The organism is Acrocarpospora phusangensis (assembly GCF_016862995.1).
Lineage (GTDB): Bacteria > Actinomycetota > Actinomycetes > Streptosporangiales > Streptosporangiaceae > Acrocarpospora > Acrocarpospora phusangensis.
In genome coordinates, this window is sequence record NZ_BOOA01000069.1 from 1 (window position 1) to 40,675 (window position 40,675).

Below are 40,675 nucleotides of genomic sequence, written 5' to 3' on the forward strand. Positions count from 1 at the left end.
AAGAATCCAACACGTATCCGGCGGACCGGCCCGGAACACCACATCTCCCGGGCGGGTCCGTGCCACCCGCCGGGCAGGCGCAGCCAGTCCAGGTCGGCGGCTCCACGAGCCCAGCGTTTCTCGGCGGCGACTCGAAGCCGTCCATAGGGCGGCCGATTGGGGAGACGCGGGTGGTGTTGCTGGACCGCTTCGGGGGGCGGGTGCCGCCGGGGGCGCCGGGTGAGTTGTGTATCGGTGGGGCCGGGGTGGTGCGGGGGTATCTCGGGCGGCCGGAGTTGACCGCGGAGCGGTTTGTCGTGGATGCGCAGGGGGCGCGGATTTATCGGTCCGGGGATCGGGCGCGGTGGCGGGGCGATGGGCGGCTGGAGTTTCTGGGGCGGATCGATGAGCAGGTGAAGGTGCGCGGGTTCCGGGTGGAGCCGGGGGAGGTGGAGGCGCGGCTGCTGGCGCATCCGAGGGTGCGGCAGGTGGCTGTGGCGGCTGCCGGGGATCGGCTGGCCGGATATGTGGTCGCGGAAGGCGTGAGCGGGGAGGAGCTGGCGGCGTTCGCCGGGGAGGCGTTGCCGGGGTACATGGTGCCTTCGGTGTGGGTTTGGCTGGCGGAGTTGCCGCTGACGAGGCACGGGAAAGTGGATCGGGGGGCGTTGCCGTACCCGGAGATGGAGGCCGGGGGCGGGAGTGTGGCGCCGCGGACGGATGCCGAGCAGCTGGTGGCCGAGGTGTACGGCGAGGTGCTGGGGATCGCCGAGGTGGGCGCGCTGGACGACTTCTTCGCCGTCGGGGGGCATTCGCTGCTGGCGGCGCGGGTCATCGCGCGGATCCGGTCGATCACCGGGATCGACGTGCCGATCCGCACCATGTTCGACGGGGCCACGGTCGCCGCCCTCGCGGCGGCCGTCGAAGCGCTGCTGGTCGAGGAGCTGGAGGAGCTCTCCGACGAGGAGGCGGCGCGGCTGGCCGGATCAGTGAGGAGCCAACCTTGACCGTCGCCCGTTTCCACGCGGCGCAGGAGCGCACCGGTCCCCTGACGATGGGCCAGGCGAACATGGTCCGCTGCGTGCGCACCGACCCGCCCGAACACATGAACTACCGCGTGGTACGCCCGCTGCCCCCGGAGACGACCCTGACGGGCCTGGCCGAGGCGGCGGGTCTGCTCCTGTCCCGGCACGAGTCCCTGCGCACACTCGTCCGCGAAGACACCCAGCACGTGCTCGCCTCCGGCGAACTGCCCGTTCCGGTACGCGATTCCGCCACCCCGGAGGAATCCGCCGAGGAGCTGGCGAGGGAACTCCAGGGCGCACGGTTCGAACTGGTGTCGGAGGTGCCGTTCCGGATCGCGGCGGTCACCTCCGGGGGCGTGCCCAGCCAGGTCGTGCTGGTCACCACGCACAGCGCGGTCGACGCGATCGGCCTCGCCGTGCTGCTCGCCGACTGGGACGCGCTGATCCTCGGCAAACCGCTCCCCCCGGTCACCGCGCCCCAGCCGGTCGACGTGGCCGCCGCGGAGAACGGCACGGCCAGCCGTCGGCGTGCCGAGGCCGCGCTGCGCTACTGGGAGACGCACCTGCGCCGCATCCCCCGCTCGACCCTGACCGTGTCCGTGGACGACACCGACACCGAGTGGCTGCTGCCCCGGCTGCGGGTCCGCTCGGTCGCGGCCGCCGCCGCACTGCGCCGGATCACCGTACGGACGGGGGTGAGCGCGTCCGCGGCCGTGCTCGCCGCCCTGGCCACGGTGACCGGCCTGCGCGCGGGCGCGGTCACCGTCCCGATCCTGTCCATCTCGGCCAACCGGTTCCGCCCGGAGTTGCGCGACTACGTGGGGCCGCTGGCGCAGGACGCCCTGGTGCCCGTCGAGATCGGGGCGGACACGTTCGACGCCGTACTGCGGGGGGTGCGGTCGGCCACGCTCGCCGCGTACCAGAACAGCAGGTTCGACGCGGACGCGCTGATCCGCGTCATGACGGACGTGCAGCGGGAGCGCGGCGTGTTCTTCGCCAGGGATATCGTCTTCAACGACATGAGCGTGCCCGGTCAGGGCGGCCGGGTCGCGCGTACGGACGCCGGTGTGCACACGACCTGGCTGCCGGAGGCGACCCTGCCGACCCGGATGTCGCTCTGGGTCAACCGCCTCGAAGGCGAGCTGGATTTCACGCTGTGGGCCGATCCGCGTGTGCTCCCGCGGCCAGATGCCCAGGCGGCCGGGGAGGGACTGGCGCGCCTGCTGATCGACGCGGGCACCCGTGACGTCCCCCTCGCCGATCTGGCCGTCGAGCCGGTTCCCCGCGGTCCCGGCTGGGTCAGATCGGACGGCTGCTGGACCGACCTCGCCGAGGTGCGCAACCTCCTCCCGCCGGGCTCCGAGGTCGTGGCCGTGCCCGACGAGGAGCTGGGGTGGCGGCTCGTGGCGTACACGGTGGGCCAGGCGGATCGCACCCCGGAGGACTTGCACCGTGCCTGTCTGGCCGCCTTGCCGGGGCGCATGTCCGCCATGACTCCGCATCACTACGTCGTGTGCGCGACCGCACCGCGACCAGGCGAACGCTGGGAGGACCAGGCCCGCCTGGCCGAAGGCTCCGGCCGCTGAAGCCGGCGCCGAACCCGATCGGCACCGCGGCCTAGGCGCCTGTCCGGGGTTTCCGGAGGGTTCTGAGGTGGTGGGCGGCGAGGAGGGTCAGCCAGCACCAGCCGATGACGGCGGTGACGCGCTGGAGTAGACCGGCGATGTCGACCAGGCCGTCGACCTGGTTGAAGCCGACGGTGGCGAGTACGAACGCGGTCACGAAGGCGATGCCGGTGAGTATCGAGTAGCGGGACCAGGCGCGTGCGCCGTACGCGGCGAAACGGCGGCTGAGCACGAAGGGGGCCGCGGCGAGAGAGAGGAAGCCGGGGATGGAGACGAGGTCGTGGACGGCGGCGTGCGCGCTGCCGAACTCGGTGAGCAGGTCGGGAGTGCCTGGAGGGTAGCCGCTCACCGGATCGGTCACGAAGACGCCCGCGAAGATCAGGTGGATTGCCCAGATCCCGATGAGCAGCGGCCCCCAGGTCGAGCCGCGCGTCGATCCCCGAACCGGCCGCGATATCTGAAGCGATGCCGGGGAGTGGGTCCCGCCGGGCCGGAGCACGCGGCGCAGGCCGATGGCGAAGCCCAGCGTCAGCAGACCCGCGACGACGAAGTTGACGGACTGGATCCAGCCGAAGTCGCCGAGCTCGAGTGAGCTGACCGGGTGACGTAAGGGGTCGTAGTGGGCGCGGGTGGCGCCCTCGATCAGGAACGTTGCGACGAACAGCGGCCCTGCGATGACGCCGCCGGCCAGAAACCGCCTGGTCATGGACGTGTGCTGGTTACCCGATGGGGGTGGCCCGCCTCCGGCGGGCGGTGCGATGGTGCCCGATTCGATACCCATGCGTGTCAATGTAGGTTGACACCCCAGCCGCGTCAACCCACATTGACATACCGATTGACTTGGTAGGAAATATCGGTAACCCTGAATAGACGACGCGCCCAGCTTTGCGAGGTATGCCTATGTCCGTCATCGAACTGGAGGCTCCGGCCGAGGTCCGACCCCGTTCCCGCCCCCAGCCGTCACGGACCCGCGGAAAAGCCTGGCAACGCTGGCTCAGCCCCATCGCGGTCATCGCGATCTGGCAGCTCGCCAGCAGCACGGGCTTACTCCCGCCGCGACTGCTCGCCGCCCCCGCCACCATCGCCGCCACCGCCGCCGACCTCGTCCAGTCGGGCGTGCTCCCGACCGCGGTCGGCGTCTCCCTCCAGCGGGTCCTGCTCGGCTTCGGGGCCGGCGCGGCGGCCGGCATCCTGCTGGCCCTGGTCGCCGGCCTGAGCCGCCCGGGCGAGAACGCCGTCGACCCGATCATGCAGATGCTGCGCGCGCTCCCGTTCTTCGGCCTGATCCCGCTGTTCATCCTCTGGTTCGGCATCGGCGAGACCCCGAAGGTCCTGCTGGTCGCGCTGGCGGTCTCCTTCCCGCTCTACCTGAACACCTTCGCCGGCGTCCGCGGCGTGGACGGCAAGCTCGCCGAGGTGGCCCACACCCTGAAACTGGGCAGGGCCGCGCTGATCCGGCACATCGTGCTGCCCGGCGCGCTCCCCCAGACGCTGGTGGGGCTGCGGCAGAGCCTGGGCGTGGCCTGGCTGGCGCTCATCGTGGCCGAGCAGGTCAACGCCACCGCCGGCCTCGGATACATGATCAACGACGCGCGGGAGTTCCTGCGCACCGACGTGATCGTGGTCGGGCTGCTGGTGTACAGCGCGCTCGGCCTGCTCACCGACGCCCTCGTCCGGCTGCTGGAGAGGAGGGCCCTGTCATGGCGGCGCGGCTTCCTGGGGTGACGGTGGCGTCCGTACGGGGCCTGACCAAGGCTTTCGGGGAGCGGGTCGTGCTGGAGTCGCTCGATCTGGAGATCGGCTCGGGCGAGTTCATCGCGCTGCTGGGCCGCAGCGGCTCGGGCAAGTCCACGCTGCTGCGCGCCCTGGCGGGGCTGGACCGGGAGGTGAGCGGGGAGCTGGCGGTGACCGGCTCGGTCGCGGTGGCGTTCCAGGAGCCCCGGCTGGTGCCGTGGAAGCGGGTGCTCGGCAACATCACCCTCGGCCTGGACGCGCCCGTGGAGCGCGCCCGCGAGGCGCTGGCCGAGGTCGGCCTGACCGAGCGGGAGCAGGCCTGGCCGCTCACCCTCTCCGGCGGCGAGGCGCAGCGCGCCAGCCTGGCCAGGGCCCTGGTCAGGGAGCCGGACCTGCTGCTGCTCGACGAGCCGTTCAGCGCCCTGGACGCGCTCACCCGGATCTCCGTGCACCAGCTCGTGCTGGAGCTGTGGGCCCGCCACCGGCCGGCCGTGCTGCTCGTCACGCACGACGTGGACGAGGCCCTGCTGCTGGCCGACCGGGTGCTCGTGCTGGACGAGGGCCGCATCGCCCACGACTCCGCCGTGACCGCCCCCCGCCCCCGGCACCGCGACAACCCCGAGCTCATCACGCTCCGCGCCGACCTGCTGACCGCGCTCGGCGTCTCCCCCGAAGGACGATCATGATCAGCACCGCCCGCCGGCTCCTCGCCGTCCTCCTCCTCACCGCCGCGGCCGGTACGGCCTGCGCCGCCGAGGACACCCCCACGACCGCCGCCGAGCCCGGGAAGATCACCCTCCGGGTCGGCGACCAGAAGGCCGGCTCGCAGGCGCTCCTGAAGGCCGCCGGCCTGCTGGAGGGCACCGGCTACGACATCACCTGGTCCCAGTTCACGTCGGGGCCGCCGCTGCTGGAGGCCGTCAACGCGGGCGCGGTGGACGTGGGCGGCGTCGGCAACACCCCGCCGGTGTTCGCCGCCGCGGCGGGATCCAAGATCAAGATCGTCGCCGCGTACCGGCAGAATCTGGCGGCGGCCGCGATCGTGGTGCCGGACGCCTCGGCGATCGCGTCGCCCGCCCAGCTCAAGGGCAAGAAGGTCGCGGTGGCCAAGGGCAGCTCCGCGCACTACCACCTGCTGTCGGTGCTGAAGAAGGAGGGGCTGTCGTTCGCGGACATCCAGCCGCAGTACCTGCAGCCCGCCGACGCGCTGGCCGCGTTCTCCGGCGGCACGGTGGACGCGTGGGCGATCTGGGACCCGTTCACGTCTCAGGCCTCCATCCAGCACAAGGCCCGGCTGCTCGTGACCGGCGAGGGCTACGTGAACGGCCTCAACTTCCAGGTGGCCGCGCCGTCGGCGGTGGCGGGCAAGGAGGCGGCGCTGCGCGACTTCCTGACCCGGCTGGCCAAGGCGCGGGCCTGGTCGGTGAACCACAAGGACGAGTGGGCGAAGGTGTGGGCGCAGGAGACCGGCCTGCCGCAGGAGGTGGCCGACGCGGCCGTGGCCAACGCGGTGGCCACCCCGATCGTGATCGACGACGCCGTGGTGAGCTCGGAGCAGGAGATGGCCGACGCGTTCAGCGCGGAGGGTCTCATCCCGGGCAGCCTGAAGTTCGCCGACTTCGTCGACCAGCGGTTCAACGACGTGGTGGGGGCCCAGTGAGTGCGCTCAGGTTCCACTGGTTCCTCCCGACCACCGGCGACGGCCGCTCGATCGTGGGCGGCGGGCACGGCCTGGCCCGCGAGCACGGCCGCGCCGTCTACCGGCCGCCGTCGATCGACTACCTGGGGCAGATCGCCCGCTCGGCCGAGCAGCTGGGCTTCGAGGCGGTGCTCACCCCGACCGGCACCTACTGCGAGGACGCCTGGCTGGTCACCGCGGCCCTCACCCAGGTGACGAAGAAGCTCAAGTTCCTGGTCGCGTTCCGGCCGGGGCTGCTCTCCCCGACGCTGGCCGCGCAGATGGCGGCGACGTACCAGCGTGTGTCCGGCGGCAGGCTGCTGCTCAACATCGTCACCGGCGGCGAGGACGCGGAGCAGCGCCGCTTCGGCGACCACCTCGGCAAGGACGAGCGCTACGCCAGGACCGACGAGTTCCTCTCCATCGTCAAGGGCGCCTGGCAGGGCGGGTACGACTTCACCGGCGCCTACTACGACGTCGAGGACGCCCGGGTGGCCGAGCGGCCGGACCCGCTGCCCGAGCTGTATTTCGGCGGGTCGTCCGCGGCTGCGGGCACGGTCGCCGCGAGGCACGTGGACGTCTACCTGACCTGGGGCGAGCCGCCGGCCGCGGTGGCCGAGAAGATCGCGTGGGTCCGGCGGCTGGCCGCCGAGCGGGGCCGTACGCTGCGGTTCGGCATCCGGCTGCACGCGATCACGCGGGACAGCTCGGCGGAGGCGTGGGACGAGGCGGGCCGCCTGCTGGACCGCATCCCGCCCGACGACATCGCCAAGGCCAGGAAGCTGCTCAGCCGGAGCGCCTCGGTGGGGCAGCAGCGCATGCTCGCCCTGCACGCGGGCTTCCAGGGCGGGAAGGCCCGCGACCTGGAGGTCCATCCCGGGCTGTGGGCCGGCGTCGGCCTGGTACGCGGCGGCGCGGGCACCGCCCTGGTGGGCAGCCACGCCGAGGTGGCGGACCTGGTCGAGGAGTACGCGGCGCTCGGCATCGAGGAGTTCGTGCTGTCCGGCTACCCGCACCTGGAGGAGGCGTACTGGTTCGGCGAGGGCGTGCTGCCCGAGTTGCGCCGCCGCGGGGTGCTGCCGAAGGCCGCCTAGCCGAGCAGAACGGGAAGGGCGCGTTCGAGTGCTCTGCTCCAGTACGGCCAGCGGTGCGTGCCGTCGCCGTAGAAGTCGGTCGTGACCTCCACGCCGGCCTTCTCGGCGGCGGCCGCGAAGTTCCGGTTCTCGACGAGGATGGCGGCTTCGCCCGCGTCCCTGGGCCTGCCCAGGTCCAGGGGCCCAGGCTCCCCGTTGCCGGAGGAGATGTAGAGGCGCAGGCCCTTCAGCCCGGCGACCAGGTCGGTGGGGTTGTGCGCCTTCCAGTTGGCCTCCCGGCCCGGGTAGGGTCCCCAGATCTCGTCGGGTTCGACGCCCTCGCCGCGCAGGAAGTCGCTGAAGGCGGGCGGATCGGACCGGATGTCGAGCACGCCGGAGAAGGAGGCCGCCGCCTGGAAGACGCCGGGGTGCCTGGCCGCGTAGCCCATCGCGCCGTGGCCGCCCATGGACAGGCCGGCGACGGCCCGCCTGTCGCCGATGCCGTACAGGGGTTCGAGCAGGTCGCGGACCTCGGTCATGTGGAAGGTCTCCCAGGCGGGGCCTTTCACCCAGTCGGCGTACCAGCCCATGGTGCCCGCCTCGGGGACGATGACAACGGCCTTGGCCTTCGCGGTGATGCGGTCGGCCTCGCCCGAGATGAGCCAGGCGTCGCCCCGGCCGACGCAGCAGCCGTGCAGCAGGTAGAGCGCCGGCCAGCCGGTGGAGCCCTCCGTCCAGCCCTCCGGTCTGAGCACCCAGACCGAGCCCTCCCGGCCGAGCGCGGGCGACCAGATGGTGATCTCATCCACGCGCCCGCCGGCGGCCTCCCGCCCGACGACCTTCGCCACCGGTTTCTCCGGGGCTTTCTCCGAGGCCGGGATCGCCTCGCCCGCCGCGCATCCCGTCACCAGCAGAAGCGCGAAAACACCCAATATCCGTCGCACTGATGACTCTTATCGGAAATAGCAGGAAAAGGGCCACCGGGCGGGGTCACATGGTGTGCCCCGCCCGGTGGAGATGGCGCTCCCAGGTCCCTTCGGGCCGAAACGGGCTCGGACCGAACCAACCGCCTCCACGCTAAACACGCAGTCTTATGTATGTCAATTAAACAAACTAAGCCCGTCTGGAACCCGATGAAACTTTCATCGCCGGGCGGGAGAGGCGACAGGCCCGCCGGCTGAGCCCGGCGGGCCTGCATCCCCTCTGGCGAGGGTCGGAGAGCCCCCGACAGGGCTGTGAAGGGACCGTCGGGGGCGGCCTGTCCGGACGACACGGGGGCATTCTCCGGACGGGCGACCAGCGGAGCGGGACGGCGTGAGCAGCCCGCTCAATTCTTTTCTGATCGGAATCGCATGATCCTCGCTCGATTCCCATTGAATCCATCGGGCCCGCGGGCAGACAGGACCACTTCACCGCCAGATGCGCGCGGGAGTGGTCCGGCTTACGAAACCCGCAACACTCAAAGTTCAGATGCGCGCCCTTGGCTGTTCAGCTACTCATCCCCTTGCCGGTCACCCCCATGGCTAGGTTTCCATGCACCCCCGGGCTCGGGGTGTGTTGTCGCAGGTAAGAGGAGTGTCTCGTGCGTGTGCTTGCCGTAATTCCGGCCCGTGGGGGTTCGGTGGGGGTTCCGCTGAAGAACCTGGAGCGGGTTGGCGGGATGCCGTTGGTGTCCCGGGCAGTGACGGCGTGCGTGCGCGCGGAACTGGTGGACACCGTGGTGGTCAGCACCGACCACGCGGGCATCGCGGACGCCGCCGAGTCGGCGGGCGCGCGGGTGGTGCCCAGGCCGGCGGACCTGAGCGGCGGCACGGCCTCCAGCGAGTCGGCCGTCCTGCACGTGCTGGACGCGCTCGGCGAGGAGCCCGAGATCGTGGTCCTGGTCCAGTGCACCAGCGCCTTCATCGACCCCCAGGACTTGGACGCGGCCATCGCCAAGGTCCTCGACGGGGAGGCCGACGTGGTCTTCTCCGGCCTGGAGACCTACGAGTTCGTCTGGAACGTGAACGGCGGCGGCATCAACCACGACCCCGCGCACCGGCCACGCCGCCAGGACCGCGAGCCGCACTTCCGGGAGACCGGCGCCTTCTACGTGATGCGCACCGCCGGCCTGCGCGAGGGCGGGCACCGCTTCTTCGGCACCGTGGCCGTGCAGCCGGTCCCGGCCCGGCACGCGGTCGAGGTGGACACCGTGGAGGACCTGGAGATCGTCAGGGCGCTGGCCCCCTTCGTGGACGAGCCGCAGCCCATCGACGTGGACGCGGTCATCACCGACTTCGACGGCGTGCACACCGACGACCGGGCGTACGTGGACTCCGAGGGCCGCGAGATGGTCGCGGTTAGCCGCTCCGACGGCATGGGCGTCGCCCTGCTGAAGCGGTCCGGCGTCAAGCTGCTGGTGCTGTCCACCGAGCAGAACCCGGTCGTGGCGGCGCGGGCGCGCAAGCTGGGCGTGCCGGTGCTGCAGGGACTGAACACCAAGCAGACGGCGCTGCGGGACTGGCTGGCCATCGAGGGCCTGGACCCGGCGCGGGTGGCCTACGTGGGCAACGACCTCAACGACCTGGGGTGCATGCAGCTCGTGGGCTGGCCGGTGGCGGTGCCGGACGCGCACCCGCGGGTCCGGGCCGCCGCCCGGGTCGTGCTCACCCACGCGGGCGGCGCGGGCGCGGTCCGCGAGCTCTGCGACCGGGTGCTGGCCGCCCGCCCGCCGCTGGCGGAGACGCAGCAGCCGCCGCTGAGCCCGCTCACCTTCCGCCCCCGCCCGGCCCAGGCCCCGAGCGTACGGATCGGCGACGCCCTGCTCGGCCCCGGCAACCCGGTGTACGTGATCGGCGAGATCGGCATCAACCACAACGGCGACGTGGACATCGCCCGCCGCCTGATCGACGTGGCGGTGGAGGCCGGCTGCCAGGCGGTCAAGTTCCAGAAGCGCACCCCGGAGATCTGCGTGCCGCCGGAGCAGCGCGGCCAGATGCGGCAGACGCCGTGGGGCGAGATGACCTACCTGGAGTACAAGATCCGCACCGAGTTCGGGCGTGACGAGTACACCCAGATCGCCAAGTACTGCGAAGAGCGCGGCATCGACTGGTTCGCCTCCCCGTGGGACGTGCCCTCGGTGGAGTTCCTCGAGGAGATGAACGTGGTCACCCACAAGGTGGCCTCGGCCTCGGTGACCGACCACGAGCTGCTCCGCGCGCTGGCCGCCACCGGCAAGCCGATCATCCTGTCCACCGGCATGTCCACGCTGGAGGAGATCGACAAGGCGGTCGACATCCTCGGCACCTCGAAGCTGGTGCTGATGCACGCCACCTCGACCTACCCGCTGCCGCCGGAGGAGGCCAACCTCCGCACCATCGTCACCCTCCAGGACCGGTACGGCGTGCCCGTCGGCTACTCCGGCCACGAGCGCGGCCTGCAGATCTCGCTGGCGGCGGTCACCCTGGGCGCGGTCACGGTGGAGCGGCACATCACCCTGGACCGCACGATGTGGGGCTCCGACCACGCGGCCTCGCTGGAGCCGAGCGGCCTGGAGCACCTGGTCCGGGACATCCGGATCATCGAGTCCGCGCTGGGCGACGGCGTGAAGCGGGTCTTCCCCGGCGAGGAGGCCCCCCGGGCCCGCCTGCGCCGCGTCACGGTCTGACCTGTTCCGGCCCCCTCGGCCCCTCGGAGGAGGATCTTGATCACGCTGTCGGTCATCGTGCCGGTACGGGACGGCGAGCCGTACATCGCGGACGCCCTGACCTCGCTGGCGCGCAACGCGCGCGCGGACTTCGAGGTGATCGTCATCGACGACGGCTCCGCGGACGCGACCGGGGAGATCGTCGCCGAGTTCCGCGACGAGCTGCCGGCCCTGCACGTGATCAGGCACTCCGAGGCGGCCGGGCTGGCCAGCGCCAGGAACGCGGGCCTGCGCCTGGCCTCCGGCAGGTATGTGACGTTCCTGGACGGCGACGACTGGATCGGCCGGGGCTATCTGGTCTCCCTGGTGGCCGCGATCGACGGCCTCGGCTGCGACTTCGTCCGGGTCGACCACGTGCAGTCGGACGGCCGCAAGCGGGAGCCGCACCGGGCGCCGGAGGCCCGCAGGGACGTGGTCCTCGACCCGAGGGACGCGATCCTGCCGACCGGCGCCAAGACGATGGTCGACTATCCGTACGCGTGGGCGGGCGTCTACCGGCGCGAGCTCGGCGACCTGCTGGCCTTTCCCGAGGGCCTGCACACCGCCGAGGACCGCCCCTGGATCTGGCGGCTGCACCAGCGGGCCAAGTCGTTCGCGGTGGTGTCGCTGTCCGGCGTGTTCTACCGGCGCGGCCTGCCGCAGTCGCTGACCAGGATCGGCGACGAGCGGCAGCTGCACTTCTTCGACGCCTTCGACCTGGTGCTGGCCGAGGCGGAGGAGCCGTACCGGCCGAAAGCGGTCCGCACCTTCTGCGCGCTGCTCGCCAACCACCTGGAGATGCGGGACCGGCTCACGCCGGAGACCGCGGCGCGTTTCGAGGAGCGCGGCGCGGCGACGCTGGCCCGGCTCCCCGCCGACCTGGTGGCCGACGCACTCGACGCCCTCGATCCCGATCGCCGCGCTCTGCTGAGGCTCTCATGACGACGGTCTTCCACGCCTCCCGCCTGTTCGGCGTGATGACGCTCACCGCCGCGATCGACTCGGGCGCGTTCGGCCCGTCCGGCCGACGGGTGCTGATCGTGACCAACAACGCGGACATCCCCGAGATCGCCCTCGGCCTGGACGAGACGCCCGCGTTCGCGTCGCTGCGGGACCGCTTCGACGAGGTGCACTCGTGGAACGAGATCATCGCGCCGCTGCACCCGTCGGAGTGGCGGGCCCGCGCGATCGAGGTCCCGATGCTGGGCCGGCTGCTGCTGTCCCGGCTCGGCATCACGGATCTGCGCGAGCTGGTGCTGGAGTCGGTGATCGTGCCGCCGGCGCGCAGCCTGCCGGGCCTGTTCAAGGACTGCCCGATCACGGTCTACTCCGACGGCCTGATGGCGCACAGCCCGACCAGGGACGTGCTGCCCGGCGAGATCTCCTCCCGGGTGACGCGCCTGCTCCACCTCGGCCTGGTCCCGGGGGTGGCCCCGCTGCTGCTCAGCGAGTACGGCGTGCCCGCCCAGACCGTGCCCGCCGAGTACTTCCCGAGGATCGAGTCGCCGCCGGTCTACGGTGAGGCCGTCATCCTCGGCCAGTACCTGTCGTCGCTGGGCATCCTCTCCGAGGACGAGGAGAACCACCTGCACGCGGGGATGCTGCGCGCGGTGGTCGCCCGGGGCCACCGTGAGGTGATCTTCCAGCCGCATCCGGCCGCCCGGCACCGGCAGGGCAGGGAGCTGCGCCGCCTGGCCGCCGACCTGGGCGCCCGCCTCGTCTTCCCCGCCGAGGGCACCCCGGCCGAGGCCCTGTTCGCGGCGGCCCGCCCCAAGCTCGTGGTCAGCTGCTTCTCCACGGCGCTGACCACGGCCCGCCTGCTGTACGGCCTGCCGGTGGCCACCATGGGCACCGAACTGCTGCTGGAGCGCCTGGCCCCGTACGAGAACAGCAACCGGATCCCGGTGACGATCGCGGACGCCACCCTGCCGCGCCTGAACGAGGACGGCTCGCTCACCGAACCGTCCCCGGTGGACCTGCCCGGCCTGATCAACTCGGTCGCGTACTGCATGCAGCCCGCCGCCCACCCCGGCCTGCGCGCGACCGCCCAGGCGTACCTGGAGGCGAACGGGCCGATCCGGTATTTCAAGCGCCGCCGCCTGGAGTCCCTGGACCTCCCCATCCAGCCCCAGTCCCGGTCGCGGCTGCGTTCGCTCATCCGCGGCCGATGACAGTTGACACAATTTACGTCCGGACCGAATTAACTGAGACACATACCTAAAGGGTATTAAAGCAGCCATTCTTCAGCTTTATCGGCAGGCTTCCGCATGGCATTCGTGACGGAAGGACGAACCTTGCGGAAGACAATCACTGCCGGAATGACCGCGGGAATGTGCCTGGGCCTGCTGGGCGGCCCCGCGGACGCGGCGGCGGGAGCACCGCTCCGGATGGCCGGGAGCGCCTGGTTCGCGGGGGGCGGGGTGCCCATCTGCGGCAAGAGCACCGCGCGCACCTGCGACGGCCAGCCGCACGTGGGCGGCGTCTCGTCCAACTGGTGGCAGTGCGTGGAGCTGGCGCAGCGCTTCTACCAGCGGCGCGGCTGGCACAAGGGCATCTTCGCCGGGGTCGGCGTCGCCTCCCACATCTTCACCAAGGCGGCGGCGCTGCGCATGACGCCCCAGCCCAACGGCGCCGTGACCGACATCGTGCCCGGCGACATGATCGTCATGAACCGCACCGGGCAGGCCGGGCACGTCGTGATCGTCGAGTCGATCACCCAGAACCGGGACGGCACCCGCAGCGTGATGACCGTCGGCCAGAACTCCAAGGTCGTCCGGAACCCGATGCGCTGGCACGGCGGCGTCCTGGACAGCTTCTGGTCCGGCTACAGCGTCGCCGGCGTCGTCCGCTCCCCCGAGAACATCGGCATCCTGTCCTACGGCGGCGGCACGCCCGGCTACGCGCCGCTCGTCAACGGCGGCGGCGTGCACGCCGTCGGCGCGAGCCTGCTCTCGGTGACCTCCACCGGCCAGGCCTTCGGCGGTCCGCTGCCGCACCGCCCGCCCGCCGGCCTGACCGGCCGCGTCGTCGACGCCGCCGGCACGCCGACCGGCCGCGGCTACTGGCTGGCCGCCTCCACCGGGCAGATCTTCGCGTACGGCGACGCGAAGCCGTACCCCGCGATCGAGGGCGAGGTCACCGCCATCACCGCGACCGGGAAGGGCCCGCTGGCCGTCGACGCCACCGGCCACGTCCACGCGCCGGGCCGGAAACCCGTGGCCGCCCCCGAGGGATACTCCGGCGGCTTCGTCGACATCGCGGCCACCGCGGACGGCTACTGGCTGCTCACCTCGGCGGGCCAGGTCCACGGCACCGCCCCCTGGTACGGCAACGCCACCACCTTCGACCACGCCGTCGTCGCCATGTCCCCCACCCCGTCCGGCAAGGGCTACCTGATCCTGGACAAGACCGGCCACGTGTACGCCTTCGGCGACGCGGAACACCTCGGCGACCTGCCCGCGGGCTCGGCGGAGGCGGCCGACGTCACGCACACCCCGACCGGCTACACGATCATCACCAGGACCGGCGTGCGCCACTCCTTCGGCGGCGTGACCTCGACCGGCCGCGCCACCGGCTTCACCGGATTCTTCTAGACCACAGCTGAACAGACGGCAGGCCCGTCCCGGTCGGGGACGGGCCTGCCTGATCTGGTTCCTCGCTAGCGGCCCACGGCGCGCAGGGCGTTCACGATGCCCTGGCCGTAGAAGCCGTTGTTGCTCCTGCCGCCCTCACACACGTGCGTCGCGGTCACGGTGGTGCCGCTCGGCAGGTGACGGGTGTAGGTGTAGCTGCCGCCCGGCGGGCACGCCGTGTCGGTCGCGGTCTGCTTGAGCACGCGCTCCACGTCGTCGGGGTCCATGCCGAAGCCGCCCCGGCCGTTGCGGCCGTACTTGCTGACGATCAGCGCCGCCACCCCGGCCGCGCGCGGCGAGGCCATCGAGGTTCCCTGCAGGTACTGGTAGTACGCGCAGACGGAGCCCCTGCAGTCCTTCACCACGTACTCGACCGTCGGGTTCCCGTCGGCGTCGATCTCACCGTTGGCCCGCGCCAGCGACTCGGGGTACGCCGAGAGCGTCGCCTTGGTGATGTCCCGCGTGTTGCCCGGCGTGTCGTAGACGTCCCCGCCCGGAGCGGCCACGTCGACGTAACCGTTGCCGTAGTCGGAGTAGTACGACTTGCGGGTGCTGATGCCGGTGGAGGAGACCGAGACCACGTGGTTGCCCTCGCTCGGCATGGACACGCAGCTCGGCGGGATGGTCCGGCTGCGCGGCGCCTCGCCCGGCTCGCTGGCGAAGTCCGGCGAGGAGGCGTCGATCAGCGTCTTGGTGTAGTCGGTGGCGCCGTTGCCGGCCGCCGCGACCAGGGTCACGCCCCTGCGGTGCGCGTAGTCGAGCGCCCGCTGGGTGGCCTTGATGATGGTGACCTGCTCCGCCCGGTCGGCCGGCGAGTCGGCCGGGTTGTCGGCGCAGTTGAACAGCCACGGGTCGATGTAGTAGCTCATGTTGACCACGTCGACGCCGATGTCGCCGGCGTAGGTGAGCGCGTCCACCGAGGGCTGCAGGAAGAAGTAACCGGAGTCCTGGCCGGCCCGGATGTTGACGATGGTCACCTTGGGGGCCACGCCCGCCACGCCCAGCTTGTTCAGCGGCGAGGCGATGGAGGAGGCCACGTGCGTGCCGTGCCCGTCCTCGTCCACGTTCGCCGGGTCGTTGCAGGAGCCGTCGGGCTCGTCCGCGCACGGCCCGTCGATCGGGTCGCCGTTGGCGTCCGCCGGGATGTCCACGGTGAAGTTGCGGCTCAGCGCGTTGCTGAAGTTGGGGGCGATGTCGGGGTGCGTGCCGTCCACGCCGGTGTCGAGCACGCCGACGAGCACGCGCTTGTCACCCTGCTCGTACTTGTGGGCCTCGTTGGCCTTCATCAGGTCGAGGTCCCACTGCAGGTCGTCGAGCGGCTCCTCGGACGGCCTGCGGTTCCACTTGGCGAACTTGCCGTGGCCGCGGCCCTCCTTCTCGATGGCCTTGGCCTCGATGGCCTTGCGCACGTCCGCGCGGACCCTGGCGGTGTCCGGCGCGGTGCCGATGACCCGGTTGGCGGCCACGCCCTCGATGGCCGGACTGCTCCGGACCGCGTCGGCGAAGCCGGCGTTCTCGGTGCTGACCGTGGCCAGCCCGACCGCCGTGTTGACCTTCACGATGGAGCCGCCGGCCGCCTGGATCGCCTTCTGGGCATCGGCCGCGCTGGCGCCCTCCTTGTAGAGGACGACGTACTCCTTGCTGGTCGCGGGCGCCGCGGACCCGGATGCCGCCTGGACCGGCGCCGTCAGTGCCGCCGCGGCTAACGAAACCGCTCCGGCAATGGCGATGAGACGTTTCAACTGCCACCTCCCTGTGGGCAGTAGAGAACACAGGCAAACAGATCAGGACACATCTGTCGCGCAGCACATATTTCGGGATCACACCAGGGATCTAAAGCTCGCCTGAAAGTTGAGGCCAAGGTGTGACATTGGAGAGACCGTACTGTCGTGCGGATTTGCCCGGGAGGTACTTGACATCCGCATTTTGGAATGGGTCAAACCGTCCGAAAATACATATCAGAAGGGTTTGAGGTAGCGGCGGATCCGGCGTTTGGTGCGGTAGCCGTACCTGAGGACGCGGGGCGGGATCTCGATGCGCAGGCGGGCGCGGCGGCGGGCGGCGGCGTGCTCGGGCCCGTCCAGCAGCGACCGGGCCGGGACGAGCCCGCCCTCGCGGGCGGCCAGCACGAGCGCGGACAGGCGCTGCGCCCAGTCGCTGGCCGCGGCGTCGTGGAAGTAGTTGGCCTGGCACCACTCGGGACTGGGCGTGCGGAAGTCGGCCTTGGCCAGGTCGTCCAGGGTGCCGAGGGTGCCGCTGCCCTCGAAGACCAGGTTGATCATCTCGGCGCTGACCCCGAAGTCGGACAGGATCAGCAGCGGCACGCCCTGGGCGATGGCCTCCAGGGCGGCGGTGGAGCTGACCGTGACGAACCCGCCCGCGCGGGCCAGGTGCTCGTGCATCGGACCGGCCTCGAACCGCACCGCGGCGGCCCGGACCCGGCCGTCGGCGGCCATCGTGTTCCACAGCCGCTCGTAGTGGTGGCGCTCGTTGTGCGTCTGCCGCTCGTCGTCGCGGGCCCGCAGCTTGACCACGATGTCCAGATCGGGACGCGCGTCGGCCAGCGCCTGCAACGCCAGCAGGATGCTCTCCCGCTCCTCCCGCCTGGCCGGCACCTTGGCCTGCGTCGCGAAGATCACCCGATCCCCGCTCCCCCGGCTCCCCAGATCCAGGTACGGCAGGCGCGCCAGCGCGATCTCGCCGCCCCCGCCGAGCCGGTCCCCCAGCTCCCGGAACTCGCCCACCTCACGGCCGCTGTGCAGGATGAACAGGTCGCAGCCGCTCCGGAAGAGCCAGGCCTTCTCGGTCGCCGGCACCGAGATGCCCGGCAGCCCGGTCGCGATCACCGGGCGCGGCCGCAGCCCGGCCAGCACCTCGGCGGCCAGCGCGTCCACGACCGGCCCCGTGCAGGCCAGCAGCACCACGTCCGGGCGGAACCGCTCGGCCGCCCGGCGCAGGCCGCGGGCCCCGAGCACCTCCGTGGACGGCCCCTCCTCCGGCGCGCCGCCGAAGCGGGTGCCGCTCACGGCCGCCGCGATCTGCCCCGGCGACGGGGTGATCGGGGTGCGCACGACCGCCAGCTCCGTGGTCCAGTTCGCGGGCGCGGCGTCGAGCAGGCCGGCCGCCCACTTCAGGTACGAGTCGGAGTCGGCGACGGCCAGCACGCGCAGCGGCGCGGGGACGAGCAGGCGGTCCGGGGTGACGCGGGTCTGTGTGATGGAGGTCGGGGGGGTGACGCGGGTCAAGGAGCAACCCTTTCGTGGGCGAAGAGCTGGAGATGGGAACGGAGCGAGGGGCCCGCCGAGGCGGTCCACCAGTCGTCGGGCACCTCGACGGTCTCGATCGAGACCCCGCGGGCCCTGAGCAGGATGCGCAGCGAGGTGACCGCCGTGGACGGCAGGCTCAGCACCCGCTGGCCTGGGCGCAGCCCGCGCAGCGTCATCTCCGCCGGCACGCCAGTCTCGTACACGGTGACCCCGGCGATGCCGCGCACCCGCTCCAGGTCGCGCGGGTCCTCCCGGCGGTGCGGGTAGTACGCGACCGGCTCGTCGATGGCGGCCAGCCACTTCACGTACGCGTCCCGGTGGATCAGGCCGTTGCGGACCAGCGAGGTGCCGAGCACGACCGTGCGCTCGTCGGGGGGCACGTCGCCGGGCTGCGAGCGGAGCCAGCCGAAGTCGTGGCGCACCAGCTCGGCGCCGCGCTCGCGTACGGCCTCGGCCAGCGCGTCGGGGACGGGCAGCGCGGTGAACACCGTGAGCCGGCCGCCGCGCAGGCGCAAGCCGGCGGCGGCGCCCAGGACGCGGCGGGCCAGGCCGGGTTCGGCGCGGGCGCGCAGCAGCGGGCGGCGGGCGACCAGCAGTTCGAGCAGCCGGATGGTGGCCAGGCCGTCGTCCACCAGCACGACCCGGCGCGGCGGGGAGGTGAGCAGGCTGAGCTGCACCCGGCCGGAGAACGCGTCACCGAACACCCAGGTCCGGCCCGGCTTGGGCATGCGCGCCGCGGGTTCGGCCAGGTCGAGGCCGGGCGGGAGGTCGAGCCGGGTCATCTCGGCTCGGGTGAGCCTGAGCGCGGGCAGGCCGGAGCGCGGCACGACCCTGGTGGCCGGGCCGAGCAGGCCGGCATGCTGTGCTTCGATCACGCACAGCAGCTGCAGCGGGGATTCCACCCACGCGACGGCGAGGCCGTCTTCACTCTCCGAGGACCCTTTCACGACGGGCTCACCGTAGCCGCCGGATGCGACGTCACAGGGAACACCCGGTTAACAGCCGCCCACGGGGACAACTCATCCGAAATCCTCCGCGATCTCCCCTCACCCCGGTCGTTGGGACGTTTCCGCAGGTCGTCGCGGGGTGATGATCTAGTCCATGGGTAAATGGACGGTCTGGCCGGTGGTTGTCGCATTGCTGGCGTCGGCGCTCTCCGCGCCGGCCGAGGGTTCCCAGAGGCGGGCCGATCCGGCCAAGCCGAACATCATCTTCATCCTCACCGACGACCTCGACACCAGCGATCTCACGAAATTTCCGAACATCTCATCGCTGCTGATGGGGCAGGGCACCACCTTCTCGCGGTTCTTCGTGGCCAACCCGTGGTGCTGCCCGTCCCGCTCGTCGATCCTCCGCTCCCAGTACGTGCACAGCCACGGCATCGTCTCCAACCGCGCGCCCAGCGGCGGCTTCCCCCGGTTTCATCCCATGGAGAGCTCCACCCTCGGGACCTGGATGCGGAAGGCCGGCTACCGCACCGCGCTGATGGGCAAATACCTCAACCAGTACCCGTCCGGCGTCTCCCCCACCTACATCCCGCCCGGCTGGGACGAGTGGGCGGTCCCGGTCACCCACCTCTACCAGGAGTACGGCTACCGCCTCAACGACAACGGCAAGCTCGTCGACCACGGCGACGCCCCGGAGGACTACCTCACCGACGTGCTGGCCCGCAAGGCCGTCGACTTCGCCGCGAAGGACGACCCGTTCTTCCTCTACCTCTCCCCGGTGGCCCCGCACCGCCCGGCCAACTTCGCCCCCCGGCACGCCAAGGCGTTCCCCGGCGCGAAGGCCCCGCGCACGCCCTCCTTCAACCAGCTGGACGTCTCCGCCGAACCCGCCTGGCTGCGTGAGCGCAGGCCGCTCTCGGCCGGCGCGATCGCCTCCATCGACCGGCAGTACCGGGACCGGATGCGCGCCATGCTCGGCGTCGACGACCTCGTCGGCACCCTCATCGCGGAGCTGGCCAGGAGCGGCAAGCTGGCCAACACGTACCTGTTCTTCACCTCCGACAACGGCTTCCACCTGGGGCAGCACCGGCTGCGGCCCGGCAAGACCACGCCGTTCGAGGAGGACATCCGGGTGCCGATGATCGTGCGCGGGCCGGGTGTGCAGGCCGGCCGCGTCACCGACGCCATGGGCGCCAGCGTCGACTTCGCGCCCACCTTCACCGAGCTGGCCGGCACCGGGCATCCGGACTTCTGCGAGGGCAGGTCGCTCGTGCCGATCCTGCACAACCGGCCCACCGCCTGGCGGGACGCGGTCCTGGTGGAGTTCGTGCTGCCGGACTACGCGGGGTCCTCGCCGCCGACGTACAAGGCGCTGCGCACGGCGCGGCACACCTATGTGGAGTACGAGACGGGTGAGAGCCAGCTCTACGATCTCGCGACCGATCCGTACCAGCTCCGCAATCTCGCCGCCGAGGCCGATCCCGCGCTGATCTTCCAGCTGTCCAGCCGGCTGGCCGCGCTCCACCGCTGCCAGGGGGCGAGCTGCCGGGAGGCCGACAGGGCCGCTCCGGGGGTCTACCAGCACAGGTAACCGGAGCTGCGCTTGTCACAGGGAGTAGCGGCCTGGAACGCGCACGGGAGCGCTCCCAAATGCCCCTCTGGGTGAAATGTCACGATATGCCGGAATCTAGCTGTGCAACCTGTCCAGGAGTAACAGTTAGGTTTCGGCATATTGACGCTGACATTGCGTATAGTGGACTCTTCGTGGGAGCGCTCCCAACGCAGACTCAACGCAGGGCCACGTTGTCGGGGACGGGCCCGGGAGGCGCCCCCAAACGAGATTCGGGAACCACCTGAGAGGGGTCCGGAATGATGAAGAACACGCGCCGCGGCAGGCTGCTCGCGGCCGTCGCGGTTGGCGCTCTAGCCTTGTCGGCCGCCGCCTGCGGTTCGGACGACCCCGCGCCGTCCGGCGCGGCCAGCGGCTCCGCCTCTGCCCCGGCGGAGAAGGTCGAGATCACCCTGCAGACCTTCGGCGGCGGCGAGAACTTCGCCTACGACGAGGCGGTCAAGGCCTGGAACGCCAGCCACCCCAACGTCCAGGTCAAGTACGTGAACCTGACCGACCGGTTCGAGGACACGTACCTGCCCCAGGTGCTCCAGTGGCTGGAGGCTGGCAGTGGCGCCGGCGACATCATCGGCATGGACGAGGGCGCCATGGGCCTCATGTCCGCCCGCCCGCAGTACTTCGCCGACCTGTCGCAGTACGGCCTGGACAGCCGCAAGGCCGACTTCCCCGAGTACAAGTGGAACACCGGCATCAACAAGGACGGCAAGCTCTACGCGCTCGGCACCGACATCGGCGGCATGGCCATGTGCTACCGCACCGACCTGTTCAAGCAGGCCGGCCTGCCCACCAACCGCGACGAGGTCTCGGCGCTCTGGCCGGACTGGAACGCCTACCTCGAGACCGGCAAGAAGTTCAAGGCCGCGATGCCCAAGGTCGGCTTCGTGGACGGCGCCAACACCGTCTACAACTCCGTCCTCGCGCAGGAGGCCGGCAAGAACGGCGGCCAGGTCTACTTCGACACCAACCAGACGCTCATCGTCGACAAGAACCCCGGTGTCAAGGCCGCCTTCGACTACGTGCAGCAGCTCAGCACGGCGGGCCTGACCGCCAAGCTGCGCTCCTGGACGGAGGAGTGGAACACCGGCCTGCAGAAGGGCAGCTTCGCCACGATGGGCTGCCCGAGCTGGATGCTCGGCGTCATCTCCGGCACCTCCGGCGAGGGCAACGCCAACAACTGGGACGTCGCGGCGGTGCCCGGCGGCAGCGGCAACTGGGGCGGCTCCTGGCTGATGGTGCCGTCGCAGAGCAAGCACCCGAAGGAGGCCGCCGAGGTCCTCAACTACCTCACCGGCAAGGACGGGCACGTCGCCGCCTTCAAGGAGGGCGGCAACTTCCCGAGCAGCCTCCCCGCGCAGCAGGACCCGGCCGTCGCGGACGCCAAGAACCCGTACTTCAACGACGCGCCGAGCGGGCCGATCTTCTCCGCCTCGGTCGCCAAGCTGTCGCCGGTGTTCTTCGGTGAGAAGCACGCCCAGGTGAAGGCCGCCGTGGAGGAGGTCCTCGTGGGCGCCGACCAGGGTTCGGTCAAGTGGGCCGACGCCTGGACCCGGTTCGTGGAGGAGGGCGTCAAGGCCTCGGGCTGACCCCCGGGCCGCGAACGTCACCGGCCCCCCGCAGCCCGCGGGCGGGCCGGTCGCCTCGACTCAGAGCGGCCAGTGCAGGGCTTCGGCCCCCCTGGCCGCTCCTTCCACGAAAGGTTGCAGTGATGAGCCTCGACGTCGACGCGGGCCATAGGACCCGCACGCTGCCGTCGAATCAACGGCGGCACGCCCGGCCGCCAGGACCCCGGCGGCTGTTGTCCTGGCTGGACCTGCGGGCAGCGCCCTACTTCTTCGTCTCGCCGTACTTCGTGCTCTTCGCGATCTTCGGCGTCTTCCCGCTGATCTTCACCCTCTGGGTGTCCCTGCACGACTGGCAGCTCGCGGGCGACAAGACCTTCATCGGCATGGAGAACTACACCGAGCTCCTCGCCGACGACAAGTTCTGGAACTCGGTCGTCAACACGGTCGCCATCTTCGTGATCGCCACGGTGCCGCAGCTGCTCCTGGCCCTGCTGCTGGCGAACGCGCTGAACAAGCGGCTGCGCGGCCGGCTGATCCTGCGGCTCAGCGTGCTCGCGCCGCTGGTCACCTCGGTGGTCGCGGTGGCCGTCGTCTTCACCCAGCTGTACGGACGCGACTACGGCATGGTCAACTGGCTGCTGAGCCTGGTCGGCGTGGAGCCCATCCACTGGCAGAACGCGAGCTGGTCGTCCTGGATCGCGATCGCCACGATGGTGGACTGGCGCTGGACCGGCTACAACGCGATCATCTACCTGGCCGCCATGCAGACCATTCCGAAAGACCTGTACGAGGCCGCGGCCATCGACGGCGCCAGCCCCCGCAAGCAGTTCTGGGGCATCACCGTCCCGCTGCTCAAGCCCACCATCATATTCACCGTCATCGTCTCCACGATCGGCGGTTTCACGCTGTTCGCCGAGCCGGTGATGTTCGGTTCCGGCCTCATGACCGGCGGCACCACGGGCCAGTTCCAGACGGTGGCCATGTTCATCGTCAAGGAGGGCTTCCGCGACTTCCAGTACGGCTACGCCGCCGCGGCGGCCTGGATCCTCTTCCTGCTGATCCTGATCTCCGCATTGATCAACTTCGCGCTCGTACGCGGACTCGGGAGATCACGATGACCACACTCACGCAGACCCGCCCGCCCGCCTCCCGCGCGGGCGCCAACCGGCTCGACCCGTTCCGGGCCACCCCGTTCACCAAGGCCATGCTGGCCCTGGCGATCTTCCTGTCGATCTTCCCGATCTACTGGATGATCATCATCGCGACCCGGAGCAACGAGGACGCGCACAGCGTGCCGCCGCCGTTCCTGCCGGGCGGCAACCTGGGCGAGAACATCCAGGCGGTGTTCGACGCCGAGAACGCCCACTTCATGACGGGCATCATCAACTCGATCATCATCGCGTCCACGGTCACCGTGGGCATCGTGGTGATCTCGACGCTGGCCGGCTTCGCCTTCGCCTCGCTCAACTTCCGCGGCCGCAACCTGTTGCTGCTGTCGGTGGTGCTGACCATGATGGTCCCCCTGCAGCAGATGGGCATCGTCCCGCTGTACCAGATGATGGTCACCCTGGGCTGGACGAACACCCTCAAGGCGGTCATCCTCCCGTTCCTGGTGAACGGGTTCGGCGTCTTCCTGATGACGCAGTACACCCGGCAGGCCGTGCCCCGCGAACTCGTCGAGGCGGCCCGGGTGGACGGCGCCAACACCCTGCGGATCTGGTGGAACGTCGCGGTCCCCGCGGTCCGGCCCGGCATGGCGGTGCTCGCCATCCAGACCTTCATGCTCATCTGGAACGAGTTCCTCTGGCCGTTGATCATCCTGACGCCGGACAACCCGACCGTCCAGGTGGCGCTCCGGGCCCTCAACGACCGATACTCCACCAACTACGTGCTCATCTTCGCGGGCACCACGATCTCCATCATCCCGCTCCTGCTGGTCTTCGTCCTCTTCGGCCGCCAGATCATCGGCGGACTCATGGAAGGCGCGGTCAAGGAGTGAGCCCGCGATCGGAAACCATTCACCTATCAAGCGCCTCGGTCACACGGCCGGCGAAGGAGGACTCGTGACCACCCACAAGCCAGACACCCAGCTCGAAACGCCAGGTCTGGTGTTTCCCACCGGTTTCGTCTGGGGTGCGGCCACCTCCGCGTACCAGATCGAGGGTGCGCTCGACGTCGACGGGCGCGGCCGGTCGATCTGGGACACCTTCTGCGCCACGCCCGGCCGTGTGGTCAACGGCGAGGACGCCCGGGTCGCGATCGACCACTACAACCGCTACCGGGACGACGTGCGCCTGATGGCCGACCTCGGCCTGTCCGCGTACCGGTTCTCGGTGTCCTGGTCCAGGATCCAGCCGCTGGGCAGCGGCGCGATCAACAACAAGGGCCTGGACTTCTACAAGAACCTGGTGGACGAGCTCCTCAGCTACGGGATCGACCCGTGGCTGACGCTCTACCACTGGGACCTTCCGCAGGCGCTGGAAGACGCGGGCGGCTGGCCGTCACGCGACACGTCGAAGCGCTTCGCGGACTTCGCGGCGGCGGTGCACGGCGCCCTCGGCGACCGGGTCAAGAACTGGAGCACCGTCAACGAGCCGTGGTGCGCGGCGCTTCTGGGGTACGCCTCTGGGGAGCACGCACCGGGACGGCGTGAGCCCGCCAAGGCGATCCACGCCGCGCACCACCTCAACCTGGCGCACGGCCTGGCCGTGGAGGCGATGCGCGCCCAGCACGCCGACTCCAGGATCGCCGGTTCCGTCAACCTCTACGCGGTGACCCCGGCCACCGAGAGCGAGGCGGACCAGGACGCGGCCCGGCGCGTCGACGGCCTGCAGAACCGCTTCTTCCTGGACGCGCTCATGTACGGCCGCTACCCGGAGGACGTGCTGGCCGACCTGAGCCACCTGACCACCCCGGACGAGTTCATCCAGGACGGCGACCTGGCGGCGATCGCGGCGCCGCTGGACATGCTGATGATCAACTACTACAGCCGGTTCACCGTGTCCGGCGCGCCCGGCGGGGCCCAGTCGGCCGCCGCCGCGCCCACGGACTCGGGCTCGCCGTGGGTCGGCAGCGAGCACGTCGGTTTCGTCAACGGGGGCCGCCCGGTGACGTCCATGGGATGGGAGGTGGACGGTACCGGCCTGTACGAGGTGCTCACCCGGCTGGCGCGCGAGTACCCGTCCATCCCGCTGTACATTTCAGAGAACGGCGCCGCCTACGACGACGTCCTCACCGAGGACGGCACCGTCCACGACGCGGAGCGGCGCGACTTCATCGATACCCACCTGCGTGTTTGTCACCAGGCCATCGAGGGTGGAGTGCCCCTGCAGGGCTACTTCGCCTGGTCCCTCATGGACAACTTCGAGTGGGCCTGGGGCTACGACAAGCGGTTCGGGCTGGTCTATGTGGACTATTCAACGCAGACGAGGATCCTGAAAGATAGCGCTCTCTGGTATGCCGAGACCATCCGGCACGGAGGCCTTCGGGGTCCGGCAGAATAGGCCCAAGTGATGAGGGGGCAGATTTGATGAACGGGGACCGCCGCTTGGCCGCCAGACCGACGCTCGAAGCGGTCGCGGCCAGGGCCGGGGTCGGGCGTGGCACGGTGTCACGGGTCATCAACGGGTCGCCGAAGGTGAGCGACAAGGCCCGCGACGCCGTGCTGCTCGCGATCGACGAACTCGGGTACGTGCCCAACCGGGCGGCCAGGACCCTGGTCACCAACCGGACCGACACCATCGCGCTGGTGGTGTCGGAGTCGGAGCAGCGGGTGTTCGACGAGCCGTACTTCGCCGGGCTCATCCGCGGCATCGGCTCGGCCCTGGCCGAGACCGGGCTGCAGCTCATCCTGAGCATGGCGCAGAACAGGAACGAGCACGACCGGCTGGAGAACTACCTGACCGGGCAGCACGTGGACGGCGTGCTGCTGACCTCGGTGCACGGCGCCGACCCGCTGCCCGGCCGGCTGGAGAACCTGGGCGTGCCGACCGTGCTGGGCGGCCGTCCCGTGGGGCTCAATCCGTACAGCTACGTGGACATGGACAACCGGGCGGGCGCCCGGCAGGCGGTGAAGTACCTGCTCGGCAACGGCCGGTCCCGGGTGGCCACGATCGCGGGCCCCCAGGACATGGGCGTGGGCGTGGACCGTCTCGCCGGGTACCGGGACGCGCTGCTGGCCACCGGCACGCCGGAGCGGGTGGCGTACGGCGACTTCTCCGAGGAGAGCGGCTCCACGGCGATGCGCGAGCTGCTGGACCGGCACGGCGACCTCGACGCGGTGTTCGCGGCCTCCGACCCGATGGCCGTGGGAGCGCTCCGAGTGCTCCGGGAGCGCGGCAGGTCCGTCCCGGGCGACGTCGCGCTGATCGGGTTCGAGGACTCCAAGGTCGCGCTGCACACCGATCCTCCCCTGACCAGCGTCCACCAGCCCACGGAGTCCATGGGCCGGCAGATGGTCCAGCTCCTGGTGGCCCGGATCAACGGCGAGCCCCTGGAACAGCCCGTGGTCATCCTGGACACCCACCTGGTGATCCGCGCCAGCACGTGACGACCGCCGCGGAACGGCCCTGCCGGCTCAGACCGGCAGGGCCGTTCGCGTTCAGTCGCTCATGGCCACCAGGACTCTGCGGGAGCCGGTGAACGGGCGGCGGCCGTGGCCGACCAGGATGTTGTCGATCAGGAGCACGTCACCGGTCCGCCAGTCCACGTCCACGGCGTTCTCCAGGCCGCGGTCGCGGGCCTGGATGACGTGGCCGGGCGGGATCGGGCTGCCGTCGGCGAAGGCGACCGACTGGGGCAGGTCCTCGGGTGGCATGATCTCGGCCAGCATGGCGGCGGTGTCGTCGCCGAGGGAGGCCGGGTGCCACTGGTCGGCCTGGTTGAACCAGACCTCGGCGCCGGTGACGGGGTGGCGGGTGGTCGCGGGCCGTACCTGGCTGACCCGGATGCCGCCGTCGGCCCGCCACTCCCATTCGGCGGCCGAGGCGTCCAGGAACGCCTCCACCTCGGGTCTGGAGTCCGTCTCGAAGGTGTCCTGCCAGCTCTTGCCCAGGCCCATGCCGCCGTGCAGGTTCTGGGTGTAGCGCACGCCCTTGGCGAAGTCGTCGCGTACGCCGGGGTCGAGGGACTCCAGCCAGCGCACGCCGTCCACCACCGGCGTGGCTCCCCCGGTGGCGGCGGCCCGGGCGCAGAAGAACAGCAGCCGGGACGGCCAGCCGGCCGCGTAGGACAGCTCGTTGTGCATGGAGATGGTGAACTCGGCCGGGTACTCCGTGGAGGTGTACACGTTCTGCCCCACCTTGGTGCGGGGCGAGTTGCCGTGCACGTAGGCGAGCCGGTTGGGCAGCAGCAGCTCCATCGGCCCTTCCAGGGTTTGCTCGGTGACCCCGAACCCGCGGAAGACCAGCGCCTTCTCCCGGACCAGCAGGTCGTCGACGGGGTTGGCGCGCAGGTAGTCGGCGAGGCTCTGCCCGGGGCTCTCGGGAGCGATCTCGAATGGCTGCCAGGTCATGGGCGGTCTCTCTTCGCTGAACTGAGGTGTCTTCTGAGTGCCAGGAGCTGGTGCGGGGTGAGTTCCGGCCGGGTACGGCGGGCCTGCCCGGACAGCTTCGCGATCAGCTCGGCCGCCCCCGCGATCCCGGCCGACGGATCCAGCCCCGCGGGCACCCGCCCGGTCAGGTCGCCGTCGGCGAGCACGTCCGCGAGCGCGGCGGCGGTCTCCCCCCAGCGGGCCGGCGGCAGCCAGGCGGCGAGCCCCAGCCGGGCCAGCCGGGCGGCGTTGTCCGGCCGGTCGGCGCCGTCGGCCAGCACCACCTGCGGGGTGCCGGCGGCCAGCGCGCGGGTGAGGGTGCCGATGCCGCCGTGGTGCACGACCGCGGAGACGCGCGGCATCACCCGCCGGAACGGCAGGCGGGGGAACCAGGTGGTCCCGGGCGGCAGCGGCCGGGGCACCAGGTCCTCGTGCGGCACCACCAGCAAGGCCGGGCGACCGGCGCAGCCGTCGAGGGCGGCCCGGTAGAACCGCGGGTTGAGCATGCGCCCGGTCCCGCCGCTGATCAGCACGGGCCGTTCCACCAGCGCCTCGTCCGCGCCGTCCGGCAGGTCCTCGTCGGCCTCGTCGGGCACGGCGAAGCCGGTGAGCCGGAAGCGGGCGGGGGCGCGCGCCCCGGCCTGGTCGAACCAGTCCGGCCAGAGGCCGATGTCGAGGTCGGCGCCGGCGAACCACCGCTGCCAGTCGGTGATCGGGGGCAGGCCGAGCCGGGCGCGCGTCTCGGTGAACCGGTCGGCGAGCTCGGTGCCGTACATGTGGGCGGCGAGGCGGGCGGACATGACCTGGATGGGCGAGACCGAAACCCAGGCCGCGGGCGCGCCGAGCAGTTCGGCCGCGAATCTGACCGAGACGGCCGAGGTGTGGCGGCCGACCAGGACGGTGTCGCCGGGCCGGTGCGCGGCGGTCAGCGCGCGGGTCTCCAGGAGCAGCTGCTCGAACAGGCCGTTGCGGAGGTAGAAGCCGAGCCAGCTTGACTCGCCCCGGGTGTCCATGAGATGGGCGGTGTCGGCCTGGTGGCGGGCGAACTCCTCCGCCGTGTCGATGGGGATGAAGTCCAGGTCGCAACGATCACGGTACGGCTCGTGGCTGATCAGCGTGACCTCGTGCCCATCCGACCTGAGCCGCTCGCCCAGCCGGACGAAGGGCAGCACGTCCCCGTCGGTGCCGTGGGTCACCATCAGTATCCGCGTCACACGCACCACTCCGGGTCGAGAAAACCACCTGACGGCGTCTTGGCCATGAAACTTTCATTTCCCTTGCATCGGTGGCCTGCGGTGAGTGATACTCCCATTCAGAGAGCGCTCTCTTGCGCACTTCCCCGACCCCGGAATGAGTACAAAGAAGCAGTACGGACGTATCCTTGTCAACCGGTGACCCCGATATCGGGAACGTCCTGGCGCGTCGCTTCACGCACTTCCTCATCGTCGAGGCCGTGACTTTTTTTAAGTATCATACTATCCTGGCCCAAGGCATGTGACCTGCACGAAGCCCACTGGAGGTGGACGCGCTCCCACGCTTGGCTATTTCTTGCGGATGTGACACGAAATCACCATGTGAGCGACCGTGTGACACGTCGGCCGCCTGTGGTCTTGCGCCATGGGATCGGTTCATTTAATCTCTTTGGGAGGCGCTGTGGGAGCGCTCCCATGCATTTATTGACTACGGCACCGAAATAAGGCGGCGGACCGAATTGGTACGTCGGCCGCTTTCGGCATGCGTGTGTTCGGAGTGCTCGCCCCATGTTCAAAGCTCGAAGAGGAGAGGCCACTCAGTGGCAGTGACATCCACCTCCACGTCGCCCTCAGCGCCGCGTTCGCCGATCGGAGGTCTGTCGCCCCTCCGTCAGGCCGCGCTCAACCGGCTGCTCCCTCCGCGCGCCAAGGCTCCGATCACGGGCGTGCCCCGGGACGGCGAGCCGCTCGCCTGCTCGTACGAGCAGCGCCAGATGTGGCTGGGCGCGCAGGTCCCCGGCACCGCGACGGCGCCCAACGCCACCCTCGGCCTCCGCCTGGACGGCCCGCTCGACCTGGCCGCCCTCACCGCCGCCCTGGACGGGGTGCTGGCCCGGCACGAGAGCCTGCGCACCACATACGAAGGGGACGAACCCCGCCAGCGCGTCCACGAGCCCTTCCCGATGCCGCTGGAGATCCACGACGCTCCCGAAGCCGCCGCCGCAGCCGCCGAGATCACCGCCCGCGCCGTCACCCACCGCTTCGACCTGCGCGAAGGCCCGGTGGTCAAGGCCACCCTGATCCGCCTGGCCGAGGAGTCGCACGCGCTGCTGGTGGTCTGCCACCACATCGCCGCCGACGGCTGGTCCATGAGCCTGCTCGCCGACGAACTCGCCACCCGGTACGGCGCCGCCCTGGCCGGCCGCGACCCCGCCCTGCCTCCCCTCCCGATCCAGTACGCCGACTACGCGGCCTGGTCCCGCGCCGAACTCACCCCCGAGGTGCTGGCCACCCGGGTGGAGCGCTGGCGGCGCACCCTGGACGGCGCGAGCGGCGTACGGCTGCCGATGCGCCGGGAGCGCCCCGCCCCCGAGGGCCGCAAGACCAGCACCCACTGGACGGACCTGGCCGAGGGCGTGCTGCCCCGGCTGCAGGCGGCCGGCGGGCCCGGCACGACCCCGTTCACCGCGCTGCTGACCGTCTTCACGATGCTGCTGGCCCGCTACACCGGCGAGCGCGACCTGACGCTGGCCTCCACCAACGGCGGCCGCCGCAGAGTCGAGCTGGAACCGCTGATCGGCTGCTTCGTCAGCGCCGTGCCGGTCCGGGGCGACCTGTCGGGCGACCCCACGTTCGCCGAGGTGGCGGCGCGGCTGCGCCGGTCGGTGGGCGGCGCGCTCACCAACCACGTGCCGCTGGCGCTGCTGGCCGAGCGCGCCTCCATCGACCTGGCCCTGCCGGTGAGCTTCTCGCTGCGCGGCTTCCGCGACCAGCGCGGCGGCGACTGGCCGGGCCTGACCGCGTCGGTCTGGGGGCACGAGGTCGACGACCTGGGCTACGAACTGTCGCTCCTGGTCCACCTGGACGGCGACCGGGCCGCCCTGGACTTCACCTACCGCAGGGACGTGCTCGACGACGACGCGGTCGAGCGCATGGCGCGGCACTTCCACTGGCTGGCCGGGCAGATCGCGGCCGACCCCGCCCGCCCGCTGTCGGCCCTGGAACTGGTGACGGACGAGGAGCGGGAGCGGATCCTAGGGCCGTGGAACGACTCGGCCGCGCCCTACCCGGAGCGGCCGCTGCCGGAGCTGCTCCAGGAGCGGCGGGACGGCACCGCCGTCGTCTTCGAGGGCGAGGCCACCGGCTACGCGCGGCTGCACGCGCGGGCCAACCAGATCGCCAACCGGCTGCGCGCGCTCGGCGTGGGCACCGAGTCCACGGTCGGCGTGCTGCTGGATCGTTCTCCCGACCTGATCGCGACGCTGCTGGGCGTCTGGCAGGCGGGCGCGGCCTACGTGCCGATGGATCCGGCGTTCCCGGCGCAGCGCATCGCCGACATGCTGGAGACCGCGGGCACCCGGCTGGTGGTGACGGAGGCCGCGTACGCGGAGCGGTTCCCCGGGATCGGCGTGCTGGACATCGCGGATCCGTCCATCGGGGCGGAGGCCGGGACGCCGCCGGGCGTGCCGTACGACCTCGACCGGCTGGCCTACCTGATCTTCACCTCGGGGTCGACCGGGCGGCCGAAGGGCGTGCAGGTCACCCATCGCGGCCTGGTCAACCACGTCTGGTGGGCGGTCCGGGAGCTGGCCTCGCGCGGCGACGGCGGCGCGCCGCTGCTGGGGTCGGTGGCGTTCGACCTGGTGGTGCCCAACCTGTGGGCGCCGCTGGTGGCCGGGCAGACCGTCACGGTGCTGCCGCAGGACGTGGACATGGGCGAGCTCGGCCCGATCCTGGCACGCTCCGGGCCCTTCAGCTTCATCAAGCTCACCCCCGGCCACCTGGAGGTGCTCGGCCACCAGCTGGACGACGAGCAGGCCGGAGGGCTGGCCGAGGTGATCGTGGTGGCGGGCGAGGCGCTGCCCGGCTCGCTGGCCGACCGCTGGCTGGAGATCCTCGGCCCCGGCCGCCTGATCAACGAGTACGGCCCCACCGAGGCGTCCGTCGGCACCTGCGTCTACCCGATCACGGTACGCCAGCACCACGAGGTCGTCCCGATCGGCCACCCCCTGCCCAACATGCGCATGTACGTCCTGGACCCGGCCGGAAAGCTCGTCCCCGCCGGAGTGCCGGGCGAGCTGTACGTCGGCGGCGTCGGCGTCTCCCGCGGCTACATGAACCGCCCCGACCTCACCGCGGAGCGTTTCGTCGAGTTCGAGGGCGAGCGCGTCTACCGCACCGGCGACCGGGTCCACTGGCTCCCGGACGGCAACGTCGCCTTCCTGGGCCGCTTCGACGACCAGGTCAAGATCCGCGGCTACCGGATCGAGCTGGACGAGGTCCGCGCCGCCCTGCTGGACCATCCGGGCGTCCGGGACGCGGTGGCCGCCGTGCACGAGGACCGCCTGGTCGCCTACTACGTGGCGTCCGGCGAGACGGGCGGGCCGGACGGCCTGGCGGAGCACTGCGCGCTGCGGCTGCCCGAGTACATGGTCCCCGTGGTCTTCACCGAGCTGGACGCGATCCCCCTCAACGCCAACGGCAAGGTGGACAGGAAGGCCCTGCCCGCGCCGGCCGCGGCCGTGGTCACGAGCACGGTCGCGCCCCGCACCGAGACCGAGCGGGTGATCGCGGACGTCTGGCGGGAGGTGCTCGGCCGGGACGAGGTGGGCGTCGAGGACGACTTCACGGCGCTCGGCGGCCACTCGCTGCTGATGATCCGGATGATCGCCCGGCTCCGCCAGGTCCTGCCGGAGCGCCCGGTCAGCGTGCTGGACGCCATCGCCAACCGTACGGTGGCCGCGCTGGCCGCCCTCGTGGACGCCTCCGGCGAACCCGCCGGCGCCGGGGAGCGGGGCCGGGGGCTGCTGGTGCGCCTCACTCCCCCGGGTCCGGCCACGACCACGCTGGTCTGCGTGCCGTACGGCGGCGGAAGCGCGGTCGTCTACCAGGCCCTCGCCGACGCGGTGCCCAAGGGGGTGGCGCTGCACGCGGTCGCGCTGCCGGGCCACGAACTGGGCGTCGAGGAGGAGACGCTGCCCTTCCACGAGGCCGCCGAGCGGGTGGCCGCCGAGATCCTCGCCACCGTGCGCGGCCCCCTCGTCCTGTACGGCCACTGCGTCGGCAGCGCCCTCACCACCGAGATCGCCCGCCGGGTGGAGAGCGCCGGGCGCGCGATCGACGCCGTGTACATCGGCGGCAGCTTCCCGTTCGCCGCCCCGCGCACCGGCTTCAGCGGCGTGCTGGCCCGCTGGTTCCGGCGCGAGCGCACGCTCAACGACAACGGCGAGGCCAACTGGCTGCGCGCCATCGGCGCCGACCTGGAGGGCCTGGACGTCGAGCAGGTCGAGAGCATCGTGCGGACCATGCGCGGCGACGCCCGCGCGGGCGAGGAGTACTTCACCGACCTGATCGAGACCGGCGCGCCGCTGCTGTCCGCGCCGGTCATCTCCATCGTCGGCAGCCGGGACCCGATCACCGACTACTACCCGGAGCGCTACCGGGACTGGCACGTCACCGCCGGGACCACGGCGCTGGTCGTCGTCGACGAGGCCGGCCACTACTTCCTGCGCTACCGCGCGGCCGAGCTGGCGAAGATCATCACGACCGTGCACACCTCGCTGGACGGCCCGCACGAGGCCGCGACCTGGCGCAAGGAGGCGGTCTCCCGGGAGGCCCCGCCCGCCGACGCCCGGCTCGGCCGGTTCCTGCGGGTGGCCGGCGGCCAGATGGTGTCGATGATCGGCACCGCGATGACCGAGTTCGCGGTGCCCATCTGGGCGTACCTGCAGACCGGCTCGCTGCTCCAGTTCAGCCTGTTCGCGATCATCGCCCTGGTGCCCGGCCTGGTGCTGGCGCCGGTCGTGGGCGCGCTGATCGACCGTACCGATCGCCGAAAGGCCATGCTGGCCGGCGACGGCGCCTGCCTCACCCTGCAGGGCGTCATGCTGGCGCTGCTGCTCACCGGCAACCTCTCCATGCCCGCCCTGTACGGAATCCTCGTGCTGCTCTCGATCTCGCTCACGGTGCAGCGCCTGGCCTGGGCGGCGGCGGTGCCACAGCTGGCGCCCAAGCACTACCTGGGCCACGCCGGCGGGGTGCTCCAGCTCGGCAACGCCATCGGCCGCCTGATGGTCCCGCTGTTCGCGGTGGGCGTGCTGGCCGCGATCGGCCTGGACGGCATCCTGGTCGCCAACGTGGCCTGCTACGTGGTGGCCGTCACCGTGACGCTGCTCACGCCGTTCCCGAAGCGGCTGGGCTGGACCCGGCGGGAGAGCGTCGGCGCGGAGATCCGCAACGGCTTCCGCTACCTGTGGCGGCGGCGCGGCCTGCGGGCCATGGCGGCGACCATGTTCACCGTCAACTTCTTCCTGTTCACCGCGTTCGTGATGATCTCGCCGCTGGTGCTGTCGATCGGGGACCTGGCCGACACCGGCCGGATCGCGGTGATCGCCGGCGTCGGCGCGGTGGCGGGCGGCTTCGCCATCTCGATCTGGGGCGGCCCCAAGCGCCGCCGGATGTCCGGCATGCTCGCCGCGGTGGGGGTCGTGGCGGTGTTCGCCTTCGCCATGGGCCTGCGCCCGTCGCTGGCGCTGATCGCGGTCTGCGCGGCCGGGATGGCGCTGATGATGTCGATCAGCGACGGCATCTGGATCACGATCATCCACGCGAAGGTGCCGCAGCGCTACCACGCGCGGGTGATCTCGATCAACCAGATGCTGGCCATGTCCACCCAGCCGATCGGGCTGGCCGTGCAGGCGTGGGCGGCCGGGCTGGTCTTCGAACCGCTGATGCGGGAGGGCGGCGCGCTGGCGCCCACCGTGGGCGCGCTGATCGGGGTGGGCGAGGGCCGCGGCATCGGCCTGCTCTACCTGATCTGCGGCCTGGCCATGGCCGTCACCATCGTGATCGCGCTGCGGCACCCGGCGCTCGCGCACTTCGACCGGGACACTCCCGACGCCGAACCGGACGACCTGGTCGGCCTCGCGGAGCTGAACGCCAGAAAGTCTCCCGCTGAAAGGAACCCGGCATGACCCCCACTGAGTCGGCCGTCTCGGAGATCTGGACCGAACTGCTCGGGCAGGCTCCGCCGACCGTCCACGACGACTTCTTCGAGCTCGGCGGCCAGTCGCTGACCATGGTCCAGTTCCTGGCCAGAGTCGAGGAGCAGTACGGCGTCGAGCTCCCCATCGACGTGCTGTTCACCTCCGGGTTCACGGTCGCCGAGGCGGCCAAGGCGATCGACCAGGGCCGGCTGGAGGCGGTCGGCGAGCAGGAGCTGGCCGAGCTGCTCAAGCACCTGGAGGGCATGTCCGACGAGGAGATCAGCGAACTGCTCTCGGAAGACGCATGAGGATACTGCTGGCCCAGAACATGTTCCACCTGCCGAGCCACGGCGGGGCGAACAAGTCCAACCGGGTCCTGCTCGAACAGCTCGCGGCGCGCGGCCACGAGTGCCATGTGGTGGCGCCCATGTCGGGCGCCCTCCGGGCCACCTCCGTGGACGAGCACGTCGCCTACCTGCAGCGGATCGGCGCGACGGTCAAGTCGGTGACCGGGGACGGGGTCGAGTACACCTACCAGGGCGTGCACGCCTGCGCGGTCGCGCGGGCGCCGCAGCTGGCCGCCCGGGTCGGCGAGGTGGCCGCCGAGGTCAAGCCGGACTGGACGCTGGTGCCGTCCGACGACCCCGGCCTGCTCATGCTGGGAGCCGCGCTGAAGGCGACGCCGGAGCGGGTGGTCTATCTCGCGCACACGCTCCAGCAGCTGCCGTTCGGCCCCGGCGCGTTCTACCCGAGCGCGGCCGGGACCCGGATGGTGAAGCGGGCGGCGAGCGTGCTGGCGGTCAGCAAGGCGGCGCAGTCGTACCTGGAGCGCTGGGGCGAACTGCGGTCGGCGCTGCTCTACCCGCACATCTACGGCGACCCGCCGGAACGCGCCGACGGCACGTACGTGACGATGATCAACCCGTGCGGCTACAAGGGCCTGGCCATCCTGCTCGGCCTGGCCGACGCCCGCCCGGACGTGCCGTTCCTGGCGGTGCCCACCTGGGGGGCTACCCCGCCGGAGCTGGCCGAGCTGGCCGGGCGGCCGAACATCACGGTGATCGAGCCGTCCGACGAGATCGACGACATCCTGGCCAGGACCCGGGTGCTGCTGATGCCCTCGCTGTGGGACGAGACGTTCGGCTACACCTGCGTGGAGGCGATGGCGCGCGGCATCCCGGTGCTCGCCTCGGACGTGGGCGGGCTGGCCGAGGCCAAGCTCGGCGTGCCGTACCTGCTGCCGGTCCGGCGGATCGAGAAGTACGAGTCGGCCGGGCACGCGCGGCCTGTCCCGGTGGTGCCGGAACAGGACCTGGGGCCGTGGGCGGACGCGCTGTCGGCGGTGCTCGCCCACCCCGACCTGTACCGCGAGCTGTCGCGGCGTTCCCGCGCGTCCGCCCGCGACTTCATCGCCTCCCTGGACGAGGACGCGCTGGAGACCCACCTCACCGCGCTGCGGCCGAACCGGCGGCAGGCCGCCCTGGCGGCGCTCGCGGCCCGGAAGAAGGAAGGCAGGACGACCACCACATGATCGGCGCGATTGTGGAGCGGGTACGGGCGCTGACGCCCGTGGCCGACGCGGATCTGGAGCGCATGCTCAGGATCAGGCACTTCGAGCGGGCGCTGCTGCGCCTGTTCGAGCGCGGCCAGCTCAACGGCACGACGCACACCTGCCTGGGCCAGGAGCACGTCCCGGTGGCGGTCAGCGGCCTGCTCGACCCGGACGACTACGTGTTCAGCAACCACCGCGGCCACGGCCACTTCCTGGCCAGGCACGACGAGCCGCACGCGCTGCTGGCCGAGATCATGGGCCGGCAGGGCGCGGTCTGCAACGGGGTGGGCGGCAGCCAGCACGTCTACCACGGGCGGTTCCTGTCCACCGGGGTCCAGGGCGAGAGCCTGCCGGTGGCGGTGGGGGTGGCGCTGCGGCTGAAGCGGGTCACGCCGGGACGGCTCGCCTGCGCGTACGTGGGGGACGGGACCTGGGGTGAGGGGTCGGTCTACGAGGCGCTGAACATGGCGCAGCTGTGGCGGGCGCCGCTGCTGGTCGTGGTGGAGCACAACGGGATCGCGCAGTCCACGCCGACGGGCGCGCAGATGTCCGGCTCGATCGCGGGCCGCGCGGCGGCGTTCGGCGTGCGGCACCACCGGATCGACTCGGTGGACGTGAACGTGATCAGGCACGAGCTGGCCCCGCTGGTGGCGGCGGTCAGGTCCGAGTCCCGGCCGGCGGTGGCCGAGATCAGGGTGCATCGGGCCGGCCCGCACAGCAAGGGCGACGACACCCGCACCCCCGAGGAGCTGCGGGAGGCCGCCGAGGGCGACTGGCTGCCCGCCTACGCGGACTCCTTCCCCGAGCAGTTCGCCCGGCTGGACGAGGAGCAGCGGGCCTTCATCGGCCGGGTCGTGGACGACGTGCTGATCCGCCCGGCGTCGGACTGGGAGCGGCCATGAGGGTCGCCGAGCACCTGAACGAGGCGCTGCACGCGCTGCTGGACGCCGACCCCTCGGTGCACGTGCTGGGCGAGGACATCGCCGACCCCTACGGCGGCGCCTTCAAGATCACCAAGGGCCTGTCCAGCAAGCACGGCTCCCGGGTCATCTCCACCCCGCTCAGCGAGGGCGGCATCGTGGGCGTCGGCGCCGGCCTCGCCCTGGCGGGCGACCGCGCCATCGTCGAGATCATGTTCGGCGACTTCGCCGCGCTCGCCTTCGACCAGCTGCTCAACTTCGCCAGCAAGTCCACCACCATGTACGGCAGGCGCGTGCCCATCCCCCTGGTCGTACGCTGCCCCACCGGCGGCCGGCGCGGCTACGGCCCCACCCACAGCCAGAGCCTGCAGAAGCACTTCATCGGCATCCCCGGCCTCGACCTGTACGAGCTGAGCCCGTTCCACGACGCGCACGCCCTGCTGGCCACCATGTTCGCCCGCCAGAACCCCTGCGTGCTGTTCGAGGACAAGGTCCTCTACACCCGCCGGGTCTGCCGCGAGGGCGTCGTGGACGACCTGTTCCGGTTCGAGCTCACCGGCGGCTGGGCCCGCGTGTACGCCGACGGCGACGTGCCCCCCGACTGCGTGATCATCGCCCCCGGAGGCCTGACCGACCGCTGCCTGGAGGCCATGCGCGACCTGCTCATGGAGGACGAGATCACCTGCGAGCTCCTGGTCCCCGAACGCCTCTACCCGCTCGACCCCGCGCCTGTCATGCCGATCCTGCGCGGCGTGCGCACGGTCTGCGTGGCCGAGGACGGCTCCGCGGGCGGCACCTGGGGCGCCGAGGTGGCCCGGCTGCTCCATCCCGAGCTGTGGGCCTCCCTGTCCGGGCCGATCCGGCTGGTCAGCGCGGCCGACTCGATCATCCCCACGGCCGCGCACCTGGAACGCGAGGTCCTGGTCCAGGCGGACACCATCAGGAAGGCGGTGCTGGCGTGACCGAGGTCAGGGTGCCCAAGCTCAACAACAACGACACCAGCTACATCCTGGTCGAGTGGCTGGCCGCCGACGGCGACGCGGTGGCGATCGGCGACCCGCTGGTGGTGGTGGAGACCTCCAAGACCGCCGAGGAGCTGCTGGCCGAGGACGCGGGCATCCTGCGCCGGGTGGTGGCCGAGGGCGCCGACTGCGAGCCGGGCCAGCTGATCGCCCGGCTCCAGCGTCCCGGCGAGACGGAGACGGCGGAGGCGGTGCCCGCCGTCACGGCTGCCACAGCGACCACGGCGGCCAGTTCGGCCAGTTCGGCCAGTTCGGCCAGGGAGTCCGGGGGGACGGCCGGGCCCGGTCTCGGCGGAACCGGGGACCTCGCGGATCTCGGGGACCTCGGGGATCTCGTCGTCACCGCGCCCGCGCGGGCACTCATGGAGGAGCTGGGCGTGCCCGCCGAGCGGCTGCGCACGCTGGGCAAGAAGGTGATCCGCCGCGAGGACGTGGCGGCGCTCGCCGCCCCGGGTCCCGGCTCCCGCGCCGGGCTGGTCGCGCTGAGCAAGGCGCAGCGGCTGACCGGCGAGGTGGTACGGCGCTCGCACGAGACCATCCCGGCCGCCTTCACCGCCGTCAAGGTCGACGTGACCGGCACCGCCAAGCTCACCCGCGACCTGTCCCGGCACGCCCGTACCCTGATCGGCCTGTCCGAGCTGCTGGTGAAGGCCGTCGCCGACCAGCGGGCCGACTTCCCGCTGATGTTCGCCACCCTGGTGGAACCCGGCTACGTACGGCTGGCCGAGGCCTCCCACGTGGGCGTGACCATCGACGTCGGGAAGGGCCTGTTCATCCCGGTCGTCAGGGACGCCGACACCCGCCCGCTGGACGCGGTGGCCCGCGAGCTCATGGACCACCGGATGACCGCGCTGCGCGGCAGCTTCCGGGAGCGGGACCTGGAGGGCGCCAACATCGCCGTCACCCTGCACAACGACGGCGCGGTGACCGTGGCCGTGCCGATCGTCTATCCGGGCCACGTCTGCGCGCTGTCGCTGGCCGCGACCCAGCAGGAGGTGGTGGCCGCCGATGATGGTTTCACGGTCCGGCAGACCGTGCAGCTGGGCCTCGCCTTCGACCATCGCGTGGTCAACGGGCGGGACGCCGCGATGTTCCTGGGCGCGGTGAAGCAGATGCTGGAGACGCCGCGGCGATGGCTGGAATAACCCGGCGTACGGTATTCCTGCCGATACCGCCCAGTTGTGGCGATACCCATCTAGGAGGCCCATGAACGCCTTGCGGTTCCCCAGCGAATTCGTCTGGGGCGCGTCCACGTCCGCGTACCAGATCGAGGGAGCGACCAAGGAGGACGGGCGGGGGGTGTCCATCTGGGACACCTTCGCCGCCACGCCGGGAAAGGTGCGCAACGGCGACACCGGCGACCCGGGCGCCGACCACTACCACCGCTACGCGCAGGACCTGGACCTGATGCGCGAGCTCGGACTGCGCAGCTACCGGTTCTCGGTGGCCTGGCCGCGGATCCAGCCCAACGGCTCGGGCAAGCCCAACCAGAAGGGCCTGGACTTCTACCGGCGGCTGGTCGACGGCCTGGTGGACCGCGGCATCCGGCCGATGGTGACGCTGTTCCACTGGGACCTGCCGCAGGCGCTGCAGGACGCGGGCGGCTGGGAAAGCCGGGACACGGCGCTGCGGTTCGCCGAGTACGCGGAGATCGTCTTCGGCGCGCTGCACACCCGGGACTGGCTGACGATCAACGAGCCCAAGACGGTGGTCGACTGCGGCTACCGCCAGGGCGTGCACGCGCCGGGGATCGCGGACTGGGACCGCGCCCTGGTCGCCTGCCACCACCTGCTGCTGGCGCACGGCCTGGCCTCCCGCCTGCTGCACGAGCGGCACCCGGGCCGCCGGATCGGACCCGCGCTCAACCTGCACCCCACCTACCCGGCCGAGGACACCCAGGCGTGCCGGGACGCGGCCGAGCGGCAGGACGTCATCGAGAACCGGCTCTACCTGGACCCGATCTTCAAGGGCTACTACCCCGAGGAGACGCTGCCGGCCGACCGGAGCCACATCAGGGAGGGCGACCTGGCGGTGATCAGCGAGCCGATCGACCTGCTCGCCGTGCAGTACTACACGCCGGTCTTCGTCGGCCCCGACCAGCTCCGGGTGATCAAGCACACGACCCGGCAGGCCGGCTGGCTGGAGGACTACCCCGACGGCTTCCACGACATCCTGACCCGGGTCCACCGCGACTATCCCGCGGTCCCCTTGGTCATCACCGAGAACGGCCTGGCCACCGACGACGAGCCCGGCCCCGACGGCCGCGTCGCCGACGAGGACCGCGTCTCGTACCTGCGCGGGCACCTGGCCGCGATGCACCGCGCCATGAAGGCGGGCGTCCCGGTCGAGGGCTACCACGTCTGGTCGCTCATGGACAACTACGAGTGGGCCGAGGGCTACGCCCAGCGCTTCGGCATCGTGCACGTCGATTTCGAATCCCAGAAACGCACCCCGAAAGACAGCGCCATCTGGTACCGCGATCTGATCAGAACCGGAGAACTCCACTAACCGCCCGATTACCCCGGGCCAATTAGTTGACTATCCAGCCAAAATCCACTTAACTAATGGGAGCGCTCCCACACCCTCTTTATTCACCACGTAAACTGGTCAAGTACCAGTCAACCCCGGCGGGCAACCGCCGCCCCATAAGTCGTATGCCCGG

General features: G+C 71.3%; 30 protein-coding genes. 23 read left to right on the top strand and 7 right to left on the bottom strand.

The genetic code is table 11. From position 1 onward, the window contains the following. The first annotated feature begins 59 nt into the window (after window positions 1-59). Both Aph01nite_RS31240 and Aph01nite_RS31245 read left to right on the top strand, forming a co-directional pair. Window positions 60-983, top strand: coding sequence for a phosphopantetheine-binding protein (locus Aph01nite_RS31240; RefSeq protein WP_275419316.1), 924 nt, complete (start codon window positions 60-62; stop codon window positions 981-983). Beyond that, window positions 980-2,587: a condensation domain-containing protein gene (locus tag Aph01nite_RS31245; RefSeq protein ID WP_204044630.1), complete on the top strand. Its 1,608-nt coding sequence runs from the start codon at window positions 980-982 to the stop codon at window positions 2,585-2,587. Before Aph01nite_RS31240 ends, Aph01nite_RS31245 begins: the two co-directional genes overlap by 4 nt. 31 nt (window positions 2,588-2,618) lie before the next feature. Here the strand turns inward: Aph01nite_RS31245 and Aph01nite_RS31250 are convergent, their stop codons facing one another. Beyond that, window positions 2,619-3,407 (bottom strand): DUF998 domain-containing protein, encoded by a 789-nt coding sequence (locus Aph01nite_RS31250; protein ID WP_204044631.1) that lies wholly within the window; start codon window positions 3,405-3,407, stop codon window positions 2,619-2,621. 119 nt (window positions 3,408-3,526) lie between these two features. Here Aph01nite_RS31250 and Aph01nite_RS31255 point away from each other — a divergent pair, with 119 nt between their 5' ends. The 4 genes from Aph01nite_RS31255 to Aph01nite_RS31270 are packed head-to-tail and all read left to right on the top strand — an operon-like array spanning window position 3,527 to window position 7,132. Then, window positions 3,527-4,351: an ABC transporter permease gene (locus Aph01nite_RS31255; RefSeq protein WP_239162120.1), complete on the top strand. Its 825-nt coding sequence runs from the start codon at window positions 3,527-3,529 to the stop codon at window positions 4,349-4,351. Next, window positions 4,327-5,046: an ABC transporter ATP-binding protein gene (locus Aph01nite_RS31260; protein WP_204044633.1), complete on the top strand. Its 720-nt coding sequence runs from the start codon at window positions 4,327-4,329 to the stop codon at window positions 5,044-5,046. Before Aph01nite_RS31255 ends, Aph01nite_RS31260 begins: the two co-directional genes overlap by 25 nt. Next, window positions 5,043-6,020: an ABC transporter substrate-binding protein gene (locus Aph01nite_RS31265; protein WP_204044634.1), complete on the top strand. Its 978-nt coding sequence runs from the start codon at window positions 5,043-5,045 to the stop codon at window positions 6,018-6,020. The genes Aph01nite_RS31260 and Aph01nite_RS31265 overlap by 4 nt, the downstream gene beginning before the upstream one ends. Continuing rightward, on the top strand, window positions 6,017-7,132 hold the full coding sequence (locus Aph01nite_RS31270; RefSeq protein ID WP_204044635.1) for an LLM class flavin-dependent oxidoreductase: 1,116 nt from the start codon (window positions 6,017-6,019) through the stop codon (window positions 7,130-7,132). The genes Aph01nite_RS31265 and Aph01nite_RS31270 overlap by 4 nt, the downstream gene beginning before the upstream one ends. Here the strand turns inward: Aph01nite_RS31270 and Aph01nite_RS31275 are convergent. Next, window positions 7,129-8,055, bottom strand: a complete 927-nt coding sequence (locus Aph01nite_RS31275) for an alpha/beta hydrolase (protein WP_204044636.1) — start codon at window positions 8,053-8,055, stop codon at window positions 7,129-7,131. The genes Aph01nite_RS31270 and Aph01nite_RS31275 overlap by 4 nt on opposite strands. A gap of 644 nt (window positions 8,056-8,699) precedes the next feature. On the opposite strand from Aph01nite_RS31275, the gene Aph01nite_RS31280 reads away from it, so the two are divergent. The 4 genes from Aph01nite_RS31280 to Aph01nite_RS31295 all read left to right on the top strand — a co-directional run bounded on the left by Aph01nite_RS31280 (window position 8,700) and on the right by Aph01nite_RS31295 (window position 14,368). Further along, window positions 8,700-10,757, top strand: coding sequence for an N-acetylneuraminate synthase family protein (locus Aph01nite_RS31280; RefSeq protein ID WP_275419317.1), 2,058 nt, complete (start codon window positions 8,700-8,702; stop codon window positions 10,755-10,757). Window positions 10,758-10,793: 36 nt separating this feature from the next. Continuing rightward, a complete protein-coding gene (locus tag Aph01nite_RS31285; RefSeq protein WP_204044638.1) occupies window positions 10,794-11,717 on the top strand; it encodes a glycosyltransferase family 2 protein in 924 nt (307 codons plus the stop codon). Next, on the top strand, window positions 11,714-12,946 hold the full coding sequence (locus Aph01nite_RS31290; RefSeq protein WP_204044639.1) for a polysialyltransferase family glycosyltransferase: 1,233 nt from the start codon (window positions 11,714-11,716) through the stop codon (window positions 12,944-12,946). The genes Aph01nite_RS31285 and Aph01nite_RS31290 overlap by 4 nt, the downstream gene beginning before the upstream one ends. 147 nt (window positions 12,947-13,093) lie before the next feature. Beyond that, window positions 13,094-14,368, top strand: a complete 1,275-nt coding sequence (locus Aph01nite_RS31295) for a CHAP domain-containing protein (protein ID WP_204044640.1) — start codon at window positions 13,094-13,096, stop codon at window positions 14,366-14,368. A 65-nt stretch (window positions 14,369-14,433) separates the two neighbouring features. Here the strand turns inward: Aph01nite_RS31295 and Aph01nite_RS31300 are convergent, their stop codons facing one another. The 3 genes from Aph01nite_RS31300 to Aph01nite_RS31310 all read right to left on the bottom strand — a co-directional run bounded on the left by Aph01nite_RS31300 (window position 14,434) and on the right by Aph01nite_RS31310 (window position 18,620). Beyond that, complete coding sequence (locus tag Aph01nite_RS31300; RefSeq protein ID WP_204044641.1) at window positions 14,434-16,149, bottom strand: S8 family serine peptidase; 1,716 nt, start codon at window positions 16,147-16,149, stop codon at window positions 14,434-14,436. A gap of 216 nt (window positions 16,150-16,365) precedes the next feature. Further along, window positions 16,366-17,652: a DUF6716 putative glycosyltransferase gene (locus tag Aph01nite_RS31305; RefSeq protein WP_239162121.1), complete on the bottom strand. Its 1,287-nt coding sequence runs from the start codon at window positions 17,650-17,652 to the stop codon at window positions 16,366-16,368. Continuing rightward, complete coding sequence (locus Aph01nite_RS31310) at window positions 17,649-18,620, bottom strand: hypothetical protein (protein WP_204044642.1); 972 nt, start codon at window positions 18,618-18,620, stop codon at window positions 17,649-17,651. Before Aph01nite_RS31310 ends, Aph01nite_RS31305 begins: the two co-directional genes overlap by 4 nt. A gap of 178 nt (window positions 18,621-18,798) precedes the next feature. On the opposite strand from Aph01nite_RS31310, the gene Aph01nite_RS31315 reads away from it, so the two are divergent. From Aph01nite_RS31315 to Aph01nite_RS31340, 6 genes are all read left to right on the top strand, one after another. After that, window positions 18,799-20,211 (top strand): sulfatase family protein, encoded by a 1,413-nt coding sequence (locus Aph01nite_RS31315; RefSeq protein ID WP_239162122.1) that lies wholly within the window; start codon window positions 18,799-18,801, stop codon window positions 20,209-20,211. A gap of 278 nt (window positions 20,212-20,489) precedes the next feature. Further along, window positions 20,490-21,833 carry an ABC transporter substrate-binding protein gene (locus Aph01nite_RS31320; protein WP_204044644.1) on the top strand — a complete coding sequence of 448 codons (1,344 nt, stop codon included), beginning with the start codon at window positions 20,490-20,492 and terminating at the stop codon, window positions 21,831-21,833. Window positions 21,834-21,955: 122 nt separating this feature from the next. Then, window positions 21,956-22,930 (top strand): carbohydrate ABC transporter permease, encoded by a 975-nt coding sequence (locus tag Aph01nite_RS31325; protein WP_204044645.1) that lies wholly within the window; start codon window positions 21,956-21,958, stop codon window positions 22,928-22,930. Then, on the top strand, window positions 22,927-23,811 hold the full coding sequence (locus Aph01nite_RS31330; protein ID WP_204044646.1) for a carbohydrate ABC transporter permease: 885 nt from the start codon (window positions 22,927-22,929) through the stop codon (window positions 23,809-23,811). Before Aph01nite_RS31325 ends, Aph01nite_RS31330 begins: the two co-directional genes overlap by 4 nt. A gap of 64 nt (window positions 23,812-23,875) precedes the next feature. Beyond that, the gene (locus tag Aph01nite_RS31335; RefSeq protein ID WP_204044647.1) at window positions 23,876-25,315 is read left to right on the top strand and encodes a GH1 family beta-glucosidase; all 1,440 of its coding nucleotides are present in this window, start codon (window positions 23,876-23,878) and stop codon (window positions 25,313-25,315) included. Window positions 25,316-25,341: 26 nt separating this feature from the next. After that, on the top strand, window positions 25,342-26,361 hold the full coding sequence (locus Aph01nite_RS31340; RefSeq protein WP_204044648.1) for a LacI family DNA-binding transcriptional regulator: 1,020 nt from the start codon (window positions 25,342-25,344) through the stop codon (window positions 26,359-26,361). A 51-nt stretch (window positions 26,362-26,412) separates the two neighbouring features. Here Aph01nite_RS31340 and Aph01nite_RS31345 read toward each other — a convergent pair whose 3' ends face one another. Further along, window positions 26,413-27,324 carry a TauD/TfdA family dioxygenase gene (locus Aph01nite_RS31345; protein WP_204044649.1) on the bottom strand — a complete coding sequence of 304 codons (912 nt, stop codon included), beginning with the start codon at window positions 27,322-27,324 and terminating at the stop codon, window positions 26,413-26,415. Continuing rightward, entirely contained in the window at window positions 27,321-28,556 is a 1,236-nt protein-coding gene (locus Aph01nite_RS31350) for a glycosyltransferase (RefSeq protein WP_204044650.1), read from the bottom strand. Before Aph01nite_RS31350 ends, Aph01nite_RS31345 begins: the two co-directional genes overlap by 4 nt. Before the next feature lie 578 nt (window positions 28,557-29,134). Between Aph01nite_RS31350 and Aph01nite_RS31355 the strand changes: the two genes are divergently transcribed. The 7 genes from Aph01nite_RS31355 (at window position 29,135) to Aph01nite_RS31385 (ending at window position 40,521) form a co-directional block, all read left to right on the top strand. Beyond that, window positions 29,135-34,507 carry a non-ribosomal peptide synthetase/MFS transporter gene (locus Aph01nite_RS31355; protein WP_204044651.1) on the top strand — a complete coding sequence of 1,791 codons (5,373 nt, stop codon included), beginning with the start codon at window positions 29,135-29,137 and terminating at the stop codon, window positions 34,505-34,507. Next, window positions 34,504-34,827 (top strand): phosphopantetheine-binding protein, encoded by a 324-nt coding sequence (locus Aph01nite_RS31360; RefSeq protein ID WP_204044652.1) that lies wholly within the window; start codon window positions 34,504-34,506, stop codon window positions 34,825-34,827. Before Aph01nite_RS31355 ends, Aph01nite_RS31360 begins: the two co-directional genes overlap by 4 nt. Next, window positions 34,824-36,050 (top strand): glycosyltransferase family 4 protein, encoded by a 1,227-nt coding sequence (locus Aph01nite_RS31365; RefSeq protein WP_204044653.1) that lies wholly within the window; start codon window positions 34,824-34,826, stop codon window positions 36,048-36,050. The genes Aph01nite_RS31360 and Aph01nite_RS31365 overlap by 4 nt, the downstream gene beginning before the upstream one ends. Continuing rightward, on the top strand, window positions 36,047-36,973 hold the full coding sequence (locus Aph01nite_RS31370) for a thiamine pyrophosphate-dependent dehydrogenase E1 component subunit alpha (protein ID WP_204044654.1): 927 nt from the start codon (window positions 36,047-36,049) through the stop codon (window positions 36,971-36,973). Before Aph01nite_RS31365 ends, Aph01nite_RS31370 begins: the two co-directional genes overlap by 4 nt. Further along, the gene (locus Aph01nite_RS31375; protein ID WP_204044655.1) at window positions 36,970-37,953 is read left to right on the top strand and encodes an alpha-ketoacid dehydrogenase subunit beta; all 984 of its coding nucleotides are present in this window, start codon (window positions 36,970-36,972) and stop codon (window positions 37,951-37,953) included. Before Aph01nite_RS31370 ends, Aph01nite_RS31375 begins: the two co-directional genes overlap by 4 nt. Next, the gene (locus Aph01nite_RS31380; RefSeq protein WP_204044656.1) at window positions 37,950-39,158 is read left to right on the top strand and encodes a 2-oxo acid dehydrogenase subunit E2; all 1,209 of its coding nucleotides are present in this window, start codon (window positions 37,950-37,952) and stop codon (window positions 39,156-39,158) included. Before Aph01nite_RS31375 ends, Aph01nite_RS31380 begins: the two co-directional genes overlap by 4 nt. 61 nt (window positions 39,159-39,219) lie before the next feature. Beyond that, window positions 39,220-40,521 carry a GH1 family beta-glucosidase gene (locus Aph01nite_RS31385; RefSeq protein ID WP_204044657.1) on the top strand — a complete coding sequence of 434 codons (1,302 nt, stop codon included), beginning with the start codon at window positions 39,220-39,222 and terminating at the stop codon, window positions 40,519-40,521. The last annotated feature ends 154 nt before the right edge of the window (window positions 40,522-40,675 follow it).

Excerpts from the sequence above, each read along its gene's own strand:
- Aph01nite_RS31250 (WP_204044631.1), bottom strand. The coding sequence starts at position 3,407 with ATGGGTATCGAATCGGGCACCATCGCACCGCCCGCCGGAGGCGGGCCA.
- Aph01nite_RS31255 (WP_239162120.1), top strand. The coding sequence starts at position 3,527 with ATGTCCGTCATCGAACTGGAGGCTCCGGCCGAGGTCCGACCCCGTTCC.
- Aph01nite_RS31260 (WP_204044633.1), top strand. The coding sequence starts at position 4,327 with ATGGCGGCGCGGCTTCCTGGGGTGACGGTGGCGTCCGTACGGGGCCTG.
- Aph01nite_RS31265 (WP_204044634.1), top strand. The coding sequence starts at position 5,043 with ATGATCAGCACCGCCCGCCGGCTCCTCGCCGTCCTCCTCCTCACCGCC.
- Aph01nite_RS31290 (WP_204044639.1), top strand. The coding sequence starts at position 11,714 with ATGACGACGGTCTTCCACGCCTCCCGCCTGTTCGGCGTGATGACGCTC.
- Aph01nite_RS31295 (WP_204044640.1), top strand. The coding sequence starts at position 13,094 with ATGACCGCGGGAATGTGCCTGGGCCTGCTGGGCGGCCCCGCGGACGCG.
- Aph01nite_RS31320 (WP_204044644.1), top strand. The coding sequence starts at position 20,490 with ATGATGAAGAACACGCGCCGCGGCAGGCTGCTCGCGGCCGTCGCGGTT.
- Aph01nite_RS31325 (WP_204044645.1), top strand. The coding sequence starts at position 21,956 with ATGAGCCTCGACGTCGACGCGGGCCATAGGACCCGCACGCTGCCGTCG.
- Aph01nite_RS31330 (WP_204044646.1), top strand. The coding sequence starts at position 22,927 with ATGACCACACTCACGCAGACCCGCCCGCCCGCCTCCCGCGCGGGCGCC.
- Aph01nite_RS31340 (WP_204044648.1), top strand. The coding sequence starts at position 25,342 with ATGAACGGGGACCGCCGCTTGGCCGCCAGACCGACGCTCGAAGCGGTC.
- Aph01nite_RS31345 (WP_204044649.1), bottom strand. The coding sequence starts at position 27,324 with ATGACCTGGCAGCCATTCGAGATCGCTCCCGAGAGCCCCGGGCAGAGC.
- Aph01nite_RS31360 (WP_204044652.1), top strand. The coding sequence starts at position 34,504 with ATGACCCCCACTGAGTCGGCCGTCTCGGAGATCTGGACCGAACTGCTC.
- Aph01nite_RS31365 (WP_204044653.1), top strand. The coding sequence starts at position 34,824 with ATGAGGATACTGCTGGCCCAGAACATGTTCCACCTGCCGAGCCACGGC.
- Aph01nite_RS31370 (WP_204044654.1), top strand. The coding sequence starts at position 36,047 with ATGATCGGCGCGATTGTGGAGCGGGTACGGGCGCTGACGCCCGTGGCC.
- Aph01nite_RS31375 (WP_204044655.1), top strand. The coding sequence starts at position 36,970 with ATGAGGGTCGCCGAGCACCTGAACGAGGCGCTGCACGCGCTGCTGGAC.
- Aph01nite_RS31385 (WP_204044657.1), top strand. The coding sequence starts at position 39,220 with ATGAACGCCTTGCGGTTCCCCAGCGAATTCGTCTGGGGCGCGTCCACG.